Here is a 57,671-nt window from a genome sequence, read left to right as displayed (position 1 = left end):
TGCTGGTTTGCTCAGGGGCGAACAGCACATCCGCCAGATGCACCGTCTCTTTACCCAGAAAAACGACCAGGATCAGGCCAAGGCTCAGCAGACCGAGGTTCAGCACGGTCTGGAGTATCGTTGAGATAAACTCAACGCGCGGACGAGTCAGGGATGTCATACAGCACCTCATTCTCCAGGGCGAGGTTCCTGTATAACGCAAAAATGTGACGGGGATCTATATTTTTTGTTTATGTTTTGTCCAGATGAACATTCTTGCCGGGCGGCACTGCGTTTGCCCGGCCTACAAAAACACTCTCGTAGGCCCGGTAAGCGCAGCGCCACCGGGCAAATAAGCATCAGCGGAAGTTAATGTTCTTATCGCTGGTCATATCATACAGCTGGAATTTACGTCCAAGCTGCTGACCGCCGTCGCGCGTCAGCGGCGTCCAGCCCACTGCCGCACGGCTGCGGGTTGGGCCTGATGAGAACAGATCCAGCGGAATCGACACGTACACCCCTTTGGTGAAGTCCCCTTCCCCGTACTCGTCTGGCGAAACGTTGGTGATGGTGGCATAGCCGCCCACCACCACGCCGCTGTCGAAGTGTTTGGAGATATCCAGCGTGCCGCCCTTATCACCCGCCAGATACTGGCCGACGCTGGCTTTCACCAGCACGTCCTGCGCGAACGACGGCGTCCAGTAGGCGGTCAGGTGGCCGGTTTTGACGCTGTAGTCGGTGAATTTCATCATGTCCTGCGCGCTGCGCCAGTCACGCTGTTTCACGTAGTTAGCATCAATCCCAAACGCCCAGTTGCTGTCGACAGGACGATAAAGCACTTCTGCCCCGGCGCCGCCGAACATGGTTTCCAGATAGCCACCGTAAACCTGGCCGTAGAAGCCGTTGCCGAAGTACTGGAAGTAGTTGGCCTGGAGGTTATTCACGTAGATATCGTTCTGCACATATTCGCGAACGCGGGTACGCACGCGCGGCAGTTTTGAATCGTTCGGCGGGTTGGTGTAGTTAAATTTGTCGTAGTTGTTGGCAATGTTGCCGAACAGACTACCAGTGGTCAACAGGTGGTCGGTCACCCACAGATCCGCCGTCGCCATCGCCCCCAGCTGATACATGTAGAAGTTTTCCGGCCCACCCACGGACTGGTTCAGCACCGGATCGATATGGAAATCGAAGCGGGATTTATCGATATACCAGCCCTGCTCGGTGCTCTCTGGCACCACCGGCTCAACGCGTTTTTGTACCAGCTCGGTTTCATGTCCCAGCGGTTCGCCTTCAAGATGACGCTTAAGGCTGGCAACATCGGTTTCGGTTGTGACCTGCGGCAGGTTGAGGCGGTTCTCCGTCACGCGGATCGTGCGGATCCCCTCCGGCAGATCGTTCATGACGATCCGGTTGGCGCGCTCGATCCCTTCGCGGGAGTCGCGGTATTTTACCTGCTCGCCGGTGACGTACAGCGTATCGCCTTTGGTCTGGATCTTTGGATCCGCCAGGCCCGCGTTATATTTCAGCAGCGTCAGCTGGTTCGCTACCACGGAGTGCTGAATGATCGCATCCTGCGGCTCCGGCTGATATTTTGGCCGCGGGTTATCATTGTAGTGCGGCCGCATGTCGTTAAAGTTAGTGCGCAGGGTAAAGCCAAACATCAGGGTATTACCGCGCTCATAGCTGAGGTTAACGTCGGCCCAGTCGGTGACGCGGTAAATGGCGCCGACGTTAAACTTGCTCTTTTGCTCAATTTTCCCGGCGAAGTCCTGCGAGTAGTCGTTTCCTTCGTACTCCAGCTTCAGACGTAACGGCTGCCACGGTGTTTGATACTCCACGCCGCCAAACAGCGAGGCCGGGCCGTGGAACATCTGGTCCCCGTTGATGGAGCCCGCTTTCTGGTAGCTGTTATCGCGGTAGCAGTATTTATCGCTGTAGGTACAGAACGGATTTTTGACGTTGCCGCTGGTGCCGAGATAGCCCCATCCCAGACCGAGTGAGAAATCAAACGGTCCCCAGGCTTTGCTGGCCACGATGTATTCCGCGTCAAACAGGCCGGTCCCGCCGATATCCTTCGCACCAACGGAGACCTGCGGCATCCAGTAGCTCTCTTCCCACAGGCGCAGCTTCACGTCGAAAGCTTTGTCTTTATAAGTCTGGTCGCCGGAGAAGGCATCCACGCTGCTGTACTGTTTTGTACGCACGTCGGTGTAGCGCAGCGTGGTCTCCAGCCAGGGGAACAGCTGCACGGACGCAGAGTAGTAACGGTACTGATCGTTATCGCGATAGTTAAGGCTGATTTCCCCCTCGCGGGCCATACGCGCGGTTGGGGTTTGCAGTAAGCCCACGCCGCCAAAATCGGACTGCGACGGGCCGATGGGTGCCGGATACGTTTCTGCATGACAGGCGGCACTCACGCACAGTGCAAGCATGCTGTAGAGATAGGTTTTTTTCATTATTCCGGTATCCGCTGTATCAGGGAGCGAAGGATATCGGCATTAAGCCCGTCATACGCTTTCGTCCAGAAATGGTCGGCAAAACCGACAAAAATGATGCTGCCTGGCATAGGTTCGATATGGCGTTTATTCCAGTAAGCCACCGGCGCTTTCTGCGTATGCCCGTCCGGATAGACCACCCAGGCATAGCTGTTATCCGCTCCGCTGAGCAGACTTTGCTCGTCGAGATAGCTCGCCACGTCCCGGCCCGGCGCAAACGGCTTTTTGCCAGGGCTGCTGAGAAGCCCCATCACGGTGACGGTGGAAGGTTGAGCCGGAAGCCACAGGGTATAGTCCCCTTCCAGCGACGGATTGCCGTTTTCCGCAACGCGCACCTCATCCGGATCCAGATTCACCTTCTGGCGCCCCGTCACCTTAACCGCCTGAAGCTGTTGACGCAGGCTAGTAATGGCCGCGGCATCGTCGGTATCTTCCTGTTGTGCCAGCCCGCTCAGTCGGGCGAGCAGCGCCTGATGTTTTTGTTCCGCTACGATCGTCGCCTGACGCTCGCTGATCACCGCCCCGGTCCACCAGCTTTTCGCCAGCCTCGGCTGCCCCACCAGATCGAGCAGATGCCCGGCATTGGTTAAGGTTTTAGGTTTTTCGCTGTCCGGGGTGTAGACCTGTACCGTTCCCGCAGACCACGCCAGCGGCGAGGTCAGGCTGGCGAGAAGCGCAATGTGGATGAACATTTTCATGATTTCGCCGCCTTGATCAGGGTGGCCTTCACCGGGAAGAAACCGGCACCGAGATACTGTAAGGACTGGCGGATTTGCCCCTCTTCGTCCACCCAGAAGCGGTTATGCCAGGTGGCCTGATCGGTTGTCACTTCTTCATCCAGCACGCGCACCTGCGTTTCGTCGCTGCCCACTTTGACACTGTCCGTACCGTCCCAGCGGAAGGTGGAGCGGGCCGTGGCGTAGCGCACCTGTTTATGCTCGGTCCAGCCCATCGTGCGCGTCCAGCTTGCGCCATCGACGATCTGATTCGGCTTGATGAGCGGATCTTCAGCCAGGTTGTTCACCTCAAGCAGGTTGTCGCCACCGAGCAACGTTTTCACGATGCGGGAATGCTGCGTCACGATGGTGGCCTGATCCTGCGTCACCCATTTCTGCTGCCCGTTTTCATCGAAAGCGAGCACCACAAACAGTTGCGGACCATCGTTTAGCTGCATGTACTGGCTGGCATACGGCATGTTCTGAAGTTCGTCATCGGTCAGATGCACGCCCGGCGTGCCGAACATGCTGTCCCACAGTGAGTGGCCCAGCCCTTTGGTGGTAGCTGAGCACGCCTGCAACAGCAGGCAAATCAGGATGATTGCAGGTCGCTTCACGACTCTTCTCCGAAGGGGCGAAATAACCACACCGAAGTGTGGTTATGATTAAAACACCCGTTATTACTGGGTGCTGGTCGTCGTAGTGGTCGTGGTTCCGGTATTGGAGCCATCACCGCCACCGGTTGCCGCCAGCGCGACACCCACGGCTGAACTTACGGCGCTGGTGCTGGCTGCGGTAGAACTCCCCGCAGACGCAGACGTCGCTGCCGACCCTGCTGCTTCCCCGACCTGGACCGGAGCTGCATAGACAGACGTCGCCGCAAGCGCAGATATGGCAAAAATGCCATACAGTACTTTCTTCATAACAATTTCCCTTCAATGAATGAATGGAGATTTGCCCGAAAAGAAATTCAGGCGGATTCGAGTATACACAACTAAAGCAGTGGGTTTACCGTGGGGGTAAATAGGGATGAGGTTTTCAGACTAATGGTTAAAAATGGAAGGAAAAAAGAATCAAGGAAATATATAATCAATATAAATCAACCAGTTATAATATAAGAACATTAAAGCATCACTCCGTATTTTCTTAAAATAAACCTCAGCAATTAACGGGGTTACCGTCTTTTTCGGATTAAACTCAGCTTCAGAATTTGAGATAACTAACAGACATCAGGAATTATCCGATAAAAAAATGCCGGCATATCGCCGGCATTGTTCATGACATATTTATTACGCACGCCAGGCTTTATAACGGTTAATCAGACCATTGGTGGAGCTGTCGTGGCTGTCGATCGCTTTATCGTCACCCAGCTCTGGCAGAATGCGGTTTGCCAGCTGTTTGCCCAGCTCAACGCCCCACTGGTCAAAGGTAAAGATGTTCAGAATAGCGCCCTGAGTGAAGATTTTGTGCTCGTAGAGGGCAATCAGCGCACCCAGGCTGAACGGCGTGATTTCGCGCAGCAGAATGGAGTTAGTTGGACGGTTGCCTTCGAACACTTTAAACGGCACAACGTGCTCCAGCGTAGCCGGATCTTTACCCTGGTCACGGTATTCCTGCTCAACCACCTCGCGGGATTTACCGAACGCCAGCGCTTCGGTCTGGGCGAAGAAGTTAGACAGCAGCTTCGGATGGTGGTCGGACAGTGGGTTGTGCGTAATCGCCGGGGCGATGAAATCGCACGGTACCATTTTGGTACCCTGGTGGATCAGCTGGTAGAACGCGTGCTGGCCGTTGGTGCCCGGCTCGCCCCAGATGATTGGGCCAGTCTGGTAATCCACCGCGTTGCCGTTACGGTCAACGTACTTGCCGTTGGATTCCATGTTGCCCTGCTGGAAGTAGGCCGCAAAGCGGTGCATGTACTGGTCGTACGGCAGAATCGCTTCGGTTTCAGCGCCGAAGAAGTTGTTGTACCAGATCCCGATCAGCGCCAGCAGTACCGGCAGGTTTTTCTCAGGCGCGGTGGTGGAGAAGTGTTTGTCCATCGCGTGCGCGCCGGAGAGCAGTTCAACGAAGTTGTCGAAGCCCACGGACAGGATGATGGACAGACCGATCGCAGACCACAGTGAGTAGCGGCCGCCCACCCAGTCCCAGAACTCAAACATGTTCGCGGTATCAATACCGAACTCACCCACCGCTTTACCGTTGGTGGACAGCGCCGCAAAGTGTTTCGCCACGTGCTTTTCGTCGCCCGCGGTTTTCAGGAACCAGTCGCGCGCGCTGTGGGCGTTGGTCATGGTTTCCTGAGTGGTGAAGGTTTTAGACGCCACCAGGAACAGCGTGGTTTCCGGGTTCACCTTTTTCAGCACTTCAGCGATGTGAGTCCCATCGACGTTGGACACGAAGTGCATGTTGAGGTGGTTTTTGTACGGGCGCAGCGCCTCGGTCACCATGAACGGGCCGAGGTCAGAGCCGCCGATACCGATGTTTACGACGTCGGTGATCGCTTTGCCGGTGTAGCCTTTCCAGCTACCTGAGATGATCGCTTCAGAGAAGGTTTTCATCTTTTCCAGCACCGCGTTCACTTCCGGCATCACATCTTTGCCGTCAACGATAATTGGCGTATTGCTACGGTTACGCAGGGCCACGTGCAGGACGGCACGGTCTTCGGTGCGGTTGATTTTCTCACCAGAGAACATGGCTTTGATGGCATCTGCCAGCTCAGTCTCTTTCGCCAGATCTTGCAGCTTCGCCAGCGTCTCTTCGGTGATACGGTTCTTGGAGAAATCCACCAGCATCAGGTCATCGAAGGTGGCGGAAAACTTGCTGAAACGATCGGCATCTTTCGCGAACAGTTCCGCGATGGTGACGTCTTTCATTTCATCAAAATGTTTCTGTAGTGCCTGCCATGCAGCGGTCTGCGTTGGGTTGATGTTTTTCATAGCAATACTCTTCTGATTTGAGAATTGTGACTGCGGTCGATTGTAGCGCCTGCAAATAAAAATTGTGATGGTTTTTATGCCATTGCCCTGGTCTGCATCAAACGCAGGTGAAAAGACCCGAAAAGTATAGCTGCTGTCGCGCCCTTCCGGCGTGGCGAAATGTTGGTCAAAAAGAGGGAAAAAGGAGCATAAAATATGGGCCTGTTATAAGTCCTGTTTCTGAGGGGTACCCCCCCATGAAAAATCCGCATAATCCCAGCATTGACAGGACCTCCCCCGCATTTTATTTATAGGGCCGTATTTTGCGCCTGCACCTGTTCTCGCTTCATTCTTGTGCCAAGGTCGCTCTATTCATTCCCTGACACGAGGTTGTTATGACGAGTTTTGTGGTCGCCAAGTTTGGCGGCACCAGTGTGGCAGACTACGATGCCATGAACCGCAGCGCCGATGTGGTGCTGGCCGATCCGAATACCCGCCTGGTGGTGCTTTCCGCCTCAGCCGGCGTGACGAACCTGCTGGTTTCCCTGTCTGAAGGACTGGAAGCGACCGAGCGTTTCGTGAAGCTGGATGCACTGCGCAAAATTCAGTTCGACATTCTCGAGCGTCTGCAAAACCCGAACGTCATTCGTGAGGAAGTGGAACGCCTGCTGGAAAATATCACCACCCTGGCAGAAGCCGCGTCGCTGGCCACCTCCAGCGCACTGACCGATGAACTGGTCAGCCACGGCGAACTGATGTCCACACTGCTGTTCGTTGAGATCATGCGCGAGCGCAATATTCAGGCGCAGTGGTTCGACGTGCGTAAAGTGATGCGCACCAGCGACCGCTTTGGCCGCGCCGAGCCGGACGTGGAAGCCCTGGCTGAGCTGACTAACCAGCAGCTTGCCCCGCGCCTGGATGAAGGCATAGTGATCACCCAGGGCTTTATCGGCAGCGAAGCCAAAGGGCGCACAACCACGCTGGGCCGTGGCGGTAGCGACTACACCGCCGCCCTGCTGGGTGAAGCCCTGCACGCCACCCGCGTGGATATCTGGACGGACGTGCCGGGTATCTACACCACCGACCCGCGCGTGGTCTCTGCGGCAAAACGTATTGACGTGATCGCCTTTGAAGAAGCGGCTGAAATGGCGACTTTCGGCGCGAAAGTGCTGCACCCGGCCACGCTGCTGCCCGCCGTGCGCAGCGACATTCCGGTCTTCGTTGGCTCCAGTAAAGATCCAAAGGCGGGCGGGACGCTGGTCTGCAAGAAAACCGAGAACCCGCCGCTGTTCCGCGCGCTGGCCCTGCGTCGTAAGCAGACGCTGGTTACCCTGCACAGCCATAATATGCTGCACTCCCGTGGATTTCTGGCGGAAGTGTTTGGCATCCTGGCGCGCCACAATATCTCCGTGGACCTGATCACCACGTCAGAAGTCAGCATCGCGCTGACGCTCGACACCACCGGCTCCACCTCTACCGGCGACACCCTGCTGACGCAGTCGCTGCTGATTGAGCTTTCCGAGTTGTGCCGCGTGGAGGTGGAAGAAGATCTGGCGCTGGTGGCCATCATCGGTAATAAGCTGTCGCGCGCGTGCGGCGTGGGCAAAGAGGTGTTCGGCGTACTCGACCCGTTCAATATCCGCATGATTTGCTACGGCGCGTCCAGCTACAACCTCTGCTTCCTGGTCCCTGCCGATCAGGCCGAGCAGGTCGTGCAGAAACTTCATCAGAATTTGTTTGAATAAAATTCGTTAGCACGATAAACAATATCAATAAGCCGGGCACAGACCCGGCTTTTTTATAACAAAACAACACGACAATACTGCAAGGAATTCACTATGCTCTCCGCTATCACCCGGCTGTTCCCGTTATGGGCGCTGCTGCTCTCTGTACTCGCGTATTACACTCCTGCCACGTTCACGGGCATTGGTCCGTGGGTCACCACGCTGCTGATGCTGATTATGTTCGGCATGGGCGTGCATCTGAAAATTGACGATTTCAAACGCGTGCTGTCTCGCCCGGCACCGGTTGCCGCAGGGATTTTCCTGCACTACCTGGTGATGCCGCTCGCGGCCTGGCTGCTGGCGATGGCCTTTAAGATGCCGCCCGACCTTTCCGCCGGGATGGTGCTGGTGGGGAGCGTCGCCAGCGGTACGGCATCTAACGTCATGATCTATCTGGCGAAAGGCGACGTGGCGCTTTCCGTCACTATCTCGTCCGTTTCCACGCTGGTGGGCGTGATTGCCACGCCGCTGTTAACCCGCCTGTACGTGGACGCGCATATCCAGGTGGACGTGATGGGCATGCTGCTCAGCATCCTGCAAATCGTGGTGCTCCCGATTGCGCTGGGGCTGGTGATCCACCATCTCTTCCCTCGGGTGGTGAAAGCGGTTGAGCCGTATCTGCCCGCGTTTTCGATGGTCTGCATTCTGGCCATTATCAGCGCCGTGGTAGCCGGTTCCGCATCGCACATTGCTTCGGTGGGCTTTGTGGTGATCGTCGCGGTTGTGCTGCATAACACTATTGGTCTGCTGGGCGGTTACTGGGGCGGGAAGCTGTTTGGCTTTGACGAATCCACCTGCCGCACGCTGGCGATCGAAGTGGGGATGCAGAACTCCGGCCTGGCGGCGGCGCTGGGTAAAATTTACTTCTCACCGCTGGCAGCGCTACCGGGGGCGCTGTTCTCCGTCTGGCACAACCTGTCCGGTTCGCTGTTAGCAGGGTACTGGTCCGGTAAGCCGATTGATGACCAACCGAAAAAAGATGCGGTGAAACAGGGTTAATTGACTCGGCTTGCTTTACACTGAAGCCTCCCCATCAGGAGGCTTCAGCAATGGCTACACCACGTTTGACCCAGAAAGACATGACGGAAGCCGAGCAGCGCGAACTGAAAACGCTTCTCGACCGCGCCCGCATCGCGCATGGCCGCACGCTGACGAACGCCGAAACCAATCAGGTTAAAAAAGAGTACATCGATAAACTGATGGCGCAACGTGATGCCGCGGCGAAAAAAGCCCGCAAGCTGAAAAAAGAGCAGGCGTATAAACCCGATGCAGAGGCGACTTTTTCCTGGTCCGCCAGCACATCAACCCGTGGAAGGCGCTAATCAGCGCCCTTTCTTTTTGCGCCCCGGCTGGGTAAAGCGTTTTCCGTTGCCCGGCTTGCCCCGCCCTTTCTCTTCCGCCTGCGGTGCCTTCACCACCGGACGCTTAATCGCCTGCGTTTTCGGTTTGGCTTTAGCTTTCGGCTTCGCTTCGGACGAGGAGTTCTCGATAAGTTTGAATAGCTCGATCAGCTCGTCATCCGTTAAGTCACGCCACTCGCCCAGGGGGATCCCGGACAGGCTAACATTCATGATGCGCGTGCGTTCCAGCTTCGTCACTTCATAACCGAAGTACTCGCACATGCGGCGGATCTGGCGGTTCAGGCCCTGCACCAGCGTGATACGAAACGCGAACGGCGCCTCTTTTCGGACTTTGCACTTCTTCGTCACGGTGCCCAGAATCGGCACGCCTGCGCCCATTCCCCGGATGAACTCGTCCGTGACCGGCTTGTTCACCGTAACAATGTACTCTTTCTCGTGGTCGTTACCGGCACGCAGAATTTTGTTCACCAGATCGCCGTGATTAGTCAGGAAAATTAACCCCTGAGAGTCCTTATCCAGGCGACCAATCGGGAAAATACGGCTGCTGTGGTTCACGAAATCAACGATGTTGTCCCGCTCGCCATCTTCCGTAGTGCTGACAATCCCAACCGGCTTGTTCAACGCGATAAACACCAGGTCTTCGGCATCACGCGGTTCGATGACCTGACCATTCACTTTCACCACATCGCCAGGCACCACCTGATCGCCAATGGTGGCGCGTTTGCCGTTAAGAAACACGTTACCCTGTTCAATGTAACGGTCAGCCTCGCGACGTGAGCAGATCCCGCTCTCGCTAATGTATTTGTTTAATCGGGTTGATTGAGTTGGCAGCATAGTTTCTCCTGTGAAGGGCGAAATATACCTTAGGTTTGGGCTGGAAAAAAAGATTAGCCGACGGTTACTGAGACGGGTTTTTTAGTTTGCGAGACGCTTTCAGGATTTAGCGTCAGGCTATTTATCCTTGGGCTAACTCCTTTTAGCTTTACTCTCCAGAGACAATTGCTTGTAGTTTATAAATCACAGGGAGTAATATGAAGGAGATCGTTCAGACAGAATCCTTCCGACGCTGGGAGCAAAATTTAAAGGACAGGCGGGCAAAGACGATTATCGCCTCCCGCCTCTTTAGGCTGGCAAATGGCTTAGCGGGCGACATTAGACCTGTGGGAGAAGGTATCAGTGAACTGAGGATTCACTTTGGCCCGGGCTACAGGATCTATTTTAAGGACCAGGGCAATTGCATCATCGTGCTGTTATGTGGTGGTGACAAAAGCAGCCAGGCCAGAGACATACTTATGGCAAAAATGCTGAGCAATGTATCCCAATGGCAGGAGTGAATGAGCATGCATAAATTAACACCCTACGATCCAGCCAACGCACTGCTGGATGACGAGGAAATCGCTGTGTTTATGGCTGATGCATTAGAGACGGGTGACTCAGCGTACATTGCTAAAGCGCTGGGCGTCATCGCCCGAGCGAAAGGGATGTCGACCATTTCCCAGCAAACGGGCCTGTCACGAGAACAACTGTATCGATCATTCAGTGATAAGGGGAACCCAACGCTCAAAACCACGCTGGCGGTCATGAAAGCATTGGGCCTTGGGTTAACAATCAAACCCTCTGGGGATTAATACTCATCCCGCTCATCGTCTTCATCCGGCTGCTCCATCACGCTGTACGCCACCGCACAGAACAACGAGTTCAGGCGCTTCATATCGCCCAGCAGCCCCAGGTGGAGTGAGCTGGTCTCGATACTCTGCACGTTCTGCTGGTGCAGACGCTCAACGTGGGCGTGTGAGTAGCGGCGATTAAGGATGCGGAAACGATGCTTATTGCGGCGCAGGCGGCGCGCGCTCGGCACGTCGCTGGAGAAGAAGACCGACATCGCCAGCTTCAGGTTGCTGACCAGCTGTTCGTGCAGCGCTTCCAGCTCTTTCAGCCCTTCAACAGAAAACGCCCGGCGTGCGGCCAGGGATTTGTCTGCGATTTCACTGCCCATACGCTCGACAATATCCGAAGCCTGCTCCAGGTTAAGCGACATCTCGATGATTTCCGCCCAGCGGCGCGACTCCTCTTCCGCCAGCTCGTCCTGGGGGATCCGCGCCAGATAGAGCTTGATGGCGGTATACAGCACGTTGATATCGTCCGCCAGCCTGCGCAGCTCTTTTTCTTCGCGCGGCTCGCCGTGCATCACCTTTTGCAGCCCTTCCAGCATGGTTTCCATCGCGTCGCCCATGCGCAGCGTTTCGCGGGCGGCATTGGCGATTGCCAGCGCAGGAGTATCCAGCACCGAGGTGTCCAGATGCTTCGGTTTAAGGCGCGCGTCCAGCTCCGGTTCATCACGAATAAGCCGCTCGCAGAAGCGGGCCATCGGCGCGGCAAACGGCACCATCGCCAGACAGCGCACCAGGTTGTAGAAGACGTGGAAGTAGATCACCAGCTCCGCTTTCGGCAGAGAGAGATTATCCATCAGGTTCGCCAGCGGGTGCACAAACGGCAGAATGATCAGGCTACCCACCAGCTTAAACAGTAAACTCCCCAGCGCCACCCGGCGGGCGGCAGCGTTGGCGGCGCTGTTGTTGAGCATCGCCAGCAGGCCAGAGCCGAGGTTGGCACCGATCACCAGGCACAGCGCCACCGGGAAGGAAATTACCCCTGCGGCGGTTAAGGTCGCCGTCAGCAGGACCGCTGCCAGGCTGGAGTAGCTGACGATGGCGAATACCGCGCCGATCAGCGCATCCAGCATAATATCGCCGGTTAACGAGGCGAAGATGACCTGCACACCGTTGGCCTGGGTGATCGGCGTGACAGCCTGCACAATCAGCTCCAGTGCCAGCAGGATCAGCCCGAGGCCAATACCGACGCGGCCAAGCTGCCCGGCACGGCTTTGCTTACGGCCGAGGAAAAAAATGACGCCGATAAAAATCAGCAGTGGCGACAGCCAGGAGAGATCGAACGTCAGGATACGCGCCATCAGCGCGGTACCGACGTCGGCGCCAAGGACAATCACCAGCGCCGGGGCGAGCGCCACCAGATCCTGCGCCACGAACGAGGTGACGAGCATGGTGGTGGCGTTGCTGCTTTGCACCAGCGCCGTGACGCCAATACCCGCGCAGAAGGCGAGCGGCTTCTTCTCAACGCTGCCGCTGAGAACGGTACGTAAACGTGCGCCAAACACACGCATCACGCCGGTACGAACGATATGGGTGCCCCATACCAGCAGTGCGACTGCGGAGAGCAGGTGTAACAACGTCAACACGGTAGGCATTCCTCCTTATCGTTATTCGTTTTCCTGAGGTTCAGTATAAGGGTTTAAACGTAAGAAAGAGACAAGGCACCATAGCGGTGCCCTGTTTGTTGTAAGGAAAAGTGACGTTAGTCTGCGTCGTAGCCCAAATTCGGCGCCAGCCAGCGTTCCACCTCTGACACGCTCATGCCTTTACGCAGGGCGTAATCCTCAATCTGATCGCGCTGAAGCTGTGCCACGGCGAAGTACTTGCTGTCCGGATGGCTGAAGTACCAGCCGGAAACGGACGCGCCCGGCCACATGGCGAACGACTCGGTGAGCTTCATGCCGGTATGCGCTTCGACGTCCAGCAACTTCCAGATAGTGCCCTTCTCGGTGTGTTCCGGGCAGGCCGGATACCCCGGCGCCGGACGAATGCCCTGGTAGTTTTCGCGGATTAGCTCCTCGTTGCTGAGATTCTCATTCGCCGCGTAGCCCCAGTGCACCTTACGTACGCGTTCATGCAGATATTCAGCGAAGGCTTCCGCCAGACGGTCGGCGATCGCTTTCACCATGATTTTGTTGTAATCATCGTGCTGCGCGTCGTACGCATCCGCCAGCGCGTCTTCTTCCAGACCACCGGTTACGGCAAAGGCGCCGATATAGTCGGCTTTACCGGAGAGTTTCGGTGCGACGAAATCCGCCAGGCAGTAGTTGGCAAAGCCCACTTTCTCGGTTTGCTGGCGCAGGTGGTGGCTCACGGCCAGCACGTGGGTGCGGGTTTCATCGCGGTAGATTTCCACGTCGTCGCCCACGCGGTTCGCCGGGAACAGCCCCACCACGCCGCGCGGGTTGAGGGCTTTCTCTGCGCTCAGCCTGTCGAGCATGTCGTTAGCATCTTTAAACAGGCGCTTCGCCTCTTCGCCCACCACCTCATCTTCAAGAATGCGCGGATATTTGCCCGCCAGCGACCAGGTCATGAAGAACGGCGTCCAGTCGATGTAGTTACGCAGCGTTTCGATGCTGGCCGTCACGTCCTGCACGCCCAGACGGTGTGCGACCGGCGGCGTATAGCTGGACCAGTCGAACGCCAGATCGTTATCGCGCGCCGCCTGAAGCGAAACCGGCGGCGTGCGCGGTTTCTTACGTCCATGCTGAATGCGGACGGTTTCATACTCTTTGCGGGTGCGGGCGACAAAGTCATCGCGCTGGGTGTCGGACAGCAGCGCGGAGACCACGCCCACGGTGCGCGAGGCGTTTTGGACATACACCGTCGGCCCACTGTAGTTCTGCTCGATTTTCACCGCCGTGTGGGCTTTCGAGGTGGTTGCCCCGCCAATCAGCAGCGGAATGGTAAAGCCCTGGCGCTCCATCTCTTTTGCCACGTTGACCATTTCGTCCAGCGAAGGCGTAATCAGCCCGGAAAGACCAATCAGATCCGCATTCACCTCACGCGCGGTCCTGAGGATTTTATCCGCCGGGACCATCACGCCAAGGTCGATAATTTCGTAGTTATTACACTGCAACACCACGCCAACGATGTTTTTGCCGATGTCGTGTACGTCGCCCTTCACGGTGGCGATGACCATTTTACCGTTACTGGAGCCCTTCTCTTTGCTGGCTTCGATAAAGGGTTCCAGATACGCCACTGCCTGCTTCATGACGCGGGCGGATTTCACCACCTGCGGCAGGAACATTTTGCCCTCGCCGAACAGATCGCCGACCACGTTCATGCCGTCCATCAGCGGCCCTTCGATCACTTCAATCGGACGGGCGGCCTGCTGACGCGCTTCCTCGGTATCCTGCTCGATAAACTCGGTAATGCCTTTTACCAGCGAGTATTCCAGACGCTTATTCACATCCCAGGAGCGCCATTCGGCCTGTTGAACGTTGGCTGATTCGTCAGATTTACTGCCGCGGTATTTTTCCGCCAGATCCAGCATGCGTTCGGTGGCGTCGTCACGACGATTGAGGATCACGTCTTCTACGGCGTCGCGCAGCTCGGCTGGCAGATCGTCGTAAATTGCCAGCTGGCCGGCGTTGACGATCCCCATGTCCATCCCGTTGCGGATGGCGTAGTAGAGGAATACGGCGTGGATCGCCTCACGTACCGGGTCGTTGCCGCGGAACGAGAACGACACGTTTGACACGCCGCCGGAGATCAGCGCATGCGGTAGCTCGCGTTTAATGTCTTCACACGCGCCGATAAAGTCCTGGGCGTAGTTGTTGTGCTCTTCGATGCCGGTCGCGACGGCGAAGATGTTCGGGTCGAAGATGATGTCTTCCGGCGGGAAGCCCACCTCTTCGGTCAAAATTTTGTACGCGCGGCGGCAAATCTCAATCTTGCGCTCGCGGGTATCGGCCTGGCCCACTTCATCGAAGGCCATCACCACCACGGCGGCTCCGTAGCGACGGACCAGCTTCGCGTGGTGGATAAAGGTATCGACGCCCTCTTTCATCGAGATGGAGTTAACGATGCCTTTGCCCTGAATGCACTTCAGCCCTTTTTCGATGACTTCCCATTTGGAAGAGTCAATCATGATCGGCACGCGGGCGATATCCGGCTCACCGGCAATCAGGTTGAGGAAACGCACCATTGCCGCTTCGGCATCAAGCATCCCCTCGTCCATGTTGATATCGATGATCTGCGCGCCGCTTTCTACCTGCTGGCGGGCAACGTCCAGCGCTTCGCTGTACTTCTCTTCTTTGATCAGGCGCTTGAACTTCGCAGAACCGGTAACGTTAGTACGTTCACCCACGTTCACAAACAGGCTGTCGTCGCCGATGGTCAACGGCTCCAGGCCGGACAGACGACAGGCTACCGGAAGCTCGGGTAGCTTGCGCGGTGGAAGCCCGGCGACGGCGCGGCTCATGGCGGCGATATGCTCCGGCGTGGTGCCGCAGCAGCCGCCGACGACGTTGAGGAAGCCAGATTCGGCCCATTCGCGGATTTGCGCCGCCATGGTGTCGGCATCCAGATCGTACTCACCGAACGCGTTCGGCAGACCGGCGTTCGGGTGGGCGGTGACGTAGCACTCTGCGATGCGCGAAAGCTCCTGCACGTACTGGCGCAGTTCGTCCGGCCCCAGCGCGCAGTTCAGGCCGAAGGAGAGCGCTTCGGCGTGGCGCAGGGAGTTATAAAACGCTTCGGTTGTCTGGCCGGAAAGCGTGCGCCCCGAGGCGTCGGTGATGGTGCCGGAAATCATGATCGGCAGGTCGACGCCCAGCGCCTCGAACTCCTCTTTCACCGCGTAAATTGCCGCTTTGGCGTTGAGGGTGTCGAATACGGTTTCAATCAGGATCAGATCGGAACCGCCTTCCACCAGCGCTTTAGTGGACTCACGATACGCGGCCACCAGCTGGTCAAAGGTGATGTTCCGAAACGCCGGGTCGTTGACGTCCGGAGAAATCGACGCGGTGCGGTTGGTTGGACCCAGCACCCCGGCTACGTAGCGCGGCTTGTCCGGCGTACGGGCCGTCCATTCGTCGGCGCAGGCGCGCGCCAGCTTCGCCGCTTCAAAGTTGATCTCCGCCGACAGGGATTCCATCTGGTAATCCGCCATGGCGATGGTTGTCGAGTTGAAGGTGTTGGTTTCAACAATATCCGCACCCGCTTCGAAGTAAGCGTTGTGGATATCCCTGATAACAGACGGTTTGCTTAACACCAGCAGGTCATTGTTCCCTTTCAGGTCACAAGGCCAGTCGGCAAAGCGCTCGCCGCGGAAATCGTCTTCACTCAGACGATAGCCCTGGATCATGGTGCCCATGCCGCCGTCCAGCACCAGAATTCGTTCATTTAACTGCGCACGCAGTTGCTCTACTTTGCTGCTCACACTTGCTCCCGACAACGCTCAACATGGCCAAAAGGCTGCGTTCCATACTGGCATAATCTCGCAGGGTCGAAAAGTCACACAGCGGTAACATGAGACATGTTCACTATCACTCCTCCGATCAGTCAGGAAAGCGGTTGCAAAACCACCAAATAAAACGAAAATGATTTCCACGATACAGAAAAAGGAGTTCGTCATGGTTACGACCGTTCCCGCTAAACGCGGCAGAAAACCTGCTGCAACCACCGCTGCACAACCTGGCGGAAAGGTTCAATCCCTGACGCGCGGCCTGAAGCTGCTGGAATGGATAGCCGAATCGCATGGTAGCGTGGCCCTGACGGAGCTGGCGCAGCAGGCTGGCCTGCCGAACTCCACCACGCACCGTCTGCTGACCACCATGCAGCAGCTGGGCTTCGTGCGTCAGGTGGGCGAGCTGGGGCACTGGGCGGTGGGGGCGCATGCGTTTATTGTCGGCAGCAGCTTCCTGCAAAGCCGCAACCTGCTGGCGATTGTCCACCCGATTCTGCGCAAGCTAATGGAGGAGTCCGGCGAGACGGTAAACCTGGCCGTACTGGATCAGAGCGATCACCAGGCGATTATCATCGACCAGGTGCAGTGTACGCAGCTGATGCGCATGTCCGCACCGATTGGCGGCAAACTGCCGATGCACGCCTCTGGCGCAGGGAAAGCGTTTCTCTCGCAGCTGAGCGAAGAGCAGGTAACGGGGCTGCTGCACCGTAAAGGGCTGCACGCCTATACCCACGCCACGCTGGTGTCGCCCGTGCATCTGAAAGAAGATCTGGCTCTGACCCGCAAGCGCGGCTATTCGTTTGATGACGAAGAACATGCCCTCGGGCTGCGCTGCCTCGCGTCCTGCATTTTTGACGAGCACCGCGAGCCGTTTGCCGCCATCTCCATCTCCGGGCCGATTTCACGCATGACCGACGACCGCGTCACCGAGCTGGGCGCGATGGTGATTAAGGCCGCGAAAGAGGTGACGCTGGCGTATGGTGGGATTCGTTAAACGTGCATTGCCGCCTGATGCCCTCACCCCGGCCCTCTCCCACAGGGAGAGGGAGAAAAGCGGATGCAAAACCGCTGCTTGCGGCGGTAAGCATAGACATCTTCCACGTGCCCATTTTTGATCCGCGTTTGCAGCCCGCGCCAGTAGCTGGCGCGGAACAGATCGGCATGCATCTCTTCGAATAGCGGCCCGATGCGCGGGTCGGCACAAAGCCAGTGGCGAAACTCCTCCGGAAACACATCGCCCGGCGATACGCTGTACCACGGCTCGCTGGACAGTTCATCTTCCGGGTAGCGCGGCGGCGGGATATCGCGGAAGTTCACCTCGGTCATGTAGCAAATTTCATCGTAATCGTAGAACACCACCCGCCCGTGACGGGTGACGCCGAAGTTTTTAAACAGCATGTCGCCGGGGAAAATATTGGCGGCGGCGAGCTGGCGAATCGCATTGCCGTACTCTTCAATGGCGTCTCGTAAAGCCTGGCCTTCGGATTGCTCCAGCCAGATATTTAGCGGCACCATCCGGCGTTCGATGTAGAGATGGCTAATCGCAATCTTATCGCCAAGATCGGTAATTTTCGTCGGCGCTTCCTGCATTAGCAGCGACATCAGCGACGGATCGATCTGCTGCTTATCCAGCACAAAGTTTTCAAACTCCTGGGTATCCGCCATTCGCCCGACGCGATCGTGCTCTTTAACCAGCTGATAGCAGGCGCGGACGTGAGCGGCGGTCATCTCTTTCTGCGGGGCAAATTTATCCTTAATCACCTTAAACACGCGGTCGAAGCCCGGCAGTGTGAAAACCAGCATCACCATGCCGCGGATCCCCGGCGCTTCGATAAACTGCTCATCAGCCGTGGTGACATAACACAGGTATTCCCGATAACTTTCCGTTTTGGCATGCTTCTGACAGCCAATCGCCATATACAGCTCGGCGGTGGTTTTGCCCGGCAGGATCTCGCGCAGCCACTCCACCAGGGCGGCAGGCAGTGGGGCATAGACCATGAAATAGGAACGGGCGAAGCCAAATACGATACTGGCCTCAGCGCTGGTAGTCAGGCAGGTATCGACAAACAGTTCGCCGTCGTCGGTACGGTGAATGGGTAGCAGAAACGGCACGATAGCTGTCGGCGTAACCAGTTTGCCCACCAGCCAGGCGGCCTTATTCCGGTAGAAAAGCTCGTTGGCAACCTGCAAATGGCTGCGGCTGAGCACCGCCTCGCCGAAGGTTTCACTGAGATATGCGTGGATATAGCCGATATCCCGGGGTTTATTCTCCCACGGCAGGCGCAGCGGCAAATCCGTTAAGACGCGGTGCAGGAGCTTTTCCCAGCCGCGATCGGGAAAGAAATCTTTCGCCAGCGGACGCGGAATGGTACGGAAGCGGCGCTCCGGCTGGGAGCTGAAGATAAATAACCGCTCAGGAGATAATGAGCGGTGGTCAAATAACCGGCAATAGACGGAGTTGAAAAAGCTCTCCGCAATCTCGAAGCGCGGGTAGTCGGGTAACAGATGGGTGTAATGCTCTTTCACGCGCAGTAAAAATTCCGCATCCGGGCTTTTACCGTCGGTGATACAGCGCAGTTGCTCCACCACCAGACCTACGTGGTGATCATAAAGATGGATACGCTGCTTCATGGCCTGCTGAACCGCATGCCAGTCGGCGTGCTCAAAACGCTGTTGCGCGCCGGAGGTGACTTCCAGAAAGCGGCCATACTGGGCATCGAAGCCCTGCAAAATAGTTTGGGCAATCAGTAATTCCAGACCACGCGACATATATTCCCCCTCACCCCAACCCTCTCCCCGAGGGGGGAGAGGGGGAAAAGATTAGAACTGTGCTTCTTCCGTCGAGCCCGTTAATGCCGTGACGGAGGAGGCCCCGCCCTGAATAATCGTGGTCACATTATCGAAGTAGCCGGTTCCCACTTCCTGCTGGTGCGAAACGAAGGTATATCCTTCTTTGCCCGCCGCAAATTCTGGCTGCTGCACCTTCTCAACATAGTGTTTCATGCCTTCGCCCTGCGCGTAGGCGTGCGCCAGGTCGAACATGTTGAACCACATGCTGTGGATACCCGCCAGGGTGATGAACTGGTACTTGTAGCCCATATCTGACAATTGCTGCTGGAAGCTGGCGATGGTCGTATCGTCCAGATTCTTTTGCCAGTTGAAGGACGGCGAACAGTTATAGGCCAGCAGCTTGCCCGGATACTTCGCATGAATCGCATCGGCAAAGCGCTTCGCCAGCGCCAGATCCGGCGTGGAGGTTTCACACCAGACCAGGTCGGCGTAAGGGGCATACGCCAGGCCGCGGCTGATCGCCTGTTCAATACCGGCATGTGTGCGATAGAACCCTTCGCTGGTACGTTCGCCGGTAATGAATTCGCTGTCATACGGGTCGCAGTCAGAGGTGATCAGGTCCGCCGCGTCCGCATCGGTACGGGCAATCACCAGCGTCGGCACGCCGAGCACGTCAGCAGCCAGACGCGCGGCAACCAGCTTCTGGATCGCTTCCTGGGTTGGCACCAGCACTTTCCCGCCCATATGCCCGCACTTCTTCACCGACGCCAGCTGATCTTCAAAGTGAACGGCCGCTGCACCGGCCTCAATCATGGATTTCATCAGCTCAAAGGCGTTCAGCACGCCGCCGAAACCGGCTTCCGCATCGGCGACGATCGGCAGGAAATAGTCGATAAAACGCGGATCGTGGGGTTCGATACCCGCGGCCCACTGGATCTGATCCGCACGGCGGAAGGTATTGTTGATCCGATCCACCACTGACGGCACCGAGTTCGCCGGATAAAGAGATTGATCCGGATACATGCTGGAGGCAAGGTTAGCATCCGCCGCGACCTGCCAGCCGGAAAGATAGATAGCCTCAATGCCGGCCTTCGCCTGCTGCAATGCCTGACCGCCGGTCAGCGCGCCGAGGCTGTTGATATAGCCTTTTTTAGACCCCCCATGCAGCAGATCCCACATTTTCGCCGCGCCGTTCTGCGCCAGCGTACATTCCGGGTTAACCGAGCCGCGTAACTTCACCACTTCCTCTGCGCTGTACGGACGGCGAATGCCTTCCCAGCGTGGTTGGGTCCACTCTTTTTGTAACTCTTCGATCTGTTGGGTACGGGTTTTCATGTGCAGATGCTCCATATTGTTATGTGGTGAATTACGCCAGGAAGCGGTAGCCCGGCAGGGTCAGGAAGTCGATTAAGTCATCAGAGGTGGTGATTTGCTCCATCAGACGTGCGGCATCGTCAAAACGCCCACTGCTGAAGCGGTGCTCGCCCAGTTCGTCCTGGATGACCCGCATCTCTTCGGCCAGCATCTGACGGAACAGGGCTTTGGTTACCGGTTTGCCGTTGCTGAGCGTTTTTTGATGATGGATCCACTGCCAGATGGAGGTACGTGAAATTTCCGCCGTGGCGGCATCTTCCATCAGGCCGTAGATCGGCACGCAGCCGTTGCCTGAGATCCATGCCTCGATGTACTGCACGGCGACGCGAATGTTGGCGCGCATCCCCTCTTCCGTGCGTTCGCCCGCACACGGCGCCAGCAACTGTTCTTCTGCGATTGGCGCATCGTCTTCACGGGTGACAAACAGCTGGTTTTTGTTGTCGCCGAGTACGCGGTTAAAGACTTCCATCGCCGTATCGGCCAGACCAGGATGGGCAATCCACGTCCCGTCGTGGCCATTACGGGCTTCCAGCTCTTTATCGGCTTTCACCTTGTTGAGCACCTGATTGTTACGCTCTGCGTCTTTGCTCGGGATAAACGCCGCCATACCGCCCATCGCAAAGGCGCCGCGTTTGTGGCAGGTCTTAATCAGCAGGCGCGAGTAGGCGCTGAGGAACGGTTTATCCATGGTGACAACCTGACGATCCGGCAATACCCGGTCGGTATGGTTTTTCAGGGTTTTGATGTAGCTGAAGATGTAATCCCAACGGCCGCAGTTCAGGCCCACAATATGGTCACGCAGCGCATGGAGGATCTCATGCATCTGGAATACGGCAGGCAGGGTTTCAATCAGCAGCGTGGCCTTAATGGTGCCGCGCGGCAGGCCAAAGCGGTCTTCTGCGTAGCTGAAGACTTCACTCCACCACGCCGCTTCCTGCCAGGACTGGGTTTTCGGCAGATAGAAATAGGGGCCGCTGCCTTTCGCCAGCAGGTTTTTATAGTTGTGAAAGAAGTACAGCGCAAAGTCGAACAGGCTGCCCGGAATCGCTTCTCCGCGCCAGGTGACGTGTTTTTCTGGCAAATGCAGACCGCGTACGCGGCAGATCAGCACCGCCGGATTCGGTTTGAGCTGGTAAATTTTACCGGCTTCGTTGGTATAGCTGATGGTGCCGTTGACGGCGTCGCGCAGGTTGATCTGCCCGTCGATAACTTTCTGCCAGTCCGGCGCGAGGGAATCTTCGAAGTCCGCCATAAATACTTTGACGTTGGCATTCATGGCGTTGATCACCATTTTGCGCTCTACCGGACCGGTGATCTCTACGCGACGATCCTGTAAATCTTCAGGGATTCCGCGAATTTTCCATTCACCATGACGAATGGAAGCGGTTTCCGAAATAAACCCTGGCAACTTGCCGTTATCGATCTCCTGCTGTTGATGAATGCGCGCCGCCAGCAGTTTATTACGCTGTGGCGTAAAGCGAGTCACCAGTTCAGTCAGAAACTCTACCGCTTCTGCCGTCAAAACTTGCTGTTCTTGTTCACCATTCGGCTGGGTAAAGGTCAGTTCATCGACCGTTGTTGCCTGTTGAGTCATCGTTCTGCTCCTCATCAAAGATCCAAAATCACGCCCCCGACGCGAGCGAAAGATCGTTGTGTAGTTTTCGCTCAGCAGAATTAAGACTATCTATAATTTTTCCAAAATCAAAAACAATTTCCATTTTAATTGAGTTATGCGTGCAATGATTTGATTAATATGAAATTAAAGTTATTCACGATGTTGAGTTGGATTTCGGAAATAAAAAAGGCACCCGAAGGTGCCTGATCTGAATAGCTGAAACGCTTTAGGATCGTTTAATGCAGACGATTACTCCAGCGTCGGATTCATGTGGCGCAGATCGTACGGCGTAATCTGGTAGACGTAATAGTTGAGCCAGTTGGTAAACAGCAAATTTCCGTGGCTACGCCAGGTTGCCCGAGGCGTGTTTTGCGGATCGTTTTTCGGGAAATAGTTGTACGGGACATCCGGATTCAGACCCGCTTCAACGTCACGAAAATACTCTGACGCGAGGGTATGCGGATCGTACTCAGGATGGCCGGTAACGAACGCGATGCGTTTGTCTTTACTGGCGAACAGGTAGGCATCGCCGTCTTCCGTTTCGGCCAGGATTTCCAGGTCGGTGTAATCGCGGATCAGCTGTGCCGGAAAATCGGCGTAGCGAGAATGCGGGGCCAGGAAAGTGTCATCGAAACCACGCGTCAGCAGCGCATGCGGGTGAAGAATGTGGTGTTCGTATACGCCAGAAAGTTTGTCGCTGCGGGTTTGCTTGGGAATGCCATAGAGGATATTCAGTGCAGCCTGTACCGCCCAACAGACAAACAAGGTGGACGTGACGTGATCTTTTGCCCATTCCAGCACCTGCCTGATCTGTGGCCAGTAGGCAACGTCATTAAATTCCACCAGACCCAGCGGTGCGCCGGTGACGATCAGCCCATCGAAATTCTCATCGCGAATATCTTCAAAATTACAGTAGAAGTTATTCAGATGCTCAGCAGGCGTGTTGCGTGACTCACGCGCGTCAATCCGCAGCAGCTGGATATCAACCTGAAGCGGAGAGTTGGAGAGCAAACGCAGGAACTGGTTCTCCGTTTCGATCTTCTTTGGCATCAGATTAAGGATCAGCACCTTCAGCGGGCGAATTTCCTGACCAGAAGCACGCGAAGTTGTCATTACGAAGACATTCTCTTCACGCAAGAAATTGACGGCTGGTAGCTCGTCCTGCACCCGAATCGGCATAACCTTAAATCCTCACAGCATACGTATAAACGTTTAGACATCCAGACAGCTAACGATACCCAGAAACCGGCTTAATGTCGAGTCTGCAAGCGAAAGGTGAGAAAGTTTCAAGGAGGGAAAGCATGTAGGGCGGGTAAGGCTGGGCCACCACCCGACTTTTCAGAACGCACAAAGCAAAAAACCCCGCACCTTACGGTACGGGGTTCTTTTAATTGATGCCTGGCAGTTCCCTACTCTCACATGGGGAGACCCCACACTACCATCGGCGCTACGGCGTTTCACTTCTGAGTTCGGCATGGGGTCAGGTGGGACCACCGCGCTACAGCCGCCAGGCAAATTCTTGTGCTCTGTCCTGTGTCTTTCGCACTGATACTGCGTTGGCTGCTCTCGTAAAGTCAGTCACATACCTCAGTATGCTCCTTCCTTTCCTTCGTTTGCCGCCTTGTCTCAGCGCAAAATCCTTCGGACTCTGAATCTAAGCTGAAAATCGTGTCTGTCTCTTCGCCAAAACAGCTTCGGCGTTGTAAGGTTAAGCCTCACGGTTCATTAGTATCGGTTAGCTCAACGCATCGCTGCGCTTACACACCCGACCTATCAACGTCGTCGTCTTCAACGTTCCTTCAGGAGACTTAAAGTCTCAGGGAGAACTCATCTCGGGGCAAGTTTCGTGCTTAGATGCTTTCAGCACTTATCTCTTCCGCATTTAGCTACCGGGCAGTGCCATTGGCATGACAACCCGAACACCAGTGATGCGTCCACTCCGGTCCTCTCGTACTAGGAGCAGCCCCCCTCAATTCTCCAGCGCCCACGGCAGATAGGGACCGAACTGTCTCACGACGTTCTAAACCCAGCTCGCGTACCACTTTAAATGGCGAACAGCCATACCCTTGGGACCTACTTCAGCCCCAGGATGTGATGAGCCGACATCGAGGTGCCAAACACCGCCGTCGATATGAACTCTTGGGCGGTATCAGCCTGTTATCCCCGGAGTACCTTTTATCCGTTGAGCGATGGCCCTTCCATTCAGAACCACCGGATCACTATGACCTGCTTTCGCACCTGCTCGCGCCGTCACGCTCGCAGTCAAGCTGGCTTATGCCATTGCACTAACCTCCTGATGTCCGACCAGGATTAGCCAACCTTCGTGCTCCTCCGTTACTCTTTGGGAGGAGACCGCCCCAGTCAAACTACCCACCAGACACTGTCCGCAACCCGGGTAACGGGTCTACGTTAGAACACCAGCCATTAAAGGGTGGTATTTCAAGGGCGGCTCCACGCAGACTGGCGTCCACGCTTCAAAGCCTCCCACCTATCCTACACATCAAGGACCAGTGTTCAGTGTCAAGCTATAGTAAAGGTTCACGGGGTCTTTCCGTCTTGCCGCGGGTACACTGCATCTTCACAGCGAGTTCAATTTCACTGAGTCTCGGGTGGAGACAGCCTGGCCATCATTACGCCATTCGTGCAGGTCGGAACTTACCCGACAAGGAATTTCGCTACCTTAGGACCGTTATAGTTACGGCCGCCGTTTACCGGGGCTTCGATCAAGAGCTTCGCCTTACAGCTAACCCCATCAATTAACCTTCCGGCACCGGGCAGGCGTCACACCGTATACGTCCACTTTCGTGTTTGCACAGTGCTGTGTTTTTAATAAACAGTTGCAGCCAGCTGGTATCTTCGACTGATTTCAGCTCCGTCCGCAGGGACTTCACCTACACATCAGCGTGCCTTCTCCCGAAGTTACGGCACCATTTTGCCTAGTTCCTTCACCCGAGTTCTCTCAAGCGCCTTGGTATTCTCTACCTGACCACCTGTGTCGGTTTGGGGTACGATTTCGTGTTACCTGATGCTTAGAGGCTTTTCCTGGAAGCAGGGCATTTATCACTTCAGCACCGTAGTGCCTCGTCATCACACCTCAGCGTTAATAAGGTACCGGATTTACCTGGAACCTCCGCCTACATGCTTAAACCGGGACAACCGTCGCCCGGCTGACATAGCCTTCTCCGTCCCCCCTTCGCAGTAACACCAAGTACAGGAATATTAACCTGTTTCCCATCGACTACGCCTTTCGGCCTCGCCTTAGGGGTCGACTCACCCTGCCCCGATTAACGTTGGACAGGAACCCTTGGTCTTCCGGCGAGCGGGCTTTTCACCCGCTTTATCGTTACTTATGTCAGCATTCGCACTTCTGATACCTCCAGCATGCCTCACAGCACACCTTCAACGGCTTACAGAACGCTCCCCTACCCAACAACGCATAAGCGTCGCTGCCGCAGCTTCGGTGCATGGTTTAGCCCCGTTACATCTTCCGCGCAGGCCGACTCGACCAGTGAGCTATTACGCTTTCTTTAAATGATGGCTGCTTCTAAGCCAACATCCTGGCTGTCTGTGCCTTCCCACATCGTTTCCCACTTAACCATGACTTTGGGACCTTAGCTGGCGGTCTGGGTTGTTTCCCTCTTCACGACGGACGTTAGCACCCGCCGTGTGTCTCCCGTGATAACATTCTTCGGTATTCGTAGTTTGCATCGGGTTGGTAAGCCGGGATGGCCCCCTAGCCGAAACAGTGCTCTACCCCCGAAGATGAGTTCACGAGGCGCTACCTAAATAGCTTTCGGGGAGAACCAGCTATCTCCCGGTTTGATTGGCCTTTCACCCCCAGCCACAGGTCATCCGCTAATTTTTCAACATTAGTCGGTTCGGTCCTCCAGTTAGTGTTACCCAACCTTCAACCTGCCCATGGCTAGATCACCGGGTTTCGGGTCTATACCCTGCAACTTAACGCCCAGTTAAGACTCGGTTTCCCTTCGGCTCCCCTATACGGTTAACCTTGCTACAGAATATAAGTCGCTGACCCATTATACAAAAGGTACGCAGTCACCCCATAAAGAGGCTCCCACTGCTTGTACGTACACGGTTTCAGGTTCTTTTTCACTCCCCTCGCCGGGGTTCTTTTCGCCTTTCCCTCACGGTACTGGTTCACTATCGGTCAGTCAGGAGTATTTAGCCTTGGAGGATGGTCCCCCCATATTCAGACAGGATACCACGTGTCCCGCCCTACTCTTCGAGTTCACAGCAAGTGTGCTTTCGTGTACGGGACTATCACCCTGTACCGTCGGACTTTCCAGACCGTTCCACTAACACACAAGCTGATTCAGACTCCGGGCTGCTCCCCGTTCGCTCGCCGCTACTGGGGGAATCTCGGTTGATTTCTTTTCCTCGGGGTACTTAGATGTTTCAGTTCCCCCGGTTCGCCTCGTTAACCTATGTATTCAGTTAACGATAGTGCAACGGATTGCACTGGGTTTCCCCATTCGGACATCGCCGGGTCAAAGGTTCATATCACCTCGCCGGCGCTTTTCGCAGATTAGCACGTCCTTCATCGCCTCTGACTGCCAGGGCATCCACCGTGTACGCTTAGTCGCTTAACCTCACAACCCGAAGATGTTTCTTTCGATTCATCATCGACTTGCGAAAATTTGAGAGACTCGAACACACATGAGCTGTGTGTCGTTTCAATTTTCAGCTTGATCCAGATTTTTAAAGAGCAAAACTTCTTAATGCACTCAAAAGTACATTCAGAAGTTCATCATTCATCAGACAATCTGTGTGAGCACTACAAAGGCAGGTTCTTTAAGGTAAGGAGGTGATCCAACCGCAGGTTCCCCTACGGTTACCTTGTTACGACTTCACCCCAGTCATGAATCACAAAGTGGTAAGCGCCCTCCCGAAGGTTAAGCTACCTACTTCTTTTGCAACCCACTCCCATGGTGTGACGGGCGGTGTGTACAAGGCCCGGGAACGTATTCACCGTGGCATTCTGATCCACGATTACTAGCGATTCCGACTTCATGGAGTCGAGTTGCAGACTCCAATCCGGACTACGACGCACTTTATGAGGTCCGCTTGCTCTCGCGAGGTCGCTTCTCTTTGTATGCGCCATTGTAGCACGTGTGTAGCCCTACTCGTAAGGGCCATGATGACTTGACGTCATCCCCACCTTCCTCCAGTTTATCACTGGCAGTCTCCTTTGAGTTCCCGGCCGGACCGCTGGCAACAAAGGATAAGGGTTGCGCTCGTTGCGGGACTTAACCCAACATTTCACAACACGAGCTGACGACAGCCATGCAGCACCTGTCTCAGAGTTCCCGAAGGCACCAATCCATCTCTGGAAAGTTCTCTGGATGTCAAGAGTAGGTAAGGTTCTTCGCGTTGCATCGAATTAAACCACATGCTCCACCGCTTGTGCGGGCCCCCGTCAATTCATTTGAGTTTTAACCTTGCGGCCGTACTCCCCAGGCGGTCGACTTAACGCGTTAGCTCCGGAAGCCACGCCTCAAGGGCACAACCTCCAAGTCGACATCGTTTACGGCGTGGACTACCAGGGTATCTAATCCTGTTTGCTCCCCACGCTTTCGCACCTGAGCGTCAGTCTTTGTCCAGGGGGCCGCCTTCGCCACCGGTATTCCTCCAGATCTCTACGCATTTCACCGCTACACCTGGAATTCTACCCCCCTCTACAAGACTCTAGCCTGCCAGTTTCGAATGCAGTTCCCAGGTTGAGCCCGGGGATTTCACATCCGACTTGACAGACCGCCTGCGTGCGCTTTACGCCCAGTAATTCCGATTAACGCTTGCACCCTCCGTATTACCGCGGCTGCTGGCACGGAGTTAGCCGGTGCTTCTTCTGCGGGTAACGTCAATCGACAAGGTTATTAACCTTATCGCCTTCCTCCCCGCTGAAAGTACTTTACAACCCGAAGGCCTTCTTCATACACGCGGCATGGCTGCATCAGGCTTGCGCCCATTGTGCAATATTCCCCACTGCTGCCTCCCGTAGGAGTCTGGACCGTGTCTCAGTTCCAGTGTGGCTGGTCATCCTCTCAGACCAGCTAGGGATCGTCGCCTAGGTGAGCCGTTACCCCACCTACTAGCTAATCCCATCTGGGCACATCCGATGGCAAGAGGCCCGAAGGTCCCCCTCTTTGGTCTTGCGACGTTATGCGGTATTAGCTACCGTTTCCAGTAGTTATCCCCCTCCATCAGGCAGTTTCCCAGACATTACTCACCCGTCCGCCACTCGTCAGCGAAGCAGCAAGCTGCTTCCTGTTACCGTTCGACTTGCATGTGTTAGGCCTGCCGCCAGCGTTCAATCTGAGCCATGATCAAACTCTTCAATTTAAAAGTTTGATGCTCAATGAATTAAACTTCGTAATGAATTACGTGTTCACTCGTTGAGACTTGGTATTCATTTAGTGTCCGAGGACATTAAGAATCCATGTCACTTTGAGTGCCCACACAGATTGTCTGATAAATTGTTAAAGAGCAGTTGCGACGCGCTTCAGCGCTCTGTCGCGAGGTGGCGTATATTACGCTTTCCTCTTTCAGAGTCAACCCGTTATTTCAGGATTTTTTCTCTTCAACCGACCCGGTTGTTTGTGAAGTGATTCACATGTTCCGTGTCGATGGAGGCGCATTATAGGGAGTTCTCCGCAGGCCGCAACCGCTAAATGACAGAAAAATGACTGACTGCTGCATTCCACAGCAAAACCCCGCCTTATACCTTTTTACGCACAGACTTATCCACAATGATACGAAAAAGTAAAAATGTGCGAGCGTTGCGCAAACGTTTTCGTTAAAATGCTCGCGCTTCACAAGGATGCCTCGTCAGGTGTGTTAGATGAGTTTTTCACAGGAAAATTCATCTAACGCTCTCTGTAATCGTGAAATCCAGGGGATTTACCATGCAACAACGTCGTCCAGTCCGCCGCGCTCTGCTCAGTGTTTCTGATAAAGCCGGTATCGTCGAATTCGCTCAGGCACTTTCTGCACGTGGCGTAGAGCTGCTTTCTACAGGCGGTACCGCTCGCCTGTTAGCAGATAAAGGTCTGCCGGTAACCGAAGTGTCCGATTACACCGGTTTCCCGGAAATGATGGATGGACGTGTCAAAACCCTGCACCCGAAAGTGCACGGCGGTATTCTGGGTCGTCGCGGTCAGGACGACGGCATTATGGAGCAGCACAATATTACCCCCATCGACATGGTGGTTGTTAACCTCTACCCGTTCGCCCAGACCGTTGCCCGCGAAGGCTGTTCTCTGGAAGACGCTGTTGAGAATATCGACATCGGCGGCCCGACCATGGTGCGCTCCGCAGCCAAGAACCATAAAGATGTGGCCATCGTGGTAAAGAGCAGTGACTACAACGCCATTATTAATGAGATGGATGCCAACGAAGGGTCCCTGACGCTTGAAACGCGTTTCGATCTCGCCATCAAAGCCTTCGAGCATACCGCCGCCTACGACAGCATGATCGCCAACTATTTCGGTAGCCTGGTACCTGCCTACCACGGTGAAAGCAAAGATCCATCTGGCCGCTTCCCGCGCACGCTGAACCTGAACTTCATTAAGAAGCAGGATATGCGTTACGGTGAGAACAGCCACCAGCAGGCTGCCTTCTATATAGAAGAAGAGGTAAAAGAAGCCTCTGTAGCGACTGCCCAGCAGGTTCAGGGCAAAGCGCTCTCCTATAACAACATTGCCGATACCGACGCCGCGCTGGAATGCGTGAAAGAGTTCAGCGAGCCAGCCTGCGTTATCGTCAAGCACGCCAACCCATGCGGCGTTGCGGTAAGTGCGTCTATTCTGGAAGCTTACGATCGCGCCTACAAAACCGACCCGACCTCCGCGTTCGGCGGCATTATCGCCTTCAACCGCGAGCTGGATGCAGAAACCGCGCAGGCCATCATCTCCCGTCAGTTTGTCGAAGTGATCATCGCGCCATCAGCATCCGAAGAGGCGCTGAAAATCACCGCGGCGAAACAGAACGTGCGCGTACTGGTTTGCGGCCAGTGGGCAGAGCGCGTTCCAGGCCTGGACTTCAAGCGCGTGAACGGCGGGCTGCTGGTTCAGGACCGCGATCTGGGTATGGTGGGCGAAGCCGATCTGCGTGTCGTCACCAAACGTCAGCCAACCGAGCAGGAACTGCGTGACGCGCTGTTCTGCTGGAAAGTGGCGAAGTTCGTGAAATCCAACGCCATCGTCTACGCCAAAGAGAACATGACCATCGGAATAGGCGCAGGCCAGATGAGCCGCGTTTACTCTGCGAAAATCGCGGGTATTAAAGCAGGTGACGAAGGTCTGGAAGTCAAAGGTTCCGCCATGGCCTCTGACGCCTTCTTCCCGTTCCGCGACGGTATCGATGCGGCCGCTGCTGTGGGCATCACCTGTGTGATCCAGCCTGGCGGTTCAATCCGTGATGACGAAGTGATTGCCGCTGCCGACGAGCATGGCATCGCAATGATCTTCACCGACATGCGCCACTTCCGCCATTAATTCCCGGAGCAGAAAATGAAAGTATTAGTGATTGGTAACGGCGGGCGCGAGCACGCCCTGGCGTGGAAAGCAGCGCAGTCTCCGCAGGTTGAAACCGTCTTTGTGGCACCGGGTAACGCCGGGACCGCGCTGGAGCCCGCACTACAGAACGTCGCCATCGGCGTAACCGACATCCCGGCGCTGCTGAGCTTTGCCCAAAACGAGAATATCGATCTGACGATTGTTGGCCCGGAAGCACCGCTGGTGATCGGCGTTGTAGATGCCTTCCGCGCCGCGGGCCTGAAAATTTTCGGCCCAACGGAAGGGGCTGCGCAGCTGGAAGGCTCAAAAGCCTTCACCAAAGATTTTCTCGCGCGTCATAACATCCCGACGGCGGAATATCAGAACTTCACCGAGGTAGAGCCTGCTCTGGCTTACCTGCGTGAAAAAGGCGCGCCGATTGTGATCAAAGCCGACGGCCTGGCTGCCGGGAAAGGCGTTATCGTGGCGATGACCCTCGAAGAAGCGGAAGCCGCCGTGCAGGATATGCTGGCGGGTAACGCCTTTGGCGACGCGGGCCACCGCATCGTGATTGAAGAGTTCCTCGACGGCGAAGAAGCGAGTTTTATCGTGATGGTTGACGGCGAGCACGTTCTGCCGATGGCGACCAGCCAGGATCACAAGCGCGTAGGCAATGCCGACACGGGGCCAAACACCGGCGGGATGGGAGCTTACTCCCCTGCTCCGGTGGTCACTGACGAAGTACACCAGCGCACCATGGACCGCATCATCTGGCCAACCGTGAAAGGGATGGCTGCGGAAGGCAATACCTACACCGGTTTCCTTTACGCAGGCCTGATGATCGACAAGCAGGGTAACCCGAAGGTGATTGAATTCAACTGCCGCTTCGGCGATCCGGAAACCCAGCCGATCATGCTGCGCATGAAGTCCGATCTGGTTGATCTGTGTCTGGCGGCGTGCGAAGGCAAGCTGGACGAGAAAACTTCCGAGTGGGACGAACGTGCCTCTTTAGGTGTGGTGATTGCTGCGGGTGGCTATCCGGGTAGCTACAACACCGGAGATGAGATCCACGGCCTGCCGCTGGAAGAGATTGACGGTGCGAAGGTGTTCCACGCCGGTACAAAGCTCTCTGACGACGACCGCGTGCTCACCAACGGCGGTCGCGTGCTGTGTGCGACCGCGCTGGGCCAGACCGTGGCAGAGGCGCAGAAGCGCGCCTATGCGCTGATGGCGGATATTCACTGGAATGGCAGCTTCAGCCGCCAGGATATCGGCTATCGTGCCATTGCGCGGGAGCAGGGAGAGTAATTTCCCCCTCACCCTAACCCTCTCCCTCAAGGGAGAGGGGACTTAAATCAAAAACTCTTTTCCGTCGGCTGCCAGGTGCAGAAATCTTCATTCGCCACCAGCAACAGCTGAGAGCCTTCCGGCGCTTCCAGCCATGCCACACTCACCTCCACAGATGAATGCCGTTGACGACGCTGAATGTGTTCGGTTGCCCAGGATTCAAGCTCAGGCTTCACCGTCTGCCCTTCGCAGGTGGTCACCGTGCCGTCGGCATGCCAGCGCCCCTGGCGCAGCACCACGCGGCCCTGACGCAGCGCATCGCTGGTCTGGCGGAGTTGTTCAGCACGGTAGCGGTAGAGAGCGACCTGATCGCTGGAAAGCTGCTGTTTCAGTCCACTGACCTCATGCTGCATAAAGCTCAGCTCGCCGTGGTCGTCGAAACGCACCTTCACGTGTTCGGGAGTCTTACTGTAGATATTCAGTTCAATGAGCGACAGCGCATCGCCCTGCCAGCGGTATTCTGCGGTCGAGGTGTTGCCGTTATGCCACGGACTGAATGCGGTGAGCATATGGACTTCATCGCTGGAATCTTTACGCCAGATCCTGACCGCACCCTGGTTGTCAGCGTAGCCGCTGGCGGTAAACGGGGGGAGTGAGGAATCATGGCTACAGGCAGACAGCAACAGTACGCCTGCCAGCGCGAGCGTTCCACGCCAGAATGACAAAAGGGGCGTTGCCGCCCCTTCGTTAAAACTGTTCACTGCCACGCGTCTTACTTAACTGCGTCTTTCAGTGCTTTACCAGAAACAAATGCCGGCACGTTAGCTGCGGCGATTTTGATTTCTTTACCGGTCTGCGGGTTGCGGCCAGTACGCTCAGCGCGGTGGTTCACTTTGAAGGTACCGAAACCAACCAGTTGTACAGCATCGCCTTCTTTCAGAGACTCAGTAATAGCAGCCAGGGTAGATTCCAGAGCAGCTTTAGCCTGCACTTTAGACAGATCAGCCTTGTCCGCAATTACATCAATCAGTTGAGTCTTGTTCATAAGTTATCCTTTCAATGTGTTTATCGCTTGCTAAGCATCGAGTGCGACGAAAATGCCAAAAAAGCACTCTCCTGCATACACGCACCGATAGCCACTTTTTTTCGCCCCCCAAATGTAGACCAGACGGGGGGCGAAAGGGAAGAGTCGAGGAGTGACAAAACAGGCGTTAAATCACGTTTTGTTGTCTCATTGGTTAAAAATTATACCAATATTGCTCTCACCGGCCTCGCGCAGGTCCGCGCGCAGCCCTTTGATCAGCTCAATATCACGTTCTTCACACTCCGCCAGCAGACGGAAAATTTCCCACTGAATATCCCATTCCTGTTCAACCGCCGGGTTAGCGCGCAGCTCTTCGTCGGTCATTTCACGGCCTTCCTGGGTCATTTCCAGCATCGCCACGGTAGTGATAGAGGCCTTACTGACTTCAATGGCATGTTTCAGGGTTTCACCGCTCAGACGGGAGTGGATCAGCTCGCTCAACGCCACACAGGCATCAATGGCCGGGTAGACGCCATACAGGTCGAAATCATCCGCAGCCGGAATAGCCTCTTCCAGCTTTTCGAGCTGAGAGTCAAAATTTACCTTCGCGTCTTTGACCGTCAGCGTCTCCCAGATTAAATCCAGGATACGACGATAAATCTGGCCTTCGCCAAACGCCGTCTGCTTGCAGAACGCGGCATAGTTGGGATACATGCGCTCGCACAGGCAAGCCATAAACGTCACGTGCTGCCAGCTTTCCAGCTTCTCAAGGCGCAGATGAATCGGGTTTTGTAACATGATGATGTCTCGAATCGAAAATTAGCCGCAGTTTACCTGAATCACGGCTGAATTTCCTGCCAACGAATGAATGCCGGACGTGAAGAGGCCACGGCGTCAGCCCAGCGGGTTGGCTCCGGTAAACGGTAGCCCTTCATACAGCGTTGCACCCACGCCAGGGCGCTATCCATGCTGACCCGATGCCCGGTGGCGATAAACAACGGGTTGCAGCGCGCTTTACTGCGCCAGACCCACGCCAGCTGCTCGCCTTTATGGATAAGCGGCGCCAGTGCGCCCGGTTCGGCAGAGAGCGGCTCAAACGCGCCGCACAGGCGTTTTTTCGCTACGCCGATGGTCGGCACGTCCACCAGCAGACCAAAGTGGCTGGCGACGCCTAAGCGACGCGGATGGGAGATACCATGCCCATCAACAAACAGCAGATCGGGTTTTTGCGAGAGTTGCTCCCACGCGGCCAGCAGCGCGGGATATTCGCGGAAGGAGAGAAAGCCGGGGATATAGGGCATGGTGGTGGGGATACGCGCCACCTTGTACTCCACCAGCTCCAGCGAAGGGTATTTCAGCACCACCATCGCCGCTCGCGTCACTTCACCGCCCTGCTCAAACCCGACGTCCGCCCCGCCAATGTACCGCGGAGGGTCCGTATCCAGACGATCCTCGCGGATCACTGATGAAGCCAGTTCGATTTGCTGAGCGCGTAGCGACGCGAGATCCATAACCACTCCTTACTTATGATACTGGGCAGAAAGCCGATGCACCGCCTCCACAAATACGCCAGCGTGTTCTGGCGGTACATCCTGATGAATACCGTGACCGAGGTTGAAGACGTGGCCTTCGCCCTGGCCGAAACCAGACAGTATAGTCGACACTTCTTCTTCGATACGGGCAGGCTGCGCATAGAGCATGGACGGATCCATGTTGCCCTGGAGCGCCACTTTGTCCCCCACGCGACGGCGCGCATCGGCAATATCGGTGGTCCAGTCGAGGCCCAGCGCGTCGCAGCCGGTGGCCGCCATCGCTTCCAGCCACTGACCGCCGCCTTTGGTAAACAGCGTCACCGGCACGCGACGGCCTTCGTTTTCACGCAGCAGGCCATCGACAATTTTGTGCATGTAGTACAGGGAGAACTGCTGATAATCACGTCCGGTCAGCACGCCGCCCCAGGTGTCGAAAATCATCACCGACTGCGCGCCCGCTTTAATCTGCGCGTTGAGATAGAGCGTGACGCTCTTCGCCAGCTTGTCGAGCAGGGCATGCAGGGCCAGCGGCTCGGCGTACATCATCTTTTTGATGACGGTAAAGGCTTTGCTGCTGCCGCCTTCCACCATGTAGGTGGCCAGCGTCCACGGACTACCGGAGAAGCCAATCAGCGGCACGTCGCCTTTCAGTTCGCGGCGAATGGTGCGCACGGCGTTCATCACATAGCCCAGCTCGCCTTCAGGATCGGGGATCGGCAGCTTATCAACGTCGGCTTTGCTTTTGATCGGAGAGGTAAAACGCGGGCCTTCTCCGGTTTCGAAATAGAGCCCAAGGCCCATCGCATCCGGAATGGTGAGAATGTCCGAAAAAAGAATGGCGGCATCGAGCGGGAAGCGGCGCAGCGGCTGGAGCGTCACTTCACAGGCCAGCTCGGCGTTTTTGCACAGCGACATAAAATCGCCTGCCTGCGCGCGCGTGGCTTTGTACTCTGGCAGATAGCGTCCCGCCTGGCGCATCATCCACACCGGGGTGACATCAACGGGCTGGCGCAGCAGCGCACGCAGATAACGATCGTTCTTCAGTTCGGTCATTTTGCAGTTCCTTATTGCGTCAGTCCGTCAGTGTAACACTACTCATACTCGGCCCGACACATTGCCACGGTATCTTCTATCAGGCGACGCGCCACCGTTCCCGGTGGGGGCAGCAGCGGTAAATCGTCGTAGCGATACCAGTTCGCCTCCAGCAGCTCTTTCTGATCGATAACAATCTCGCCGCTGTCGTATTCCGCCATAAACGCGGTCATCAGGGACATCGGGAACGGCCACGGCTGCGACGTCACATAGCGCAGGTTTTTCACCTTAATGCCGCTCTCCTCCATCACCTCGCGCGCCACCGCCTGTTCCAGCGTTTCGCCGACTTCCACGAACCCGGCGAGGACGGTGTGAATGCCGTTGCGATGGCGGGTATGCTGCGCCAGCAGGATGGAATCATCACGGCGGATGGCGACAATGATGCACGGTGCGATTTGCGGGTAGTAGCGTTCACGGCAGTGGCCGCAGAGCATTGCCCACTCGGTTTTGCTCGGGTGCATGGTGTGGCCGCAGTAGCCGCAGTATTTGTGCGAGCGGTAAAACTCCGCCAGCTGCACGCCGCGCCCCGCCAGCTGGAACAGGCCGACATCCCGATCCAACACCTGACGAACGGATCCCATATCCTGACGACGAGCCTGTTGGATCAACCATACCGGATCGCCCTGCCACTCGCCGATCCGCAGCGCCGGTTGGCCGACGAGATCGAAGATGTCTGCCGCACCGTAGGGTATCTCCCCACCGGGCAGCCATAATTTTTGTTCGTGACTGACGATCCACCAACCCAGATCTGATTTTTCAATAATACGATCCATATCTATTGCACTACCTTCGCTTCACTGACATGTTGTTAGCATTATGGTTACATTTTGGATAAGCAGATCCCATTCTAAACCTTATGGAGTCGACCATGTTAAACCAGCTGGAAAGCCTGACTGAGCGCGTTGGAGGAAGTAACACCCTGGTGGATCGCTGGCTACATGTGCGCAAGCATCTACTCGTGGCGTATTACAATCTGGTTGGTCTTAAGCCTGGCAAAGAATCCTTTATGCGGCTGAATGAAAAAGCGCTGGACGACTTCTGTCAGAGCCTGGTCGACTACCTCTCCGACGGCCATTTCAACCTTTATGAACGCATTATCCGCGAAATGGAAGGGACAACGCCGTATTTAGCGGCCAGCAAACTCTGTCCGCTGCTGGAAGCCAACACCCAGCAGATCATGGACTACTACGATTCCACGCTAGAAAACGCTATCGATCACGATAACTATCTTGAGTTTCAGCAGGCGCTTTCCGATCTTGGCGAAGCGCTGGAAGAGCGATTCACGCTGGAAGACAAGCTCATCGCCCTCGTGCTGGACAACAACCTGAATATCAGCACCAGCGATAACGTTGCGCGCCCTGCTTGAGTTCTTAATCGTTAACGAGTAATTTACAACCATTCGCCCCTCTCACGAGGGGGATTTTTCTTGTCGGAGTGCCCAGTGTGAAAGCACGGGCTGAGACCGTTAATTCGGGATCCGCGGAACCTGATCAGGTTAATACCTGCGAAGGGAACAAGAGTCACACTGCTGTTGTATCGCCCCTGAGGCGATCTTCTCTTGCTTCATCCGTCGTCTGACAAGCCATGTCCTTCACATCTGGAATGAGCTATGTCTACAACAAAACTGACCCGCCGCGAACAGCGCGAACACGCACAACGCTTCATCGACACCCTGGAAGGCACCGCTTTCCCGAACTCAACGCGCATCTACATCACCGGTTCACAGGCTGATATCCGCGTGCCGATGCGCGAAATCCAGCTCAGCCCGACGCTTATCGGCGGCAGCAAAGAAAACCCGCAGTTTGAAGACAACGAAGCCGTGCCGGTGTATGACACCTCCGGCCCGTACGGCGACCCTTCTGTTGCTATCAACGTACAGCAGGGTCTGGCAAAACTGCGCCAGCCGTGGATTGACGCCCGTAACGACTGCGAAGAACTGCGCGTGCGCAGCTCGGCGTATACCAACGCGCGCCTGGCCGACGACGGTCTGGACGAGCTGCGCTTTACCGGCCTGCTGACGCCGAAACGCGCTAAAGCGGGCAAATGCGTCACCCAGCTGCACTACGCGCGCCAGGGTATCGTCACGCCGGAGATGGAGTTCATCGCCATCCGCGAAAACATGGGCCGCGAGCGCATCCGCAGCGAAGTGCTGCGCCACCAGCATCCTGGTGAAGGGTTTGGCGCTCGCCTGCCGGAAAACATCACGCCGGAATTTGTGCGTGACGAAGTGGCCGCCGGGCGCGCCATTATCCCCGCCAACATCAATCACCCGGAATCCGAGCCGATGATTATCGGCCGCAACTTCCTGGTGAAGGTCAACGCCAACATCGGCAACTCAGCGGTGACGTCATCCATCGAAGAAGAGGTGGAAAAGCTGGTCTGGTCGACGCGCTGGGGCGCGGACACGGTGATGGACCTTTCCACGGGCCGCTATATTCACGAAACCCGCGAGTGGATCCTGCGTAACAGCCCGGTGCCGATTGGCACCGTCCCGATTTATCAGGCGCTGGAGAAGGTCAACGGCATCGCCGAAAACCTCACCTGGGAAGCGTTCCGCGACACGCTGCTGGAGCAGGCCGAGCAGGGCGTGGACTACTTCACCATCCACGCGGGCGTGCTGCTGCGCTACGTGCCGATGACGGCGAAACGTCTGACCGGTATCGTCTCACGCGGCGGTTCGATTATGGCTAAATGGTGCCTTTCCCATCATCAGGAAAACTTCCTCTACGAGCACTTCCGCGAAATCTGCGAAATTTGCGCCGCGTACGACGTCTCCCTGTCGCTGGGCGACGGCCTGCGTCCTGGCTCCATCCGCGATGCTAACGACGAGGCGCAGTTTGCCGAGCTGCACACGCTGGGCGAGCTGACCAAAATCGCATGGGAGTACGACGTGCAGGTGATGATTGAAGGCCCGGGCCATGTGCCGATGCAGATGATCCGTCGCAACATGACCGAGGAGCTGGAGCACTGCCACGAAGCACCGTTCTACACCCTGGGGCCGTTGACCACCGATATTGCGCCGGGCTACGACCACTTCACGTCAGGCATTGGCGCGGCGATGATCGGCTGGTTCGGCTGCGCCATGCTCTGCTACGTGACGCCGAAAGAGCACCTCGGGCTGCCAAACAAAGAGGACGTGAAGCAGGGGCTGATCACCTACAAGATTGCCGCCCACGCGGCGGATCTGGCGAAAGGCCATCCGGGCGCGCAAATTCGCGACAACGCCATGTCCAAAGCGCGCTTTGAATTCCGCTGGGAAGACCAGTTTAACCTGGCCCTCGATCCGTTCACCGCCCGCGCCTATCACGACGAAACCCTGCCGCAGGAATCGGGCAAAGTTGCTCACTTCTGCTCCATGTGCGGACCTAAATTCTGCTCGATGAAGATCAGCCAGGAAGTACGCGATTACGCCGCCGCGCAGACCATTGAAGTCGGCATGGCGGACATGTCGGAAACCTTCCGCGCGAAAGGCGGCGAAATCTACCTCAAAAAGGAGGAGGCGTAATGTACCAGCCCGATTTCCCCTCCGTGCCCTTCCGCTTAGGGCTTTACCCGGTGGTGGACAGCGTGGAGTGGATCGCCCGCCTGCTGGAAGCTGGCGTTCGCACCCTCCAGCTACGCATTAAGGATAAACGCGATGAAGAGGTGGAGGCCGACGTGATCGCCGCTATCGCGCTGGGACGTCGCTACCACGCCCGCCTGTTTATCAACGACTACTGGCGGCTGGCGGTTAAACACCAGGCGTACGGCGTGCATCTGGGACAGGAAGATCTGGAAACGACCGATCTCAACGCGATCCGTGACGCCGGTCTGCGGCTGGGCGTTTCTACCCACGATGATATGGAGATCGACGTGGCGCTGGCGGCCCGCCCCTCTTACATCGCGCTCGGGCACGTTTTCCCAACGAAAACCAAACAGATGCCGTCCGCTCCACAGGGTTTGACGCAGCTGGCGGCCCACGTTAAGCGCCTTGCCGATTACCCCACCGTCGCCATCGGCGGGATCAGCCTTGAACGTGCGCCCGCGGTGCTGGAGACCGGCGTCGGCAGTATCGCCGTCGTCAGCGCTATCACCCAGGCGGCAGACTGGCAGGCCGCCACCGCGCAGCTTTTACAACTGGCAGGAGCTGGTGATGAAAGATCGTGATTTTATGCGTTACAGCCGCCAGATCCTGCTGGAGGATATCGCCATCGAGGGGCAGCAAAAGCTGCTCGCCAGCCGGGTACTGATTGTCGGTCTGGGCGGATTAGGCACCCCCGCCGCGCTGTATCTGGCCGGCGCGGGCGTGGGCACGCTGGTGCTGGCCGATGACGACGAGGTACATCTCAGCAATCTGCAACGGCAAATTCTCTTTACGACAGAAGATATCAACCAGCCTAAAGCGCACGTTACGCGCCAGCGGCTGAACCAGCTTAACCCCGATATCGAACTGGTCGCACTCCAGACGCGGCTGAGCGGGGAAGATCTGCAACGCGAAGTGGCCCTTGCCGACGTGGTGCTGGACTGTACGGACAATATGGCGACACGTCAGGCCATCAACGCGGCCTGTGTTGCGCAGAACACGCCGCTGATCACCGCCAGCGCGGTCGGTTTCGGTGGGCAAATAATGGTGCTTACGCCGCCGTGGGCACAGGGCTGCTACCGCTGCCTGTGGCCGGACGAGGCTGAACCGGAGCGTAACTGCCGCACGGCAGGCATTCTGGGCCCGGTGGTGGGCGTGATGGGTACTCTTCAGGCGCTGGAGGCCATCAAGTTGCTCAGCGGCATGGAGACAGAACGCAACACGCTGCGGCTGTTCGACGCCCGCTCCAGCGGCTGGCGTCATCTGGCGTTAAACCGTGCCAGCCACTGCCCGGTATGCGGAGGCCGCAATGCGCATTCTGTTTAACGATGAGCCGATGACGTGCGACGACGATCTCACCGTTGCCGCCCTGCTCGACATGCTGCGCCAGCTGAAGCCGGGAACGGCGCTGGCGCTCAATCAACAGATCCTGCCGCGCGAGCGGTGGGAACATCAGCAGGTCAATGAGGGCGACCAGATCCTGCTGTTTCAGGTTATCGCAGGGGGCTGAGATGTTACGTATTGCCGACAAAGTCTTTGATTCACATCTGTTTACCGGAACCGGAAAATTCGCCTCCCCGCAACTGATGGTGGATGCCATTCGTGAAAGCGGCAGCCAGCTGGTGACGCTGGCGATGAAGCGCGTGGATTTGCGTCAGCACAACGATGCCATACTTGCGCCGTTACTGGAGGCAGGCGTGACGCTCTTACCGAATACCTCCGGTGCGAAAACGGCCGAGGAAGCAATTTTCGCTGCGCAACTGGCGCGGGAAGCGCTCGGCACCCGCTGGCTGAAGCTGGAAATTCATCCGGACGCCCGCTGGCTGTTGCCCGATCCGATCGAAACCCTGAAAGCGGCAGAGAAGCTGGTGCAGCAGGGGTTTACCGTTCTGCCCTACTGTGGTGCCGATCCTGTGCTGTGCAAGCGTCTGGAAGAGGTCGGCTGCGCGGCTGTAATGCCGCTAGGGGCGCCCATTGGCTCCAACCAGGGACTGGAGACCCGGGCGATGCTGGAGATCATCATCGAGCAGGCGACCGTGCCCGTGGTGGTGGATGCGGGCATCGGCGTACCCAGTCACGCCGCGCAGGCACTGGAGATGGGGGCCGATGCGGTGCTGGTCAATACCGCGATTGCGGTGGCCGACGACCCGGTGATGATGGCGCGTGCGTTCCGCCTTGCCGTCGAGTCCGGTCTGCTGGCTCGGCAGTCCGGCCCCGGCTCGCGCAGTGTTCAGGCGCAGGCCACCAGCCCGCTGACCGATTTTCTGGAGGCGCTCTGATGGCTACCTTTACCGATCGCTGGCGTCAGCTTAACTGGGACGATATTGCCTTACGCATCAACAGTAAAACCTCTGCGGACGTAGAGCGGGCATTAACAGCCAAACATTTGACGCGCGAAGATTTGATGGCCCTGCTTTCTCCGGCAGCCAGCGCGTACCTTGAACCGATGGCCCAGCACGCGCAACGCCTCACCCGCCAGCGTTTTGGCAACACGGTGAGCTTTTACGTGCCGCTCTATCTTTCTAATCTGTGCGCCAATGACTGCACCTACTGTGGTTTCTCCATGAGCAACCGTATTAAGCGTAAAACGCTGGATGAGCATGAGATCGCCCGCGAGTGTGCGGCTATTCGTGAGATGGGTTTTGAACATCTCCTGCTGGTGACGGGTGAACATCAGGGCAAAGTGGGGATGGACTATTTTCGCCAGCATCTTCCGGCCATCCGCCGCGAATTTGCCTCGTTGCAAATGGAAGTGCAGCCTCTGTCGCAGGAGGAATATGCGGAGCTGAAAACCCTCGGGCTGGACGGCGTAATGGTTTATCAGGAAACCTACCATGAGGCGACCTATGCCCGGCATCACCTGAAAGGGAAGAAGCAGGATTTCATCTTCCGGCTGGAAACGCCGGATAGGCTGGGGCGCGCCGGTATCGATAAAATTGGGCTGGGCGCGCTTATCGGTCTGTCCGACAGCTGGCGGGTGGACTGCTATATGGTGGCGGAGCATCTGCTGTGGCTACAGCAGCAGTACTGGCAAAGCCGCTATTCCATCTCTTTCCCGCGACTGCGTCCCTGTACGGGAGGCGTTGAACCCGCCTCGCTGATGGATGAGCGCCAGCTGGTGCAAACCCTGTGTGCATTTCGCCTGTTCGCGCCGGAAGTGGAATTGTCGCTCTCCACGCGTGAATCCCCCGCGTTTCGCGACCGCGCGATCCCGCTGGCGATCAATAACGTCAGCGCCTTTTCCAAAACGCAGCCGGGCGGTTACGCGGACGATCACCCGGAACTGGAACAGTTTGCACCGCACGACGGCCGACGGCCCGAAGCGGTGGCGGAAGCCCTGACTGCACAGGGGCTACAGCCGGTGTGGAAAGACTGGGATAGCTGGCTGGGAAGAGCCTCGCATTAGCGCTGAAACTGTCTGCAAAAATGCGAAAAGGTTACGAGGCGGCTCGTAAGATCATAACCGGGCGATTGAGGCGATCTGCCCGGTTTTCTTATGCTTAACCACGTCAGCAACGGACGCTGACCAGGGTGAAAATGCTTCTTCCTCGTTTCGCCCTGCCCTCCGCCTCTTAAACAAAATTCAATTGATACAATAAATACGTCGTTTCTTATCTACGCTTAAGATAAATCATCTCGTCGGTAATCGCCTTCTGTATAATTTACTACCAGCAACCGGACAGCGACTATGCTGAGGGTATCGACAGACGCAACGCGTCTACCATCTGGATTGATGTACAACTCATGGCACTCCACAGTAAAAAGCTCTCTTTTACCCGGCCAATTATGGTCAGCTTCGCGGGGATCCTGTTCAGTTTCGCGCTGATCGCCATCCTGGTCATCCTTTCACAGAGAAAGGATTTTCTTGAGGATTATCATAAAATTAATGGTAATTTCACCCATAATCTGGCGGTGAACTATACCGAATCCATCCTGCGAGAAAATGACTATATTCTTGGTCGCGCTGCGATGTACTTCGCCCGTAACGACAGAGTAAATCAGACAATAAATATCGATCCGACACACGGTTTGCAGATGTTGATGCATTTGCAGAACCTGATGCCGACGGTGTCGTCTATCTCTCTGGCGGACACAGAAGGGCGCCATCTGCGCGCGCCGGAAGTGCTGCCAACGGAGAAAAGTAAGTCGTTCGACGCCAGAACCCGCCCATGGTTTGTCGGGCAAGCGGAAGCCAGCAACTTTCCTCACTACACCCGCCCCTATCTGGACTATTTCACCCAACATCCTACTGTCACCCTCTATAAGCCGGTCATTTCACCGGAAGGCCGTCTGAAGGGCACGCTCGCTTTCCATCTTGATTTAACGTCCATGGGGTATACCCTGCGCCAGATGGTGGCGCCTGTTCAGGGTGAGTTTTTTGTCGTGGAGCGTGACGGCGCCGTTGTGCTGCATCCGGACACGGGGGCGCTCTTTAAGCAGTACGTAAGCGAAGCGCTGATGGACAAAATGACCAGCGGCGAAGGCCATCTTTTCGACCCCAAAAGTAAAACCTGGTATTACTACTACTCTTTCACCAATCCGGACTGGTTTGTGATTTATCGGGTCTCCGATGCCACGCTTAACGTCATCACCCGGCATGAAACCACCGTCGTCGGCTGGGGATTTGCGCTGGCGGCAATCATCATCATTTTGTTCGGGCTTTACCTTCGTCATGCCTCGCGTTCTGTGCTGATGAACATTATCAACGCCATCAAAACCGGCGACGTCAACCAGGCACCACGCCTTGAGGCGATGCTCAGCCATACCATTCGAACCAATAAAGAACGCGAGCTGGCCTATGTCCGTCAGGCCACCCATGATGCGCTGACAGGCTGCAAAAATCGCCGTGCGTTCGATAACGATGTGGATGAGCTGCTGACCGCTCATCAACCCTTCGTTCTGGCGCTGATCGACATCGATAACTTCAAATCCATTAACGACACCTGGGGCCACCTGAGCGGGGATATTGTGCTGCGCAACGTGGCGCGGGAAGGTATTCAGATCATGCAGCCGCACCACGTTTCCGTTTACCGCTACGGTGGAGAAGAGTTCGGCGTGATATTCCCGGCCGAGCTGATGAACTCCGCGCACGCGCTACTGGAAGCCTGGCGCACCGCCGTTGAAAAGCGGACCTGGCGGGAAGAGAACCTGCGAGTGACCTTCAGCGCCGGGATGGGAGAGTGGCACTTCGAACCGCTGGAACAATTTATCGGTAGCGTAGATGAAGCGCTGTATACCGCTAAACAACAGGGTAAAAACCGCATCGTAAGCACGGCCTGCCGATAATACCCTTCCTCAAATTCTGCCCGATCTGACGGGCAGAATGCTCTCCGCTGTAAAATTGTAACCGGTTTCAGAAAAATGCCGATTTCTTTGTGATGCCTGACACACAATCGCGGTAAAGCGGTTGTTGAAGCGGTCTGCACGGGATAATTATCAATAAACACATGTAGATCGAGGCTGACTATGAAGAACATCGTTTTATGCTGTGCAGCGGGAATGTCAACCAGCATGCTGGTTCAACGTATGAAAGATGCCGCGCAGAAAAAAGGAGTCGAAGTAACCATTAAAGCCGTTCCGGTCGCGGAGTTTAAAGATAACATCGCGACGGCTGATATCGTATTACTGGGGCCACAGGTTAAATACGAACAGGCAAAACTCCAGGCGCAGGCCGATCCGCTCGGAAAAAAGGTTGCGGTCATCGACATGATGGATTACGGCATGATGAAAGGTGATGCCGTACTGGAAAAAGCGCTCAAACTTCTGGAGTCATAATGGAAGACTTAGAAACCACGATTATGGAACTGCTTGTCAACGCAGGCGCAGCGCGCAGCGCGGCCCTGACGGCGTTGCAGATGGCGCGAAAAGGCGACTTTGATGAAGCCGAGAAAGCGATGGAAGAATCGCGTGAATATGTGAAACATGCGCATACGATCCAGACGCAGCTTATCGGTCTTGATGAAGGGACCGGGAAACTTCCGGTTAACCTGATCACCGTTCACTCTCAGGATCACCTGATGAACGCGATGGTTATTCAGGATCTGGCGGGCGATATGATTGAGCTTTATCGACGTATCCCGTTAGTGAACTGAAGACATACAGATGTAAAAAAACCCGCCGAGGCGGGTTTTTTATTGTCGGGTGGCGCTACGCTTACCCGACCTGTGATTCATATGCCCGGTAATTTTACCTACCGGGCATCAACGATTACTCGTTGTCGGAACCGCCCAGACCTGCGTTCAGCAGTTCTGCAAGGCTCGCGGATGCATCTTCGGCAGTCACCTGCGGTGCAGCTGGCAGTTCGCCCGCTGCGCGACGACGCATACGATCCTGGTGGTACGCATAACCGGTACCGGCCGGGATCAGACGACCCACGATAACGTTCTCTTTCAGACCGCGCAGTTCATCACGTTTACCTGCAACAGCCGCTTCGGTCAGGACACGAGTGGTTTCCTGGAACGATGCAGCAGAGATGAAGGACTCGGTTGCCAGAGACGCTTTGGTGATACCCAGCAGATCGCGTGCGAAGGTCGCACCGATTTTGCCGTTCGCTTCCAGATCGCGGTTAGCGATCTTAACGCGTGAGTATTCAACCTGCTCGCCTTCCAGGAAGTCGGAGCTGCCCGCGTTTTCGATGGTTGCTTTACGCAGCATCTGACGAACGATAACTTCAATGTGTTTATCGTTAATCTTAACGCCTTGCAGACGGTATACGTCCTGTACTTCGTTAACAATGTAACGGGTAACAGCATGCACACCACGCAGACGCAGGATGTCGTGCGGCGCTTCTGGACCATCGGAAACCACGTCACCACGTTCTACGCGTTCACCTTCGAACACGTTGAGCTGACGCCACTTAGGAATCATCTCTTCGTACGGCTCGCTGCCATCTACTGGCGTAATAACCAGGCGGCGCTTACCTTTGGTCTCTTTACCGAAGGAGATGATACCGCTGATTTCAGCCAGGATCGCAGGCTCTTTCGGACGACGTGCTTCGAACAGGTCCGCAACGCGTGGCAGACCACCGGTGATGTCCTTGGTACCGCCGGATTCCTGAGGAATACGCGCCAGGGTGTCACCAGAGCTGATCTGTACGCCATCTTCCAGCTGTACAATCGCTTTACCCGGCAGGAAGTACTGCGCAGGCATATCGGTACCAGGGATCAGAACGTCGTTGCCCTGAGCATCAACGATTTTCAGTGCAGGACGCAGATCTTTACCGCCGGTAGTACGTTCAGCAGAATCCAGAACCACCAGAGAAGACAGACCGGTCAGCTCGTCGGTCTGACGAGTAATGGTCTGGCCGTCGATCATGTCAGTGAAGCGGATGAAACCACTTACTTCGGTGATAACCGGCATGGTGTGTGGATCCCAGTTTGCAACGGTTTCACCGCCAGCAACCTGCTCGCCATCACCTTTCGCCATAACCGCACCGTAAGGCACTTTATAGCTCTCTTTGGTACGACCGAATTCGTCGATCAGCTTCAGCTCGGTGTTACGGGAAGTGATAACCAGTTTACCGCTGGAGTTCACAACCGACTTCGCGTTGCTGAGCTTGATGCTACCTTTGTTTTTCACCTGGATGCTGGATTCAGCAGCCGCACGAGATGCCGCACCACCGATGTGGAACGTACGCATCGTCAGCTGTGTACCCGGCTCACCGATGGACTGTGCCGCGATAACGCCGATAGCCTCACCTTTGTTGATGATGTGGCCACGCGCCAGGTCACGACCGTAGCAGTGCGCACACACACCAAAGTCGGTGTCACAGGATACAACGGAACGCACTTTCACGGAGTCAACAGAGTTCGCTTCCAGCAGGTCACACCACTGTTCGTGCAGCAGGGTGTTGCGTGGAACCAGAATGTCTGCGGTGCCCGGCTTCAGAATGTCTTCCGCGGTCACACGACCCAGTACGCGATCGCGCAGCGGCTCTTTAACATCACCACCCTCGATAACCGGGGTCATGGTGATACCTTCGAGGGTGCCACAATCGTCTTCGGTGACGACCAGATCCTGCGCAACGTCAACCAGACGACGCGTCAGATAACCGGAGTTCGCCGTTTTCAGTGCGGTATCCGCCAGACCTTTACGCGCACCGTGCGTGGAGATGAAGTACTGGAGTACGTTCAGACCTTCACGGAAGTTCGCGGTGATTGGCGTTTCGATGATGGAGCCATCTGGCTTCGCCATCAGACCACGCATACCTGCCAGCTGACGAATCTGTGCCGCAGAACCACGCGCACCGGAGTCGGCCATCATGTAGATGCTGTTGAAGGAGACCTGCTGCTCTTCTACGCCGTCACGGTTAATCACGGTTTCGGTTTGCAGGTTATCCATCATCGCTTTAGATACACGATCGTTCGCCGCAGCCCAGATATCGATAACTTTGTTGTAACGTTCGCCTGCGGTTACCAGACCAGACTGGAACTGCTCCTGGATCTCAGCAACTTCAGCTTCCGCTTCAGAGATGATCTCGTGTTTCTTCTCTGGGATGACCATGTCATCGATACCAACAGATGCACCTGAACGCGCTGCATAAGCAAAGCCGGTGTACATTGTCTGGTCAGCGAAGATAACGGTCGGCTTCAGACCCAGAATGCGGTAACAGGTGTTCAGCATTTTGGAGATCGCTTTCTTGCCCAGCGCCTGGTTGACGATGGAGAAAGGCAGACCTTTCGGTACGATCATCCACAGAATGGCACGGCCAACGGTCGTGTCTTTCAGGCTGGTGTGCGCAACGAACTCGCCGTTTTCATCTTTTTCGTATTCGGTGATACGCACTTTAACGCGCGCATGCAGAGAGGCCAGGCCAGCGCGATAAATACGCTCAGCTTCTTTCGGGCCAGTCAGCACCATGCCTTCGCCTTTGGCGTTAACACAGTCACGGGTCATGTAGTACAGACCCAGTACAACGTCCTGAGAAGGAACGATGATAGGTTCACCGTTCGCTGGAGACAGGATGTTGTTGGTAGACATCATCAGCGCACGCGCTTCGAGCTGGGCTTCCAGCGTCAGCGGTACGTGAACAGCCATCTGGTCACCATCGAAGTCGGCGTTATAGGCCGCACAAACCAGCGGGTGCAGCTGGATCGCTTTACCTTCGATCAGGACTGGCTCAAAGGCCTGGATACCCAGACGGTGCAGAGTTGGTGCACGGTTCAGCAGTACCGGGTGTTCGCGGATCACTTCGTCCAGGATATCCCAAACGACAGCTTCTTCACGCTCAACCATTTTCTTCGCGGCTTTGATGGTGGTGGCGAGGCCACGCAGTTCCAGCTTGCCGTAGATGAACGGTTTGAACAGCTCCAGTGCCATTTTCTTCGGCAGACCGCACTGATGCAGACGCAGGTATGGACCTACGGTGATTACAGAACGACCGGAGTAGTCAACACGCTTACCGAGCAGGTTCTGACGGAAACGACCCTGCTTACCTTTGATCATGTCGGCCAAAGATTTCAGAGGACGTTTGTTAGAACCGGTGATCGCACGACCACGACGACCGTTATCCAACAGGGCATCGACTGCTTCCTGAAGCATACGTTTTTCGTTGCGTACGATGATGTCCGGCGCAGCCAGATCCAGCAGACGTTTCAGACGGTTGTTACGGTTGATCACGCGACGGTACAGATCGTTCAGATCCGACGTTGCGAAACGACCACCATCCAGCGGAACCAGCGGACGCAGATCTGGCGGCAGAACCGGCAGAACGGTCAGGATCATCCACTCTGGTTTGTTACCAGACTGAACGAACGCTTCCAGCAGTTTGATACGCTTGGTCAGCTTTTTACGCTTGGTTTCGGAGTTGGTTTCGTTCAGCTCTTCGCGCAGAGTTTCACACTCTTGCTCCAGATCCATGCTCTTCAGCAGGGCCTGGATAGCTTCCGCACCCATCTTCGCGTCGAATTCGTCACCGAACTCTTCCAGCGCGTCCAGATACTGTTCTTCGGTCAGGATCTGGTTACGTTCCAGATTGGTCATCCCGCCTTCGATAACCACATAAGATTCGAAGTACAGAACACGTTCGATATCGCGCAGCGGCATATCCAGCAGCAGACCGATACGGGACGGCAGAGATTTCAGGAACCAGATGTGAGCGGTCGGAGACGCCAGCTCGATGTGGCCCATACGCTCACGGCGTACTTTGGTCTGGGTCACTTCAACGCCGCACTTCTCACAGATCACACCACGGTGTTTCAGGCGCTTGTACTTACCGCACAGGCACTCGTAATCTTTTACTGGCCCGAAAATACGCGCACAGAAAAGGCCGTCACGCTCAGGTTTGAACGTACGGTAGTTAATGGTTTCCGGCTTTTTAACTTCACCGAAAGACCATGAACGGATCATGTCTGGCGAAGCCAGAGCAATTTTGATCGCATCAAACTCTTCGGTTTTAGTTTGCGCTTTCAGAAACTTTAATAAGTCTTTCACGGATTTGCTCCCGTCGGAGTTAGCACACTCTGCTGTCGGGCGTTAACCCGACAGCAGTGACCTGTTTGAGCGAGAATTACTCGTCTTCCAGTTCGATGTTGATACCCAGCGAACGAATCTCTTTCAACAGTACGTTGAAGGATTCTGGCATGCCCGGTTCCATCTGATGGTTGCCGTCTACGATGTTCTTATACATCTTAGTACGACCGTTCACGTCATCAGACTTAACGGTGAGCATTTCCTGCAAGGTGTATGCTGCGCCGTATGCTTCCAGCGCCCACACTTCCATCTCCCCGAAGCGCTGACCACCGAACTGAGCCTTACCACCCAGCGGCTGCTGAGTAACCAGGCTGTAAGAACCGGTAGAACGAGCGTGCATCTTGTCGTCGACCAGGTGGTTCAGTTTCAGCATGTACATGTAACCTACGGTTACCGGACGCTCGAACTGTTCACCGGTACGGCCGTCAAACAGCGTAATCTGGCCAGACGTTGGCAGACCACCCAGTTGCAGCAGCTCTTTAATTTCAGCTTCTTTTGCACCGTCGAATACCGGCGTTGCAATTGGCATACCTTTGCGCAGGTTCTCTGCCAGACGCAGCACTTCTTCATCGCTGAAGGTGTTCAGGTCGACTTTCTGACGAACGTCGGTACCCAGATCGTAGGCACGCTGGATGAACTCGCGCAGTTTCGCGACTTCCTGCTGCTGTTTCAGCATGGCGTTGATCTTATCGCCGATACCTTTCGCAGCCATACCCAGGTGGGTTTCCAGAATCTGACCGATGTTCATACGAGACGGTACGCCCAGTGGGTTCAGTACGATATCTACCGGCGTACCGTTAGCATCGTGCGGCATATCTTCGATCGGGTTGATCTTAGAGATAACACCCTTGTTACCGTGACGACCTGCCATCTTATCACCAGGCTGGATCTGACGTTTAACAGCCAGATACACCTTAACAATCTTCAGCACGCCTGGTGCCAGATCGTCGCCCTGAGTGATTTTGCGGCGTTTCGCTTCGAGTTTTTTCTCGAACTCGTGTTTCAGTTCGTCATACTGCTCAGCCAGCTGTTCCAGCTGATTCTGTTTCTCTTCGTCGGTCAGGCCCAGTTCCAGCCAGCGATCGCGTGGCAGTTTGTCGAGCTTCTCAGCTTCAACGCCACCGGCAACCAGCACCGCATAGATACGGCTGAACAGACCTGCTTCGAGGATTTGCAGTTCTTCAGACAGGTCTTTCTTAGCCTGTTTGAGCTGCATCTCTTCGATTTCCAGCGCACGCTTATCTTTCTCAACGCCGTCACGGGTGAAGACCTGAACGTCGATAACCGTACCGGAAACACCGTTTGGTACGCGCAGAGAAGAGTCTTTAACGTCAGACGCTTTCTCACCGAAGATAGCACGCAGCAGTTTCTCTTCTGGCGTCAGCTGGGTTTCGCCTTTCGGCGTGACCTTACCAACCAGAATGTCACCGCCGGTCACTTCCGCGCCGATGTAAACAATACCGGATTCATCCAGTTTAGAGAGCGCAGCTTCACCCACGTTCGGGATGTCAGCGGTGATCTCTTCTGGCCCCAGCTTGGTGTCACGGGACACACATGCCAGTTCCTGAATGTGGATGGTGGTGAAACGATCTTCCTGAACCACACGCTCGGAGACGAGGATGGAGTCTTCGAAGTTGTAACCGTTCCACGGCATGAACGCTACGCGCATGTTCTGACCGAGCGCCAGTTCACCGAGGTCGGTGGACGGACCGTCTGCCAGCACGTCGCCGCGCTCAACTGGCTCACCCAGAGACACACATGGCATCTGGTTGATACAGGTGTTCTGGTTAGAACGGGTGTATTTGGTCAGGTTGTAGATGTCGATACCCGCTTCGCCCGGATACATCTCGTCTTCGTTAACTTTGATAACGATACGGGATGCGTCAACGTACTGAACGGTACCGCCACGCTTAGCAACTGCTGTAACACCAGAGTCAACGGCAACAGCACGTTCCATACCGGTACCAACCAGCGGCTTATCAGCACGCAGAGTTGGAACGGCCTGACGTTGCATGTTCGCACCCATCAATGCACGGTTGGCGTCATCGTGTTCCAGGAACGGGATCAGGGACGCACCGACGGATACCACCTGCTGGGTGGATACGTCCATGTAGTCAACCTGGTCGCGGCTGAACAAGCTGGATTCGCCTTTGCTACGGCAGGTAACCAGATCTTCTACAAAGTGGCCTTCGTCATCCAGGTTGGAGTTCGCCTGAGCGATAACGTAGTTGCCTTCTTCAATAGCAGACAGGTAATGAATTTCGTCAGTAACAACACCGTCGGTCACTTTACGATACGGGGTCTCGAGGAAACCGTATTCGTTCGTCTGTGCGTACACGGACAGGGAGTTGATCAGACCGATGTTTGGACCTTCAGGCGTTTCGATTGGACATACGCGACCGTAGTGAGTCGGGTGTACGTCTCGAACTTCAAAGCCTGCGCGTTCACGGGTCAGACCGCCTGGGCCGAGTGCGGAGATACGACGTTTGTGTGTGATCTCAGACAGCGGGTTGTTCTGGTCCATGAACTGAGACAGCTGGCTGGAACCGAAGAACTCTTTCACTGCCGCAGAAATCGGCTTGGCGTTGATCATATCCTGAGGCATCAGGGTATCCAGATCGCCCAGAGACAGACGCTCTTTCACCGCACGCTCTACACGTACCAGGCCAACGCGGAACTGGTTTTCCGCCATTTCGCCTACGGAACGGATACGACGGTTGCCGAGGTGGTCGATATCGTCCACTTCGCCTTTACCGTTACGGATATCGATGAGCTTCTTCATCACTTCAATGATGTCGTCTTTGCTCAGGATACCGGAACCTTCGATTTCGTCGCGCAGCAGAGAACGGTTGAACTTCATACGACCAACCGCGGACAGATCGTAGCGGTCTTCGGAGAAGAACAGGTTCTCGAACAGGCTTTCAGCCGCTTCGCGAGTTGGTGGCTCACCAGGACGCATCATGCGGTAGATTTCGACCAGCGCGCTCAGACGATCGTTGGTTGGGTCGACGCGTACAGTCTCAGAGATGTACGGACCGTGATCCAGATCGTTGGTGAACAGCGTTTCGATACGTTTGTGGCCAGCCTGACTCAGCTTAGCCAGCAGATCCAGGCTCAGCTCCATGTTCGCCGGGCAGATCAGCTCGCCAGTTGATTCATCAACGTAATCTTTCGCGGCTACTTTTCCTGCAATGTATTCAACCGGAACTCGATGTGTTTGATATCATCTTTTTCCAGCTGGCGGATGTGGCGCGCGGTGATACGGCGACCTTTTTCCACATACACTTTGCCGTCGGCTTCGATGTCGAACGACGCGGTCTCACCACGCAGACGTTCCGGCACCAACTCCATCTGCAATTTGTTGTCGCGGATTTCAAAGATCACTTTCTCAAAGAACAGGTCCAGGATCTGCTCAGTGGTATAGTTCAGTGCACGCAGAATGATGGTTGCAGGCAGCTTACGACGACGGTCGATACGGACAAACAGGTTGTCTTTTGGATCGAATTCGAAGTCCAGCCATGAACCACGGTAAGGAATGATGCGTGCGTTATACAGTACTTTACCGGAAGAGTGCGTTTTACCTTTATCGCTGTCGAAGAAGACACCCGGGCTACGGTGCAGCTGGGAAACGATAACACGCTCAGTACCGTTGATAACGAAAGTACCGTTGTCCGTCATGAGTGGAATTTCACCCATGTAGACTTCTTGTTCTTTAATGTCTTTTACGGTGCCTTCCGGCGCTTCGCGCTCGTAGATCACCAGACGCAGTTTTACGCGCAGCGGTGCGGAATAGGTCACGCCACGGATCTGACATTCCTGAACGTCAAACACCGGTTCGCCAAGGCGGTAGCTGACGTACTGCAGCTCGGAATTACCGCTGTAGCTCTGAATCGGGAACACGGAACGGAAGGCTGCTTCCAGGCCGTACTGCCCTTCAGGATCTTGCTCGATAAACTTCTGGAACGAGTCAAGCTGGATAGAAAGGAGATATGGAATGTCCAGAACTTGTGGACGTTTACCAAAATCCTTACGAATACGTTTTTTCTCGGTATAGGAGTAAACCATAGGGTTCCTCAGCTCGCTGACAAGTCGACCCATCTGTCCGACGAAGGGACAGTTTGTGCAACACCATTTTGTGGACCGGAAAATTGAATACTTTCCGCAATACCTGTTGCTATCACGCTTAAACCATTTCATTGCGATTTACACAGAGCGAGCACCCTGTCGCAGTATATTAAGTCGTCGATAGAAACAAGCATTGTCAGGACAACCAGCAGTCAAACAGTGTGAAATGCTGCTGATGCCTTACAGCGCAAAAAGGCTGGTGACTAAAAAGTCACCAGCCATCAGCCTAATTACTTAGGCTGCAACCAGAAAAGTTGGCTTATTTAACTTCAACTTCAGCGCCAGCTTCTTCCAGAGATTTTTTCAGTGCTTCTGCGTCGTCTTTGCTCACGCCTTCTTTCAGCGCAGCTGGAGCAGATTCTACCAGGTCTTTAGCTTCTTTCAGACCCAGGCCAGTTGCGCCACGTACTGCTTTGATTACAGCAACTTTGTTCGCGCCAGCAGCTTTCAGAATTACGTCGAATTCAGTTTTTTCTTCAGCAGCTTCAGCCGGGCCCGCAGCTACAGCTACAGCAGCAGCAGCAGAAACACCGAATTTTTCTTCCATTGCAGAAACCAGCTCTACAACGTCCATTACGGACATAGCTGCTACTGCTTCAATGATTTGATCTTTAGTGATAGACATTTAAATTGTTCCTGAAAATCAGAATAAGTTTATACGTAAGCAAATGCTTTATAAAGATAACTGCGATTAAGCAGCTTCTTTCGCATCGCGTACAGCAGCCAGAGTGCGAACCAGTTTGCCAGCCGCAGCTTCTTTCATGGTTGCCATCAGGCGTGCAATTGCTTCTTCGTAGGTCGGCAGGGTTGCCAGGCGATCGATTTGCGATGCCGGGATCAACTCACCTTCAAAGGCTGCAGCTTTGACCTCAAATTTTGCATTCGCTTTCGCGAACTCTTTGAACAGACGAGCAGCAGCGCCCGGGTGTTCCATAGAGTATGCAATCAGGGTCGGACCAACAAACGTGTCTTTCAGGCACTCGAACTGAGTACCTTCAACTACGCGACGCAGCAGGGTGTTACGAACAACACGCATGTATACGCCAGCTTCACGACCTGCTTTACGCAGTTCAGTCATTTTGTCTACAGTAACGCCACGGGAATCCGCAACTACTGCAGACAGCGCGCCTTTGGCTACTTCGCTGACTTCAGCAACAATCGCTTGTTTGTCTTGAAGATTTAAAGCCATTAGCTTTGCTCCTGGATGTTTGCCGGAACTCATGTTCCGGAACTCACTTCACTCGACCCAACGGGAAGAGCGTCTTAATACGGTGAGCAGAAACAAGCCAGAGTATTTAAAATAATCTTAGCGTTCTGTCACCGTCTACGCAGGGGATTAAGTTTCTTGCGAAACACCTGCGGTCTTCGACGGAGGCCTGGATAGGCCAGGCTCCAACGAACAATTCTTTTAGCCGCTAACTTTTGTTAGCAAACGTGGGGGTAAGATTGTAGACAAAATCACCGCCCACGTAAAGGCATTAGTTTGCAGCAGCGCTCAGGCCAGCCTGGTCAACTGCAACACCTGCACCCATGGTGGTGGAGATGCTAACTTTCTTGATGTACACGCCTTTCGCCTGAGTTGGTTTTGCTTTTTTCAGCGCAACCAGCAGAGCTTCCAGGTTTTCTTTCAGTTTGTCAGCGTCAAAGTCCACTTTACCGATGGTGGTGTGGATGATGCCGTTTTTGTCGTTACGGTAACGAACCTGACCTGCTTTAGCGTTCTTAACCGCTTCAGCAACGTTAGGCGTTACAGTACCCACTTTCGGGTTTGGCATCAGGCCGCGTGGACCCAGAACCTGGCCCAGCTGGCCAACAACGCGCATTGCATCTGGAGAAGCAATAACAACGTCAAAGTTCATTTCGCCTTTCTTGATCTGATCAGCCAGATCTTCCATACCTACCAGTTCAGCGCCGGCAGCTTTAGCAGCTTCAGCGTTTGCACCCTGAGCAAATACAGCTACGCGTACGGAACGGCCAGTACCGTGTGGCAGTACAGTTGCGCCACGAACGTTCTGATCGGATTTACGAGCGTCGATGCCCAGGTTAACGGCAACGTCAACGCTTTCAACGAACTTAGCAGTTGCCAGTTCTTTCAGCAGAGCGATAGCTTCGTTGATGTCGTACTGTTTGGTCGCATCAACTTTGTCACGGATCACGGACATGCGCTTGGTCAGTTTAGCCATTTCTTAGTCCTCCACTACCAGGCCCATGGAACGTGCAGTACCTTCGATGGAGCGAGTCATCGCTTCAATGTCGGAACCAGTCATGTCGGCAGCTTTGGTCTGCGCGATTTCCTGCAACTGAGCGCGGGAAATTTTACCCACTTTGTCTTTGTTCGGCTTACCGGAACCAGACTTGATGCCCGCTGCTTTCTTCAGCAGAACTGCTGCTGGAGGGGTTTTGGTAACGAAAGTGAAAGAACGGTCAGCGTAAACAGTGATTACAACTGGGATTGGCAGACCTTTTTCCATGGATTCAGTTTTGGCGTTGAACGCTTTACAGAATTCCATGATGTTCACACCCTGCTGACCCAGAGCTGGACCAACTGGTGGACTTGGGTTCGCCATACCTGCTGCAACCTGCAGCTTGACGTAGGCTTGTACTTTCTTAGCCATTCTAAAATCCTCTGATTGGGTAATAACGCCTCGGAGAGGCTCCCCGTGAATAAAATTCGTTTTACGGGTCGGGACCCATAAAAACAAAAGGCGCGAAATTGTATTCCAATCTCGCGCCCTGTGCAACGATTAAATCGTCGCTTTTTTGATCGCTGCTTAGGCTTTTTCTACCTGAGCAAAGTCCAGCTCTACCGGGGTCGCACGACCAAAGATAGAAACGGAAACTTTCAGGCGGGACTTCTCGTAGTCCACTTCTTCGACGACGCCATTGAAGTCAGCAAACGGACCGTCGTTAACACGAACCATCTCACCCGGTTCAAACAGCGTTTTCGGACGCGGTTTATCACCAACCTGCTGGAGGCGGTTCATAATCGCATCAACTTCTTTGTCGCTGATTGGCGCCGGACGGTCAGATGTGCCGCCGATAAAGCCCATCACGCGTGGTACGCTGCGCACCAGGTGCCAGCTCGCGTCGTTCATCACCATCTGAACCAGCACGTAACCCGGGAAGAATTTACGCTCGCTTTTGCGACGTTGGCCGCCACGGATCTCAACCACTTCTTCGGTCGGAACCATAACTTCGCCAAATAACTCTTCCATATTATGTAATTTGATATGCTCACGCAGCGACGTAGCTACGCGGCCTTCAAAACCGGAAAACGCCTGAACGACGTACCAGCGCTTTTTAGGGGCTTCAGACATCTCAGAACCTCAGGCCAGTGATAAAGGATACCAGGCGAACCAGAATACCATCCAGTCCCCACAGGATCAGTGACATTACAGCGGTTACCGCCGCTACAATCAGCGTGGTGTGCAATGTTTCCTGGCGAGTCGGCCAAATGACCTTGCGGACTTCGGTACGCGCTTCGCGGGCAAACGCAACGGTCGCTTTGCCTTTCGTCGTCAACAGCGCGACACCACCCGCCGCAGCAATCAGAATTACCACTGCAAGCGCGCGTAGCGGCAGCATCATGTCACGATAAAGATAGTTGCCGACAATCGCCACAATCAGCAGCACGGCTACAACTACCCATTTCATCGCTTCCAGGCCGCGCCCGCTCCCTTGAGCTTCGGTATTCGCACTCATAAACCAACCTGTCAGAAGTATTCTACAAACATTTTCACCCCGCGTGTGCGAGGCAAACCAATCGAAATGCTATTCGCTTTTCGTATTATACGCTCTCCGCAGAGCCTGTCTCAGCAATGATTATGACAAAATTAATCACTGATGAGCCAGGTTCTGATGTGAAAGCGTGCAAAAAGGGCATCAAATGATGCCCTTTTATTGCGCATTGCGTCAAATGTTATCAGCGATTAGCCGAGAACTTTAGCAACA

Annotated in this window: 45 protein-coding genes, 3 rRNA genes, 1 pseudogene and 1 riboswitch (2 of these 50 cut by a window edge); of the genes and pseudogenes, 18 read left to right on the top strand and 31 right to left on the bottom strand. The window is 55.4% G+C overall.

Features of this window, described 5'->3' with window-relative positions; genetic code table 11:
- The 6 genes from psiE to pgi form a co-directional block, all read right to left on the bottom strand.
- A protein-coding gene (gene psiE, locus O1721_RS05170; protein WP_000202963.1) for a phosphate-starvation-inducible protein PsiE crosses the window boundary here: on the bottom strand, window positions 1-160 show its beginning. 251 nt of this gene lie to the left of the window's left edge; the window shows 160 of its 411 coding nt (coding positions 1-160); its start codon is at window positions 158-160; its stop codon lies beyond the left edge, outside the window.
- Window positions 161-338: 178 nt separating this feature from the next.
- Complete coding sequence (locus O1721_RS05165) at window positions 339-2,435, bottom strand: YjbH domain-containing protein (protein ID WP_032103673.1); 2,097 nt, start codon at window positions 2,433-2,435, stop codon at window positions 339-341.
- A complete protein-coding gene (locus O1721_RS05160) occupies window positions 2,435-3,172 on the bottom strand; it encodes a capsule biosynthesis GfcC family protein (RefSeq protein WP_032103670.1) in 738 nt (245 codons plus the stop codon). The genes O1721_RS05165 and O1721_RS05160 overlap by 1 nt, the downstream gene beginning before the upstream one ends.
- Complete coding sequence (locus tag O1721_RS05155; protein ID WP_017382614.1) at window positions 3,169-3,807, bottom strand: YjbF family lipoprotein; 639 nt, start codon at window positions 3,805-3,807, stop codon at window positions 3,169-3,171. The genes O1721_RS05160 and O1721_RS05155 overlap by 4 nt, the downstream gene beginning before the upstream one ends.
- Window positions 3,808-3,870: 63 nt before the next feature.
- Window positions 3,871-4,113, bottom strand: a complete 243-nt coding sequence (gene yjbE / locus O1721_RS05150; RefSeq protein ID WP_003860341.1) for an exopolysaccharide production protein YjbE — start codon at window positions 4,111-4,113, stop codon at window positions 3,871-3,873.
- Between the two features lie 366 nt (window positions 4,114-4,479).
- Window positions 4,480-6,129, bottom strand: a complete 1,650-nt coding sequence (pgi, locus tag O1721_RS05145; protein ID WP_032103668.1) for a glucose-6-phosphate isomerase — start codon at window positions 6,127-6,129, stop codon at window positions 4,480-4,482.
- A gap of 374 nt (window positions 6,130-6,503) precedes the next feature.
- Here pgi and lysC point away from each other — a divergent pair, with 374 nt between their 5' ends.
- From lysC to O1721_RS05130, 3 genes are all read left to right on the top strand, one after another.
- On the top strand, window positions 6,504-7,853 hold the full coding sequence (gene lysC / locus O1721_RS05140) for a lysine-sensitive aspartokinase 3 (RefSeq protein ID WP_006810501.1): 1,350 nt from the start codon (window positions 6,504-6,506) through the stop codon (window positions 7,851-7,853).
- 93 nt (window positions 7,854-7,946) lie between these two features.
- Window positions 7,947-8,891, top strand: coding sequence for a ketopantoate/pantoate/pantothenate transporter PanS (gene panS, locus O1721_RS05135; protein ID WP_032646868.1), 945 nt, complete (start codon window positions 7,947-7,949; stop codon window positions 8,889-8,891).
- 50 nt (window positions 8,892-8,941) lie between these two features.
- Window positions 8,942-9,214: a YjbD family protein gene (locus O1721_RS05130; RefSeq protein WP_017382612.1), complete on the top strand. Its 273-nt coding sequence runs from the start codon at window positions 8,942-8,944 to the stop codon at window positions 9,212-9,214.
- Here the strand turns inward: O1721_RS05130 and rluF are convergent, their stop codons facing one another.
- The gene (gene rluF, locus O1721_RS05125; protein ID WP_003860347.1) at window positions 9,215-10,087 is read right to left on the bottom strand and encodes a 23S rRNA pseudouridine(2604) synthase RluF; all 873 of its coding nucleotides are present in this window, start codon (window positions 10,085-10,087) and stop codon (window positions 9,215-9,217) included. It abuts the gene before it with no gap.
- 197 nt (window positions 10,088-10,284) lie between these two features.
- Here rluF and O1721_RS05120 point away from each other — a divergent pair, with 197 nt between their 5' ends.
- Both O1721_RS05120 and O1721_RS05115 read left to right on the top strand, forming a co-directional pair.
- Window positions 10,285-10,587, top strand: coding sequence for a type II toxin-antitoxin system RelE/ParE family toxin (locus tag O1721_RS05120; protein WP_023295756.1), 303 nt, complete (start codon window positions 10,285-10,287; stop codon window positions 10,585-10,587).
- 6 nt (window positions 10,588-10,593) lie between these two features.
- Complete coding sequence (locus O1721_RS05115; protein ID WP_023295755.1) at window positions 10,594-10,881, top strand: addiction module antidote protein; 288 nt, start codon at window positions 10,594-10,596, stop codon at window positions 10,879-10,881.
- Here O1721_RS05115 and O1721_RS05110 read toward each other — a convergent pair.
- Window positions 10,878-12,509: a Na/Pi cotransporter family protein gene (locus tag O1721_RS05110; RefSeq protein ID WP_003860350.1), complete on the bottom strand. Its 1,632-nt coding sequence runs from the start codon at window positions 12,507-12,509 to the stop codon at window positions 10,878-10,880. The genes O1721_RS05115 and O1721_RS05110 overlap by 4 nt on opposite strands.
- A gap of 116 nt (window positions 12,510-12,625) precedes the next feature.
- Window positions 12,626-16,309, bottom strand: a complete 3,684-nt coding sequence (gene metH, locus O1721_RS05105; protein WP_032646865.1) for a methionine synthase — start codon at window positions 16,307-16,309, stop codon at window positions 12,626-12,628.
- 193 nt (window positions 16,310-16,502) lie between these two features.
- Between metH and iclR the strand changes: the two genes are divergently transcribed.
- Window positions 16,503-17,330, top strand: a complete 828-nt coding sequence (iclR, locus tag O1721_RS05100; RefSeq protein WP_032646864.1) for a glyoxylate bypass operon transcriptional repressor IclR — start codon at window positions 16,503-16,505, stop codon at window positions 17,328-17,330.
- Window positions 17,331-17,353: 23 nt separating this feature from the next.
- Here iclR and aceK read toward each other — a convergent pair whose 3' ends face one another.
- From aceK to O1721_RS05065, 7 genes are all read right to left on the bottom strand, one after another.
- Window positions 17,354-19,105 (bottom strand): bifunctional isocitrate dehydrogenase kinase/phosphatase, encoded by a 1,752-nt coding sequence (gene aceK, locus O1721_RS05095; RefSeq protein ID WP_032646863.1) that lies wholly within the window; start codon window positions 19,103-19,105, stop codon window positions 17,354-17,356.
- Between the two features lie 51 nt (window positions 19,106-19,156).
- Window positions 19,157-20,461, bottom strand: a complete 1,305-nt coding sequence (aceA, locus tag O1721_RS05090) for an isocitrate lyase (RefSeq protein WP_023295753.1) — start codon at window positions 20,459-20,461, stop codon at window positions 19,157-19,159.
- Between the two features lie 31 nt (window positions 20,462-20,492).
- The gene (gene aceB / locus O1721_RS05085) at window positions 20,493-22,094 is read right to left on the bottom strand and encodes a malate synthase A (RefSeq protein ID WP_032646862.1); all 1,602 of its coding nucleotides are present in this window, start codon (window positions 22,092-22,094) and stop codon (window positions 20,493-20,495) included.
- 270 nt (window positions 22,095-22,364) lie between these two features.
- The gene (metA, locus tag O1721_RS05080) at window positions 22,365-23,294 is read right to left on the bottom strand and encodes a homoserine O-acetyltransferase MetA (RefSeq protein ID WP_017382604.1); all 930 of its coding nucleotides are present in this window, start codon (window positions 23,292-23,294) and stop codon (window positions 22,365-22,367) included.
- Window positions 23,295-23,511: 217 nt separating this feature from the next.
- Window positions 23,512-23,627: ribosomal RNA gene (rrf, locus tag O1721_RS05075) — 5S ribosomal RNA — on the bottom strand.
- A gap of 192 nt (window positions 23,628-23,819) precedes the next feature.
- Window positions 23,820-26,725: ribosomal RNA gene (locus O1721_RS05070) — 23S ribosomal RNA — on the bottom strand.
- A 208-nt stretch (window positions 26,726-26,933) separates the two neighbouring features.
- Window positions 26,934-28,475, bottom strand: a 16S ribosomal RNA gene (locus O1721_RS05065).
- Together the 16S, 23S and 5S rRNA genes form the textbook arrangement of a ribosomal RNA operon.
- 563 nt (window positions 28,476-29,038) lie before the next feature.
- Between O1721_RS05065 and purH the strand changes: the two genes are divergently transcribed.
- Together purH and purD are read left to right on the top strand one after the other, a co-directional pair.
- Window positions 29,039-30,628, top strand: coding sequence for a bifunctional phosphoribosylaminoimidazolecarboxamide formyltransferase/IMP cyclohydrolase (gene purH / locus O1721_RS05060; RefSeq protein ID WP_032646859.1), 1,590 nt, complete (start codon window positions 29,039-29,041; stop codon window positions 30,626-30,628).
- Window positions 30,629-30,643: 15 nt separating this feature from the next.
- Window positions 30,644-31,936 carry a phosphoribosylamine--glycine ligase gene (purD, locus tag O1721_RS05055; protein WP_015569963.1) on the top strand — a complete coding sequence of 431 codons (1,293 nt, stop codon included), beginning with the start codon at window positions 30,644-30,646 and terminating at the stop codon, window positions 31,934-31,936.
- 47 nt (window positions 31,937-31,983) lie between these two features.
- On the opposite strand, the gene O1721_RS05050 is transcribed toward purD, so the two are convergent.
- From O1721_RS05050 to nudC, 6 genes are all read right to left on the bottom strand, one after another.
- The gene (locus O1721_RS05050) at window positions 31,984-32,676 is read right to left on the bottom strand and encodes a DUF1481 domain-containing protein (protein ID WP_017384076.1); all 693 of its coding nucleotides are present in this window, start codon (window positions 32,674-32,676) and stop codon (window positions 31,984-31,986) included.
- Between the two features lie 11 nt (window positions 32,677-32,687).
- Window positions 32,688-32,960, bottom strand: a complete 273-nt coding sequence (hupA, locus tag O1721_RS05045) for a nucleoid-associated protein HU-alpha (RefSeq protein ID WP_002445246.1) — start codon at window positions 32,958-32,960, stop codon at window positions 32,688-32,690.
- Between the two features lie 186 nt (window positions 32,961-33,146).
- Window positions 33,147-33,737, bottom strand: a complete 591-nt coding sequence (locus O1721_RS05040) for a YjaG family protein (RefSeq protein ID WP_032646857.1) — start codon at window positions 33,735-33,737, stop codon at window positions 33,147-33,149.
- A gap of 41 nt (window positions 33,738-33,778) precedes the next feature.
- A complete protein-coding gene (nfi, locus tag O1721_RS05035; RefSeq protein ID WP_032646856.1) occupies window positions 33,779-34,450 on the bottom strand; it encodes a deoxyribonuclease V in 672 nt (223 codons plus the stop codon).
- Between the two features lie 9 nt (window positions 34,451-34,459).
- Window positions 34,460-35,524 (bottom strand): uroporphyrinogen decarboxylase, encoded by a 1,065-nt coding sequence (hemE, locus tag O1721_RS05030; protein ID WP_022650209.1) that lies wholly within the window; start codon window positions 35,522-35,524, stop codon window positions 34,460-34,462.
- 38 nt (window positions 35,525-35,562) lie between these two features.
- Window positions 35,563-36,336 carry an NAD(+) diphosphatase gene (gene nudC / locus O1721_RS05025; RefSeq protein ID WP_015569966.1) on the bottom strand — a complete coding sequence of 258 codons (774 nt, stop codon included), beginning with the start codon at window positions 36,334-36,336 and terminating at the stop codon, window positions 35,563-35,565.
- 95 nt (window positions 36,337-36,431) lie between these two features.
- On the opposite strand from nudC, the gene O1721_RS05020 reads away from it, so the two are divergent.
- The 10 genes from O1721_RS05020 to O1721_RS04975 all read left to right on the top strand — a co-directional run bounded on the left by O1721_RS05020 (window position 36,432) and on the right by O1721_RS04975 (window position 45,217).
- Window positions 36,432-36,929: an Rsd/AlgQ family anti-sigma factor gene (locus tag O1721_RS05020; RefSeq protein ID WP_017384077.1), complete on the top strand. Its 498-nt coding sequence runs from the start codon at window positions 36,432-36,434 to the stop codon at window positions 36,927-36,929.
- Window positions 36,930-36,983: 54 nt separating this feature from the next.
- A riboswitch (TPP riboswitch) is annotated at window positions 36,984-37,093 on the top strand.
- A 79-nt stretch (window positions 37,094-37,172) separates the two neighbouring features.
- Complete coding sequence (gene thiC, locus O1721_RS05015) at window positions 37,173-39,068, top strand: phosphomethylpyrimidine synthase ThiC (protein WP_032646854.1); 1,896 nt, start codon at window positions 37,173-37,175, stop codon at window positions 39,066-39,068.
- Window positions 39,068-39,709 carry a thiamine phosphate synthase gene (thiE, locus tag O1721_RS05010; RefSeq protein WP_032646852.1) on the top strand — a complete coding sequence of 214 codons (642 nt, stop codon included), beginning with the start codon at window positions 39,068-39,070 and terminating at the stop codon, window positions 39,707-39,709. The genes thiC and thiE overlap by 1 nt, the downstream gene beginning before the upstream one ends.
- Window positions 39,696-40,451, top strand: coding sequence for a thiazole biosynthesis adenylyltransferase ThiF (gene thiF / locus O1721_RS05005; protein WP_023302918.1), 756 nt, complete (start codon window positions 39,696-39,698; stop codon window positions 40,449-40,451). Before thiE ends, thiF begins: the two co-directional genes overlap by 14 nt.
- A complete protein-coding gene (thiS, locus tag O1721_RS05000) occupies window positions 40,435-40,635 on the top strand; it encodes a sulfur carrier protein ThiS (protein ID WP_015569971.1) in 201 nt (66 codons plus the stop codon). Before thiF ends, thiS begins: the two co-directional genes overlap by 17 nt.
- A gap of 1 nt (window position 40,636) precedes the next feature.
- On the top strand, window positions 40,637-41,404 hold the full coding sequence (thiG, locus tag O1721_RS04995) for a thiazole synthase (protein ID WP_023302917.1): 768 nt from the start codon (window positions 40,637-40,639) through the stop codon (window positions 41,402-41,404).
- The gene (thiH, locus tag O1721_RS04990) at window positions 41,404-42,531 is read left to right on the top strand and encodes a 2-iminoacetate synthase ThiH (RefSeq protein WP_032646849.1); all 1,128 of its coding nucleotides are present in this window, start codon (window positions 41,404-41,406) and stop codon (window positions 42,529-42,531) included. Before thiG ends, thiH begins: the two co-directional genes overlap by 1 nt.
- Window positions 42,532-42,869: 338 nt before the next feature.
- Window positions 42,870-44,411 (top strand): sensor domain-containing diguanylate cyclase, encoded by a 1,542-nt coding sequence (locus O1721_RS04985; RefSeq protein WP_023302916.1) that lies wholly within the window; start codon window positions 42,870-42,872, stop codon window positions 44,409-44,411.
- A 180-nt stretch (window positions 44,412-44,591) separates the two neighbouring features.
- Entirely contained in the window at window positions 44,592-44,900 is a 309-nt protein-coding gene (locus O1721_RS04980) for a PTS sugar transporter subunit IIB (protein WP_010425948.1), read from the top strand.
- Complete coding sequence (locus tag O1721_RS04975) at window positions 44,900-45,217, top strand: PTS lactose/cellobiose transporter subunit IIA (protein ID WP_003862327.1); 318 nt, start codon at window positions 44,900-44,902, stop codon at window positions 45,215-45,217. The genes O1721_RS04980 and O1721_RS04975 overlap by 1 nt, the downstream gene beginning before the upstream one ends.
- A gap of 115 nt (window positions 45,218-45,332) precedes the next feature.
- Here O1721_RS04975 and rpoC read toward each other — a convergent pair whose 3' ends face one another.
- From rpoC to tuf, 9 genes and pseudogenes are all read right to left on the bottom strand, one after another.
- Window positions 45,333-49,556: a DNA-directed RNA polymerase subunit beta' gene (gene rpoC, locus O1721_RS04970; RefSeq protein WP_017384083.1), complete on the bottom strand. Its 4,224-nt coding sequence runs from the start codon at window positions 49,554-49,556 to the stop codon at window positions 45,333-45,335.
- Between the two features lie 76 nt (window positions 49,557-49,632).
- Window positions 49,633-53,660, bottom strand: a pseudogene (gene rpoB, locus O1721_RS04965) (DNA-directed RNA polymerase subunit beta).
- 319 nt (window positions 53,661-53,979) lie between these two features.
- The gene (gene rplL / locus O1721_RS04960; protein WP_002445276.1) at window positions 53,980-54,345 is read right to left on the bottom strand and encodes a 50S ribosomal protein L7/L12; all 366 of its coding nucleotides are present in this window, start codon (window positions 54,343-54,345) and stop codon (window positions 53,980-53,982) included.
- A gap of 66 nt (window positions 54,346-54,411) precedes the next feature.
- Entirely contained in the window at window positions 54,412-54,909 is a 498-nt protein-coding gene (rplJ, locus tag O1721_RS04955) for a 50S ribosomal protein L10 (protein WP_003862338.1), read from the bottom strand.
- Between the two features lie 289 nt (window positions 54,910-55,198).
- Entirely contained in the window at window positions 55,199-55,903 is a 705-nt protein-coding gene (rplA, locus tag O1721_RS04950; RefSeq protein WP_006810530.1) for a 50S ribosomal protein L1, read from the bottom strand.
- Window positions 55,904-55,906: 3 nt separating this feature from the next.
- Window positions 55,907-56,335, bottom strand: coding sequence for a 50S ribosomal protein L11 (gene rplK, locus O1721_RS04945; RefSeq protein WP_003862340.1), 429 nt, complete (start codon window positions 56,333-56,335; stop codon window positions 55,907-55,909).
- 156 nt (window positions 56,336-56,491) lie between these two features.
- Entirely contained in the window at window positions 56,492-57,037 is a 546-nt protein-coding gene (nusG, locus tag O1721_RS04940; RefSeq protein WP_003862341.1) for a transcription termination/antitermination protein NusG, read from the bottom strand.
- A gap of 1 nt (window position 57,038) precedes the next feature.
- Window positions 57,039-57,422 carry a preprotein translocase subunit SecE gene (gene secE, locus O1721_RS04935; protein WP_003862342.1) on the bottom strand — a complete coding sequence of 128 codons (384 nt, stop codon included), beginning with the start codon at window positions 57,420-57,422 and terminating at the stop codon, window positions 57,039-57,041.
- Between the two features lie 227 nt (window positions 57,423-57,649).
- Window positions 57,650-57,671 carry the 3' portion of an elongation factor Tu gene (gene tuf / locus O1721_RS04930; protein WP_014885484.1) on the bottom strand. It continues 1,163 nt past the right edge of the window, so 22 of the gene's 1,185 nt are visible here — the last part of the coding sequence; the start codon falls outside the window, past its right edge; it ends in the stop codon at window positions 57,650-57,652.

Source organism: Enterobacter cloacae complex sp. HYC033_NIDB (assembly GCF_056673335.1).
This window is presented reverse-complemented; position numbering and strand designations above follow the sequence as displayed.

What these genes read in the sequence shown, in the direction of transcription:
- O1721_RS05165 (WP_032103673.1), bottom strand. Translation starts at nt 2,435, where the DNA reads ATGAAAAAAACCTATCTCTACAGCATGCTTGCACTGTGCGTGAGTGCC.
- O1721_RS05160 (WP_032103670.1), bottom strand. Translation starts at nt 3,172, where the DNA reads ATGAAAATGTTCATCCACATTGCGCTTCTCGCCAGCCTGACCTCGCCG.
- yjbE (WP_003860341.1), bottom strand. Translation starts at nt 4,113, where the DNA reads ATGAAGAAAGTACTGTATGGCATTTTTGCCATATCTGCGCTTGCGGCG.
- pgi (WP_032103668.1), bottom strand. Translation starts at nt 6,129, where the DNA reads ATGAAAAACATCAACCCAACGCAGACCGCTGCATGGCAGGCACTACAG.
- lysC (WP_006810501.1), top strand. Translation starts at nt 6,504, where the DNA reads ATGACGAGTTTTGTGGTCGCCAAGTTTGGCGGCACCAGTGTGGCAGAC.
- panS (WP_032646868.1), top strand. Translation starts at nt 7,947, where the DNA reads ATGCTCTCCGCTATCACCCGGCTGTTCCCGTTATGGGCGCTGCTGCTC.
- O1721_RS05130 (WP_017382612.1), top strand. Translation starts at nt 8,942, where the DNA reads ATGGCTACACCACGTTTGACCCAGAAAGACATGACGGAAGCCGAGCAG.
- rluF (WP_003860347.1), bottom strand. Translation starts at nt 10,087, where the DNA reads ATGCTGCCAACTCAATCAACCCGATTAAACAAATACATTAGCGAGAGC.
- O1721_RS05120 (WP_023295756.1), top strand. Translation starts at nt 10,285, where the DNA reads ATGAAGGAGATCGTTCAGACAGAATCCTTCCGACGCTGGGAGCAAAAT.
- O1721_RS05115 (WP_023295755.1), top strand. Translation starts at nt 10,594, where the DNA reads ATGCATAAATTAACACCCTACGATCCAGCCAACGCACTGCTGGATGAC.
- iclR (WP_032646864.1), top strand. Translation starts at nt 16,503, where the DNA reads ATGGTTACGACCGTTCCCGCTAAACGCGGCAGAAAACCTGCTGCAACC.
- aceK (WP_032646863.1), bottom strand. Translation starts at nt 19,105, where the DNA reads ATGTCGCGTGGTCTGGAATTACTGATTGCCCAAACTATTTTGCAGGGC.
- aceA (WP_023295753.1), bottom strand. Translation starts at nt 20,461, where the DNA reads ATGAAAACCCGTACCCAACAGATCGAAGAGTTACAAAAAGAGTGGACC.
- aceB (WP_032646862.1), bottom strand. Translation starts at nt 22,094, where the DNA reads ATGACTCAACAGGCAACAACGGTCGATGAACTGACCTTTACCCAGCCG.
- metA (WP_017382604.1), bottom strand. Translation starts at nt 23,294, where the DNA reads ATGCCGATTCGGGTGCAGGACGAGCTACCAGCCGTCAATTTCTTGCGT.
- purH (WP_032646859.1), top strand. Translation starts at nt 29,039, where the DNA reads ATGCAACAACGTCGTCCAGTCCGCCGCGCTCTGCTCAGTGTTTCTGAT.
- purD (WP_015569963.1), top strand. Translation starts at nt 30,644, where the DNA reads ATGAAAGTATTAGTGATTGGTAACGGCGGGCGCGAGCACGCCCTGGCG.
- hupA (WP_002445246.1), bottom strand. Translation starts at nt 32,960, where the DNA reads ATGAACAAGACTCAACTGATTGATGTAATTGCGGACAAGGCTGATCTG.
- O1721_RS05040 (WP_032646857.1), bottom strand. Translation starts at nt 33,737, where the DNA reads ATGTTACAAAACCCGATTCATCTGCGCCTTGAGAAGCTGGAAAGCTGG.
- nfi (WP_032646856.1), bottom strand. Translation starts at nt 34,450, where the DNA reads ATGGATCTCGCGTCGCTACGCGCTCAGCAAATCGAACTGGCTTCATCA.
- hemE (WP_022650209.1), bottom strand. Translation starts at nt 35,524, where the DNA reads ATGACCGAACTGAAGAACGATCGTTATCTGCGTGCGCTGCTGCGCCAG.
- nudC (WP_015569966.1), bottom strand. Translation starts at nt 36,336, where the DNA reads ATGGATCGTATTATTGAAAAATCAGATCTGGGTTGGTGGATCGTCAGT.
- O1721_RS05020 (WP_017384077.1), top strand. Translation starts at nt 36,432, where the DNA reads ATGTTAAACCAGCTGGAAAGCCTGACTGAGCGCGTTGGAGGAAGTAAC.
- thiC (WP_032646854.1), top strand. Translation starts at nt 37,173, where the DNA reads ATGTCTACAACAAAACTGACCCGCCGCGAACAGCGCGAACACGCACAA.
- thiE (WP_032646852.1), top strand. Translation starts at nt 39,068, where the DNA reads ATGTACCAGCCCGATTTCCCCTCCGTGCCCTTCCGCTTAGGGCTTTAC.
- thiF (WP_023302918.1), top strand. Translation starts at nt 39,696, where the DNA reads ATGAAAGATCGTGATTTTATGCGTTACAGCCGCCAGATCCTGCTGGAG.
- thiS (WP_015569971.1), top strand. Translation starts at nt 40,435, where the DNA reads ATGCGCATTCTGTTTAACGATGAGCCGATGACGTGCGACGACGATCTC.
- thiG (WP_023302917.1), top strand. Translation starts at nt 40,637, where the DNA reads ATGTTACGTATTGCCGACAAAGTCTTTGATTCACATCTGTTTACCGGA.
- thiH (WP_032646849.1), top strand. Translation starts at nt 41,404, where the DNA reads ATGGCTACCTTTACCGATCGCTGGCGTCAGCTTAACTGGGACGATATT.
- O1721_RS04985 (WP_023302916.1), top strand. Translation starts at nt 42,870, where the DNA reads ATGGCACTCCACAGTAAAAAGCTCTCTTTTACCCGGCCAATTATGGTC.
- O1721_RS04980 (WP_010425948.1), top strand. Translation starts at nt 44,592, where the DNA reads ATGAAGAACATCGTTTTATGCTGTGCAGCGGGAATGTCAACCAGCATG.
- O1721_RS04975 (WP_003862327.1), top strand. Translation starts at nt 44,900, where the DNA reads ATGGAAGACTTAGAAACCACGATTATGGAACTGCTTGTCAACGCAGGC.
- rplL (WP_002445276.1), bottom strand. Translation starts at nt 54,345, where the DNA reads ATGTCTATCACTAAAGATCAAATCATTGAAGCAGTAGCAGCTATGTCC.
- rplJ (WP_003862338.1), bottom strand. Translation starts at nt 54,909, where the DNA reads ATGGCTTTAAATCTTCAAGACAAACAAGCGATTGTTGCTGAAGTCAGC.
- rplA (WP_006810530.1), bottom strand. Translation starts at nt 55,903, where the DNA reads ATGGCTAAACTGACCAAGCGCATGTCCGTGATCCGTGACAAAGTTGAT.
- rplK (WP_003862340.1), bottom strand. Translation starts at nt 56,335, where the DNA reads ATGGCTAAGAAAGTACAAGCCTACGTCAAGCTGCAGGTTGCAGCAGGT.
- nusG (WP_003862341.1), bottom strand. Translation starts at nt 57,037, where the DNA reads ATGTCTGAAGCCCCTAAAAAGCGCTGGTACGTCGTTCAGGCGTTTTCC.
- secE (WP_003862342.1), bottom strand. Translation starts at nt 57,422, where the DNA reads ATGAGTGCGAATACCGAAGCTCAAGGGAGCGGGCGCGGCCTGGAAGCG.